The following is a 54,810-nucleotide window of genomic DNA, read 5'->3' on the forward strand; positions in this document are numbered from 1 at the left end:
GTTCGAGCGCGGCACCGGAGCGTCAGTGGCGTCGGGTGTGCCGGTGGCGGTGAATCTGGTGCTCTCGGACGAGGCGTTGCTGGCCGGCGGGCACGAGGCCGCGCAGCTCCACGGGTTCGGGCCGGTGCCGGCTGGGATTGCCCGGCAGCTGGTGGCCGACGCCGTCGATCGTGACACCGAGACGTCGCTACGGCGGGTGTATTCGTGCCCGCGGTCGGGGGCGCTGACGGCGATGGAGTCGCAGTCGCGCACGTTCCCGAAGAGCCTGCGGAAGCTGATCGACCTGCGGGATCGGACGTGTCGTACGCCGTGGTGCGATGCGCCGATCCGGCATCACGATCACATCCGCTCCCGCCGACAGCACGGGGCGACCACCGCGCGAAACGGGTCCGGGCTGTGCGAGGCCTGCAACTACGCGAAGGAAGCACCAGGCTGGACGGCCCGACCGGTGCACAACCCCGGCCGCACCCATCTCATCGACCTCGGCACCCCGACCGGGCACCACTACCGGTCGGCGGCCCCGCCGCTCCCGTCCGCGGCACGACAGTCGGAGGTCGAAGCCGTGCTGATCGCACACCTCCGAGCGTCATGACAGCGCGATCAAGCCTGGACGACGCCGACCACCGGGGCGTAATCACACGGCGGCAATGCTCGGCTGGTGTTGTCGAGGATGCTCCCGAAGACGACGAACACGATTGTGCCCCTGCCTGTCTCGAGGGTGTTGGACAGCGTGACGATGTAATCGGCCGGTCGCTCCTGATACAGCGGCGCTCGCCCCGACTGCATGGTGGTGAGGTTCAGCCAGGCGACCTCGACGAGGTCGGCCTGCAGCGGCGACGACATTGCCGTGTTCATCCCGCTGAAGAAGACGTTGACCTTCCCCGGCGGAATGACAGGGACAGGCAGGTTCTCGTCGACGGCGGGGCCGGCTATCGCTCGCGCGATACCGACCGAATCGTTTTGCTCTCCGAAACCGGCAGGGAGGCAGTCCGCAGCGGTGGTGTCGTACAGGAACGGCTGAGCTGTGCCCTCGACGAGATGAACCGATCGGGGGAAGTAGTTGTATCGCGGTGTACCGGCGGCGATGCGCTCGATGGTGGTCGTGATCGACTGCGCGGTGCGGGTGCTGATCGGCATGGCGGCCGACTGGAGGGCGGCTCGCACTGCCGCCATGTCGCCGAGCGGCGTCGGAGGCGCAGCGTGCGCTTCACCGACTGCCATGGAGGCGAGCACACCGACACACGCTGCAAGTCCCGCAATTCGTCCACGCATGAATGGATGCTAGCGGCCGCAGGGACTTGCCGAATCAGCTTCGTGAACGCCCGGCAAGTGCCAGGCTGGATGTCATGGACAGCATCAACACGATGGGTGATCGGTAATGGCCCGCCCGGTACGCGTCGTCGTGCTCGGCGCCGGGTCGTGGGGAACGACGGTGGCAGGTCTCGCCGCCCACAACACACCGACCCTGCTGTGGGCGCGAAACTCGGACACGGCCGACGAGATCAACAACGAGCACCGCAACTCTCGGTATCTCGGCGACCGCCCACTCCCCGACTCCATGCGCTCCACAGCCGACCTGGTGGAGGCGGCGCAGGAAGCCGACGTTCTCGTGGTCGGGGTGCCGTCGCACGCGGTCCGCAGCACTCTTGCTCAGATCGCCAACGAGGTGCGGGCGTGGGTGCCGGTGTTGTCGCTGGCGAAGGGGCTGGAGCCGGGAACGCGGCTACGACCCACCGAGGTGATCGCCGAGTGCCTGCCCGGGCATCCGGTCGGGCTTCTGGCGGGCCCGAACATTGCGCGGGAGATCGTCGACGGGCTCGCCGCGGCGTCGGTCGTCGCCACTCAGGACGTCCGGGTGGCCACGGCGTTGCAGCCGTTGTTCGCGTCCGCCGTGTTCCGTGTGTACCGGAACACCGATGTGCTGGGCTGCGAACTCGGCGGTGTGCTGAAGAACATCGTGGCCATCGCTTCGGGCATGGCCGACGGACTGGACGTCGGCGACAACACGCGCGCGATGGTCCTGGCGCGCGGGTTGGCCGAGATGACCCGGCTGGGTGAGGCGATGGGCGCGAACCCGCGGACGTTCGCGGGACTCACCGGGGTCGGAGATCTGATCGCCACCTGTATGAGCCCGAGTTCGCGCAACCGGCGGGTGGGCGAGTTCATTGCCCGCGGCATGACGGTCGACGAGGCCGTCGCCAAGCTGGGTCAGGTGGCCGAGGGTGTGAAGACCGCCCCCACCGTGATGGAACTGGCCCGCGACTTCAACGTGGACATGCCCATCGCCGCCGAGGTCGAGGCAGTGGTCGCGGGACGGCAGACGCCGGAGGGCGCCTACCGCGGCCTGCGGAAAGTCGCTGCCGGCGGAGAGGATGAGGTGGCGTGACCGCACAACTGCAACCGGCAGTAGCACTATCTAGACGTTTCTAAGCAATCTCCTAGAAAACTGGGGCAGACTCCTGAATGGAGGCACCCCAGCAAGCAGCGTCGTGCGGGGACGTGTGCGTGAGAGAAGTCAGCGATGAGTTCACCGACCTCGGTTGGTCCCGGAGACTCGTCGGCGCGCGCGTTCCCCCTGTCACCCGCGCAAACGGGGATGTGGCTCGCGCAGCACGTCGACCCCACGGTTCCGGTGTCGGTCGCCCAGTACGTCGACATCCACGGCGATCTCGACCGGAGCGTCCTGACTTCTGCGTGTGTCCGAGCGGCCGCCGAGTTCGAGTCGTTCTTCCTGCAGATCTCCGAGGTCGACGGGCAACCGCTGCAATGGGTGGAACCGAGCCTGGACGCTCCCGTCGGCTACCTCGACTTCCGGGACACGCCGGACCCCGAGGCGGCGGCGCACGCGTGGATGCGCACCGAGACCGCCGATCCGATCGACGTCCAGCGTGACCGCCTGACCGTCTCGTTCCTTCTCCACGTCGGACACGACCACTACTTCTGGTATTCGCGCGCCCACCACATCGCGATGGACGGTTTCGGGTCCGTCACGATGCTCTACCGGATCGCCGCGCTCTACACCGCCGCGGTGCACGGACTGCCACCACCCGCGAGCAAGCCCGTCGGTCTTCGGCGCATCCACGAACTCGAGACCGACTACCGCAACTCCGCCCGCCGGGAGTCCGACCGGGAGTACTGGACCGAGACGATGCGCGGTGTCACCCGCGCGAGCACCCTCGCGCGCGGCTCCGCGCCTGCGACCGCCGGTTCCCGGGACGTCGGCGGAACGTTGACCACCGAGGTCGTCGACCAGCTCGAGAAGTGCGCGGCAGCGCACGGAGTCAATCCTGCGACGCTTACCGTCTGCGCGGTCGCGGGCTATCTGGCGCGAATGACCGGCGAGGACGACGTCACGCTCAGTCTCCCGGTGTCGGCCCGCACGACGGCGGCGCTGCGCCGGTCCGGCGGCATGGTGTCCAACGTGGTGCCGCTGCGCATCACGTCCGCGGGGACGGCGACCATCGGCGATCTGGTGTCCCACACGCGCCTCGTGATGTCGGGTGCCCTGCGGCATCAGCGGTACCGGCACGAGGACATCCGCGCAGACCGGGGAAGCGCCCTGTCCGGGCCGCGACTGTTCGGCCCCGCCGTCAACATCATGCTGTTCCCCGAGGAGTTGGAACTCGGTTCGCTGCGGAGCCAACTGCATGTGCTGTCGTCGGGTCCGATCGAAGACCTCCTGGTGAACCTGTACCGGTACGGTCCCCGCGGACGTGTGCACCTCGATTTCAAGGCGAACCCGCGACTGTATTCGCAGGATGAGCTCGAGGGGCACCACACGAGATTCCTGCGGTACTTCCGGCACTTCCTCGACGCCGATGCCGCCCACCCGATCGGGGAACTCCCGGTCCTCACGGAGAACGAAACCGCGGCGTTGGTCCCCTTCCCCGGACCGCCCGACAGCGTCCCGGTCACGCTCGCCGACGTGTTCCGCGCGGCCGCACAGCATCCGGACGCGACCGCCGTCGTCGGCGCCGGCCGCACGATCAGCTACCGCGAACTCGACGGGCGATCGGATCGGATCGCTGCGACGCTGGCACGGTCCGGCGTCGGGTCCGGCGACATCGTCGCGGTGGCTCTGCCCCGGTCCTCCGACTACGTTTGCGCGGTCTGGGCCGTCGCCAAAACGGGGGCCGCCTTCCTTCCGGTGGATCCGAACTACCCGGTCCCCCGTGTTCGGCACATGCTCGACGACTCCCACGCGGCAGTCGGGTTGACCTCCGCGGAGTACGCAACCACATTGCCGGGCAGCATCGAGTGGCTACTGCTCGACGAGGCAGGCAACTCGAACGGCCACGATTTCCCCACGCCGGCAATACGACTCGACGACGCCGCCTACCTCGTCTACACGTCCGGATCGACCGGCGTCCCCAAGGGAGTCGTGGTCACGCACCGCGGGCTCGCCAATCTGGCCTCCGCGCAGCGCACCCGACTCGACCTCGACAGTGCGGCGAGGGTTCTGCATGTCGCGTCGCCGAGCTTCGACGCCTCCGTCTTCGAGATGCTGATGGCGTTCGGCTCCGGCGCTGCTCTCGTCATCGCCCCGCCCGCGGTGTTCGGTGGATCCCTATTGGCGCAGCTGATGACCACCGAACACGTCACCCACGCGGTGATCACCCCGTCGGTCCTGGCGTCGATGGAACCCGGCGAGGTCGGAGGTCTGCTGCTGCGCACACTCGTCGTCGCCGGTGAGACGTGCCCACCGGAACTGTTGTCTCGGTGGGCGTCCCGATGCCGGATGATCGACGCGTACGGTCCGGCCGAGACCACCGTCATGGCGACCGTCAGCGAGCCTCTCGCCGAGTCCGGACCGGTCACCATCGGCCGGCCGATCCACGGAACGAGGGCCGTGGTCCTCGACCACCGGCTCCGTCCGGTCCCCGTCGGTGTGGTCGGCGAACTGTACGTCGCGGGGACCGCCCTGGCCCGCGGGTACCACCGCAACGCCCGGCAGACGTCGGAACGGTTCGTCGCCGACCCGTACGGACCACCGGGCACCCGCGTGTACCGCACCGGCGACACGGTCCGCTGGACCCGCGACCACCAACTCGAATATTTCGGACGCAGCGACGAACAGGTGAACATCCGGGGCCTGCGCGTCGAGCCGGGCGAGATCGACGCCACCCTCCTCCGGCATCCGGCGGTGCGATTCGCCGTCACCGTGATTCGCTCGCAGGCGGCCGGCGATCAGCTCGTGTCGTATGTGGTGGGCGCCGACACCGCGACCGAGCAGGAGCTGCTGTCGTTCCTCACCGCCGCACTGCCCCCGCATCTCGTGCCGGCCGCCGTCGTCGTGCTCTCCCACATTCCGCTGACCCCGTCTGGCAAGCTGGACCGCTTTGCTCTCCCCGAGCACGGCCTCCGGTCACGTTCCCGGACCGCCCCCGGCAGTGAGCGCGAACGCACACTCCACACCCTCTACGCCGACATCCTCGGGACGTCCGATTTCGGTGTGGACGAGTCGTTCTTCGCGCTCGGCGGCGACAGCATCATGGCGATCCTTTTGGCCTCCCGGGCACGGAGTGCGGGAATCTCGTTCACGCCGCGTGACGTGTTCGAGCAGCGAACGATCGCCCGCCTCGGCCAAGTCGCCGGAAACGACGTCGGCAGACCCGCCCTCGAGGAACTCCCCGGCGGCGGGGTCGGCGACATGCCGCTCACCCCGGCCGCCCGATTCCTGTTCGACCGGGCCGGCGTCGTCGACCGGTACGCACAGGCCGTGGTGGTGGAACTGCCACGGGGCATGGACGCGGAGAGGTTGCACACGGTGATCGGTGCCGTCATCGATCGGCACGACGCACTGCGGGCGCACCTCGTGCGTGGTTCGGACGGGACGGCGTTTCTCACCGTAAGCCCGGCAGGCGCACCGCTGCCGGAGGACACGATCCTGCGGGTTCCGCTGCCCGCCGACGCCGACCCGGCGCCGCGAACGAGGGACGAACACGAAGCCGCGATCCGCCGGTTGAATCCTACTGCGGGCGTGATGATGCAATGCGTGTGGCTCGACCCCGGACCAGGCGACACCACCCGCCGCGGGCGGCTCCTCCTCGTCGCCCATCACCTGGTGATCGACGGGGTCTCGTGGCGAATCCTGATCGGTGATCTCGCCGCAGCGTGGGCGCAGGTAACGGCGGGGGTACCGCCCACTCTCGCACCGATCGGCACCTCCCTGCGCCGGTGGTCGCACGGCCTGATCGAGGAGGCGCAGCGGCCGGGCCGGTTGTCCGAGCTGTCGTTCTGGCGCACCGTGACTGCCGGCGAGGATCCGCCGCTCGGCACCCGCCCACTCGACGCGCGGCGTGACGTGAATTCCACCGTGGATCGGGTCCACACGGAAGTGTCTGCAGCCGTCACGCACTCGTTGCTGACCGACCTCACGGCCGCATTCCGGTGCGAGGTCAACGACGCACTGCTCACCGCGCTCTACCTCGCCCTCGCGCAGTGGCAGCGCCGGCGGGGACGACCGGCCTCCGCGCCGGTGATCCGGCTCGAGGGGCACGGCCGCGAGGAAGCGGTGCTCCACGGCGCCGATCTCTCCCGCACAGTCGGGTGGTTCACCAGCATCTTCCCGATCCGCCTCGACCTCGGGGACGTCGATCTGGACGAGGCGTTCGCGGGCGGGCGCTCCGCGAGCACTGCGATCAAGTCCGTCAAGGAACAATTGCGTGCGGTGCCCGACAAGGGCATCGGCTACGGGCTGCTGCGGCTTCCGGGAGACGGCATCGGCCAGGTCGCCTTCAACTACCTCGGTCGTCTCGATACCGCGGATACCGAACGCGAGTGGCGCCCGGTGCGGGACGGCACCGCCGTGTTCTCGTCGGCGGAACCGTCGATGCCGGTCACCGCGCTGATCGACATCACCGCGTTCACCACCCACGGCGTCCTCGACGCCACCTTCGCATACCCGACAGGCGCGATCGCGTCCGAGGATGTGCAGGCGCTGGCCGATTTGTGGGAGCAGGCGTTGACAGCCCTCGCCGCGGTGGCGCGTTCTCCGCACGCCGGTGGGCTCACCCCGTCCGATCTGCCGCTCGTCGCCGTGGACCCGAACGACATCGTCGAGTGGGAGCGGGACCGGCCGGGTCTGCTCGACGTGTGGCCGCTGACGCCGTTGCAGTCGGGCCTGCTGTTCCACGCGGCTCTCGCGGGCGCGGACGCCGACCCGTATGCGATGCAGGTGGTCCTGACCCTGTCCGGACACCTCGATCAGGATCGACTCCGGCGCGCATGCATCGCCGTCCTCGCGGGGCACGCGAACCTGCGCACCGCGTTCGTGCGCGACAGTCGCGGTGTCCCGGTGCAACTCGTGCTCGACGACGTGCCGTTGCGGTGGCGGCAGGTCGAGCTCACGGACGGCGACACGGGCGAGGTTGCCGAGGAGATCCTGCAGGGCGACCGCACCGCCCGCTTCGACATGTCCGCCCCGCCGCTGATTCGGTTCACCCTGCTGTCGCGAGGGCCGAACCGCGCCGAACTGGCGATCACCGCTCACCACATCGTGCTGGACGGCTGGTCGATGCCGTTGCTGGTGCGCGAGATCTTCACCGCCTACCAACGCGGCGACGTCCGCACCGAGCAGCCGGATTCGAGCCCGTACCGCGACTTCCTGGAATGGCTGGCGGAGCGGGACACCGAGGCCTCGGCGCGGGCGTGGGCCGTGGCTCTCGACGGCATCACCGAGCCCGCCGCGCCGGCCGAACCCACCCCCACCACGTCGGAGACGGTGCTGGAGCTGAGCGAGGAGGACACCCGAAAGCTGACGGCCCGCGCGACCGAGCTCGGCGTCACGCTGAGCACGATCGTGCAGGCGGCCTGGGGAATTGTCCTCGGGCAGGCGACCGCCCGGGACGACGTCGTGATCGGCGCTACCGTGTCCGGCAGGCCCGCGGACGTCGCCGGGGTGGAGAGTGCGGTGGGATTGTTCGTCAACACCGTGCCCGTGCGGATCCCGCTGGATCCCGGCATCGACACCGCCACACTGCTCGGCCGCCTGCACGCCGATCACATCCGTCTCCTGGAACATCACCATCTGGGCCTCGCAGACATCCAGCGGGCAGTCGGCGTGGCGCCTCTGTTCGACACGCTGGTCGCGTTCGAGTCGTACCCCGTGGACCGCAGCGCGCTGCCGGAACCCGTCGACGGACTCACCCTGGACGGGGTCCGCGCACACGATGCCTCGCACTACGCCGTGACGCTGGCGGCGACGGTGTCCCGGACCCTGCGGCTGACAGTGAAGTGCCGGTCACGCCGGTACGACGGGGCGGCCCTGCTCGCGCGGGCAGGCCGCGTCCTCGAGTGCATCGGCAGGGATCCGCACGTCGTCCTCGGCAGGCTCGATCTCCTCGGCGAGCAGGAGCGCGAGCGGGTTCTGCGCACCTGGAACGCGACGGACGCCCCGGTGCCCTCGCAGACCCTGGTAGACGTGTTCGACGCACAGGTCGAGCGCTCCCCCGGCGCCGTGGCGGTGGTCTTCGGCCCGGATCGACTGACGTACGCGGAGTTCGACGCACGGGCGAACCGGCTCGCCCGGTATCTCGTAGCGAAGGGAGTCGGACCGGAAGCCGTCGTCGGTGTCGCGGCTCCCCGCTCGATCGAGCTTCTCGTCGCGCTGCACGCGGTGCTGAAGGCCGGCGGCGCCTACGTGCCCGTCGACCCCGAGCAGCCGCCCGAACGCACCGCACTCGTCATCGACTCGGCCGCACCAACACTGGTCCTCACGTCCGGTTGCCGGAATCGCACGGTCCCCGACGGAGTCGCCGTCGTGGATCTCGACGTGCTCGACGTCACTGGATACAACCCCCGACCGATCACGGATTCCGAACGACGCGCAGCACTGCATCCGGCGAACGCCGCATACGTCGTCTACACGTCCGGTTCCACCGGCCGGCCCAAGGGCGTGACGGTGACCCACGAGATGATGGTGAACCAGTTCCGCTGGGCGCAGACACTGACGCCGCTCGACGGTTCCGATGCGGTACTGCACAAGACCCCGCTCACCTTCGACATTTCCGCGTGGGAGCTGCTATGGCCCTTGCACACCGGTGCGCGGGTGGTGATCGCCGCACCCGACGGACACCGCGACCCCCGCTACCTCGCGCGCATCATCGAGCAGGAGTCGATCACCACTCTCCACGTCGTACCGTCGATGCTCGATGCCTTCCTGGAGCAGTGCGGGCCGCGGGCGCCCTCGACGCTGCGCCGCGTGTACTCGGCCGGAGAGCCCCTGTCCGCGGCGACGGCATCACGATTCAGGGAACGCGGCGCCGCCGCGCTGTACAACTGGTACGGCCCGTGCGAGGCGGCGGCGGCGACCTCGGAGTCGGTCGACGGCAACGAGTTCGGCACCGCGGTCGCCATAGGCCGACCCATTCACAACATACGTACGTATGTACTCGACAGCCGGCTCCGGCCGGTGCCGGTCGGGACGAGGGGCGAGTTGTACCTTGCCGGTGGGTACTTGGCGCGGGGGTATGCCGGACGCCCCGATCTGACCGCCGAACGCTTCGTCGCCGATCCCGTCGGCGGAACGGGCGGCCGGATGTACCGCACCGGCGACGTGGTGCGGTGGAACGAGTCGGGCCGGCTCGAGTATCTCGGCCGCAGCGACTTCCAGATCAAACTCCGCGGCCAACGCATCGAACCCGGCGAGATCGAGTCCGCACTCACGTCCGACCCGGCGGTGACACACGCGGCGGTCACGGTGCACCGCGACCCGGAAGCGGGAGACCGGCTGATCGCCTACGTCGTGCCCGCGGACGGTGTGCCGCCGGACGAAGGCCGGATCGTCGACCGTCTCACCGGTCTGCTCCCGGCCTACATGATTCCCTCCGCCGTCGTCCCGCTCCCGGCGCTGCCCCTCACCACCAGTGGGAAGCTGGATCGCGCCGCCCTACCGGAACCGGCGCCCGCGCAGTCTGCCTCCGATCCGCCCGCCACCCCCACCGAGGACGTGGTCGCGTTCGTGTTCGCGGAGGTCACCGGCACCGGCCGGGTGGGCCGGAACGACAACTTCTTTGCGGCGGGCGGAAACTCGCTGACCGCGGCGCAGGCCGTCGCCCGCGTCGGAGCGGCGCTGGGAACCTCCGTCGGCATCCGCGAACTGTTCGACCACCCGACGGTCGCGGAACTGTCGGAGTATCTCGCGAAACGAACGCACGCGGTCGAGCGGACGCCCCTGGTCCGCCGCGCCCCGACCGCCCACGTTCCGCTGTCCCTCGCGCAGCAGCGTGTGTGGTTCCTGAACCGGCTCGACGGACGCTCGGCCACCGACAGCATTCCCGTCGTGCTCCGCCTCACCGGCACGCTCGACGAATCGGCTCTGTGTGCGGCGGTGGGTGACGTGATCGAACGACACGAACCCCTGCGCACCGTGTATCCCGAACACGACGGGATCCCCTGCCAGCACGTTCTCCCCGCCTCCGCCGTGCCGGCGTGCACGGTCCGGAGGACGACGGACCCGATCGCCCGGGTCCGCGACCTGCTGTCGGCGGGGTTCGACCTCACCGCCGAACCCCCGGTTCGCACCGAGCTTCTCGCGGTGAACGCCGACGAGTGGGTGCTGACTCTCGTCGTCCATCACATCAGTGCGGACGGGTTCTCGCTGGGACCACTCGCCCGGGATGTGATGGCGGCGTATCGCGCCCGGGCGGAGGGCGACTCCCCGGGCTGGACGCCACTGCCCGTCCGCTACGCCGACTACGCCACCTGGCAGCGTGAACTGCAGGACGGGCAGCGGGGCCTGGCGTATTGGACGCAGACACTGTCCGGACTGCCCGAGTTACTCCCCCTGCCGTTCGACCGTGCCCGCCCGCCCGTCGCGACGCACCGCGGCGCGAACGCCGAGTTCACCATCGACGCCGAGATTCATCTGCGGATTCGTGCTCTCGCGCGGACGCACGACGCCACTCCGTTCATGGTGGTGCACGCGGCGCTGGCCGTCCTCGCGGCCAGGCTCGGCGACACGTCGGACATCGTCGTCGGCGCGCCGATCGCGGGACGCGGGCCCCGCGCACTCGACGACCTCGTCGGAATGTTCGTCAACACACTGGTGCTACGGACAGATGTCCCGCTGCACACCACGTTCGCCGACACACTCACCCACGTGCGGAACGTCGATCTCGCCGCGTACGCCCACGCGGACGTCTCGTTCGAGGAGGTCGTGGAGGCGGTCGCACCCGCTCGGTCCCGCAGTCGCAATCCGCTGTTCCAGCTTGCGCTCGCCTATCACAACACGGCGCCGGTCGTGATCGACCTGCCGGAGGTGTCCGCCGAGATCGTCGAGATCGCTACGCACACCGCGAAATTCGACCTCCAGCTCACCGTCACCGAATCGGTCGACGACGCAGGCGGCCCGGGACCACTGTCGTGCGTCTTCACGTACGCCACCGATCTGTTCGACGACGCCACGGTCGCGGGATTCGCGGACCGGTTCCGGCGCGTTCTGCGGGCGGCGCTCGCACACCCGTCCATCGTGGTCGGCGACATCGACATGCGGGACCCTGCGGAGCAGCAGGCGCGGCACGACGGACCGCCGTCGTTGCCGCAACGCACACTGCCCGACCTGATGTCCGCCGCCGTCCGGCAGAATCCGGGAGGGTCGGCGCTGACGGCGGACGGCCGGTCGATGACGTATCGCGAACTCGACGCCGAGTCGAATCGGCTCGCCCGCGCCCTGATGCGGCGCGGGGTGGGCCCCGAGGCACTCGTGGCGCTCGGTCTGCCGCGGTCCGTCCTGTCCGTCGTCTCCGTGTGGGCCGTCGCGAAGACGGGTGCCGCGTTCGTGCCCGTCGACCCGCACTACCCCGCCGCGCGGGTCCGGTATCTGATGGACGACTCCGGCGCCGCCCTCGGGCTGACCACCGTTGCGGACCGCGAGGCCCTGCCGCACGGTACGAACTGGTTGGTGCTCGACGACCCGGGCTTCCGAACCGAATGTCGCGGTTGGTCTTCGGACCCGGTCACCGACGCCGACCGTGCTCGGCCGCTGGATGCGCGCCATCCGGCGTACGTGGTCTACACGTCCGGTTCGACGGGGAACCCCAAGGGAGTGGTGATCACCCACACCGGTCTCGCCGACTTCACCGCGGAACAGCGGGATCGGTATTCGGTGACGGCGTCGTCGCGCACGCTGCACGCTTCGTCTCCCAGCTTCGACGGCGCGGTGCTGGAGATACTGCTCGCGCTCGGTGCGGGCGCCTGCATGGTGCTCGCACCACCGATGGTCCAGGGCGAGAACCAACTCACGGACCTGCTGGCCCGCGAGCGGGTCAGCCACGTGTTCACCACACCGACGGTTCTGGCGACGGTCGACCCGCGCGGCCTGCACGACCTGCGGGTCGTCGTGGTGGGCGGCGAACCCTGCCCACCTGAACTCGCGGCGGTGTGGGCCGAGCAGGCGCAGATGTTCAACGGATACGGTCCGACCGAGACGACGGTCATGACGAGTATCAGTGATCCCTTGGCGGCCGGCGGGCCGGTCACCATCGGCCGCCCGGTCCGCGGCGCCGCCGTACTCCTGCTGGATTCGCGGCTGCACCCGGTTCCGACGGGAGTGGCCGGCGAACTCTACATCTGCGGGCCGGGTGTCGCCCGCGGCTACCATCGCAGGCCCGCGCTGACCGCCGCACGCTTCGTCGCCTCCCCGTTCGGCACAGCCGGGGAGCGGATGTACCGGACGGGCGATGTGGGTCGTCGGCGTCGCGACGGGTCGATCGAGTATCTGTACCGCAACGACTCGCAGATCGAACTACGCGGCGTCCGAATCGAACTCGGCGAGATCGACGCCACCCTCCTCACCCATCAGGCCGTGAGATTCGCGGCGACGGATGTGCGTGAACTCCGGGACGGCGTCGAGGTTCTCGTGTCGTACGTGCTGCCGGCTCGGAACGAGACGGTCGATCCGGATCAGCTGATCCGCTACGCGGCGACGCGCCTGCCGACCCCGCTGGTGCCCGCGATCGTGGTCGTGGTGGACGCCGTCCCGCTCACCGTCAACGGGAAACTGGACCGCTCGGCGCTGCCCGACCCCGTTCCCGCGGCAACCGAGTTCGAGGCCCCGCACACGCCCGCCGAACGGGTGGTGGCGACAGCGTTCGCCGAGGTGCTCGGACTCGACCTCGTGGGGCGGGACGAAAACTTCTTCGCCCTGGGCGGCAGTTCCCTGTCCGCCACGCGCGTTGCGTCCCGGATCGGTGCCGCACTGGAGACGACGGTGCCGGTACGTGCAGTGTTCGACTCGCCGACCGTCTCCGCGCTCGCTGTGGCCGTCAACGAGCAGACCGGCGGCGCGACGCGCGTCGCCCTGACCGTGCGTCCGCGCCCGGCCCGCGTGCCGCTGTCGCCGGCGCAGCAACGATTGTGGTTCCTCGCCCGCCTCGCCCCCGGCTCCCCCGAATACAACATCCCGATGGCGTTGCGGCTCACCGGAACACTCGACGTCGCCGCCCTCACCGCGGCCGTCGCGGACGTGATGGGCCGTCACGAACCGCTGCGCACCCTCTACCCCGACAGTGACGGTGTCGCGTACCAGCAGGTGGTCCCGGTGTCGCGGGCCGCTCCCACTCTCAGTCCGACACCCGTGTCCCGCGGTGACGTCGCCGCGCGGGTTGCGACGTTCGCGTCGAAGGGTTTCGCCCTGGGCGCCGAACCGCCGATCCGTGCCCGGCTGTTCGCCCTCGCCCCCGACGAGTGGGTGCTCGCCGTCATGGTCCATCACATCAGCGCGGACGGGTTCTCGGTGCCGCTGCTCGTCCGCGACGTGATGACCGCCTACGAGGCGCGGGTTTCGGGCGAGGCGCCGCGGTGGGCCGAACTTCCCGTCCAGTACACGGACTACACCCTGTGGCAGCACGAACTACTGGGCGACCGCGACGATCCACAATCCGTTGCCGCGCAGCAACTGTCGTACTGGAAGGACACGTTGTCGGGTGCGCCGGAACAGCTGTCCCTCCCCGCCGACCGGCCACATCCCGCGATCGCGTCGCACCGCGGCGGCACAGTCGAGTTCGCGCTCGACGACGTGCTCTACCGTGCGGTCGAGCACACCGCTTCAGCCCTAGCCGTCACCCCGTTCATGGTCGTGCACGCGGTATTCGCGGTGCTCCTCGCGAGGCTCGGCGGATCCACCGACATCGTGATCGGCACCCCCGTCGCGGGACGCGGGGACCAGGCCCTCGACGACCTGGTGGGCATGTTCGTCAACAACCTGGTCCTGCGCACCGAGGTGATCCCCGCGGAAAGCTTCGCGGAACTGCTCGGCCGCGTGCGGGAGGACGACCTGGACGCGTTCGCGCACTCCACCGTTCCGTTCGAGACCGTGGTCGAGGTCCTCGATCCCGCCCGGTCACGCGCACGCAATCCGCTGTTCCAGGTGGCCCTGGCGTTCCAGAACCTCGACCACACCGCGCTCACCCTCCCCGGACTGCGGGTGTCGGCGATGACTCCCCCTACCCGGTCGGCCCGATTCGACCTGCAACTCACCGTGACCGCCGATCCGGACCCGTCGACGGAACGCACCCGGCGTGCGGCGGTGTTCACGTACGCCACCGATCTGTTCGACCACCACACCGTCGCGAACATCGGCGAACGCTTCATCCGGACGTTGAGCGAGGCCGTCGCACAACCGGATACGGCCGTCGGCGACCTCGCCCTTCTCGATCCGGACCCGGATGTCCCCACCGCTGTGCCGTCCTCCGGGGAGACCCTCGTCGATCTGTTCGCGCGGCAGGTCGCCAGTTCGCCGGACGCGATCGCCGTCGTCTCCGGAGATCGTGCGCTCACCTACCGTGAACTCGACGAGCACGTGAATCGACTGGCCCGCCACCTGATCGGCGCCGGCGTCGGCCCGGAGTCCATGGTGGGACTGGCGATTCGCCGCTCGGTCGACCTCCTCGTCGGAATGTATGCCGTATCGAAAACAGGAGGGGCGTACGTGCCGATCGACCCCGATCAGCCCGCACAGCGCAATGCCCAGATCATCCGGTCCTCGGACACACGCGTCGTCCTCACCACCGAGCGCGACCGGTTCGACCTCTCCGACGTGCTGCCCACGGAGACACAACTGGTCGTCGTCGACCGACTGGACCTCTCCGGTATCGATCCGTCGCCGATCTCCGATCTGGACCGGATCGCGCCCCTGCGAGCGCAGAACCCCGCGTACGTGATCCACACGTCGGGATCGACGGGTACCCCCAAGGGTGTCGTCGTGACCCATGCGGCCGTCGTGAGCTTCCTGAGTTGGCGTCAGGACACCGATCCGCTCGGCGCGGACGACACGGTGATGCTCAAGTTGCAGTACACGTTCGACGCCTCGGTCCGCGAATTCTGGTGGCCGCTGATCGCCGGTGCGCGGCTGGTGATCGCTCGACCGGACGGCCACCGCGACCCGCGGCATCTCGCCGAGCTGGTCGGACGGCACCGGGTGACCGCAGCATACTTCCTTCCCCTCATGCTGGCCGAGATCCTGGCGATCCCCGACGCGGACCTGACGTCACTGCGGCAGGTGTCGTGTGGTGGCGAGGTCCTGCCGCCCGGCACGGCACACAGTTTCCACGCGCGGTGCCCGGACGCGACGCTGTACAACGAGTACGGCCCGACCGAGACGGCGGTCGCCGTGACCCGCACGGTCGTCGGCAACGTGGACGCGACCGTTCCGATCGGTGTGCCGCAGAACGGCGTCGGCGTGCTCGTGCTGGATTCGCGGCTGCATCCGGTGCCCGTCGGCGTTCCGGGCGAGCTCTACCTGGCGGGTGCCCAGTTGGCGCGCGGCTATCTCGGACAACCGGGGGTGACGGCCTCCCGATTCCCGGCCAATCCGTGGGGACCGCCCGGTCAACGGATGTACCGGACCGGCGACGTGGTGAGTCGTCGCCGAGACGGCACGATCGACTACCTCGGCCGGCGCGATCTCCAGGTGAAAATCCGCGGTCAGCGCGTCGAACTGGAGGAGATCGAGACGGCACTGCGACGCGATGCCGCCGTCGCGCAGTCCGCGGCGGCCGTGTACGAATCAGCCGGCACCGGCGTCCGGCTGGTCGGCTACGTCGTGCCGCGGCCGGACATGGTGGTGGATACCCGCGCCGTGTCGGCGGAACTGGCGCAGCGACTGCCCCGGTACATGGTGCCCAACCAGATCGTGGTGCTGGGGGCGCTACCGTCCACACCCCACGACAAGCTGGATCGACGGGCGCTTCCGGATCCGGGTGTGCCACGGGCGCAGCGGTTCCGCCCCCCGACGACCCGCACCGAGAAACTGGTCACCGCGGTGTTCGCGGACATTCTCGGCACAGGTCTGGTGGGGCTGGACGACAATTTCTTCGAACTGGGCGGCAACTCACTGTCCGCGACCAGGGCTGCGTCACGACTGCACGCCACGACTCGGGTCGAGGTCCGGCTCGAATGGTTCTTCGCCGACGCGACCGCGGAGAGCATCGCCGCGCGAATCTCGTCGAGTTTCGCCGCGGCCTCCGACACCTCCACCGGGCTCGAGGTGCTGCTGCCGCTGCATCCTGACGGCGGACGCGAGCCGCTGTTCTGCATCCATCCGGCCGTCGGGTTGGCCTGGTGTTATGCGGGATTGAGTGCGCATCTCGGCCCCGACCGCCCCGTCTGGGGTGTGCAGTCCCCCGCCGTGACCGTGCCCGGCGAACGGTTTTCGTCGATCACAGAGCGGGCCCATCGATATGTGGAGGAGATTCGCCGTGTTCAACCGCGGGGGCCGTACCACCTGCTCGGGTACTCGGTGGGTGGCGTGATCGCGCACGCGATGGCCGTCGAGCTGCGGTCGCTCGGCGAGGAGGTGCGTGTGCTCGCGATGATCGACAGCTACGCGTCGGCGGAGCGGGACACCCCGGCGCCGACACTGCCGGAACTGCTTACGGAATTCGGCGGTGGGGCGTCGGAGCAGCTCGGGCCGGAGCAGCTGACCCGGTTGTACGAGGACTACGTCGACGTCGTCGACGCTGCCGCCGACTTCGTTCCTGGACACTTCGACGGGAGCCTGGTGTTCTTCGGCGCGGCCGGGGACGGATCCCAGCCCGTGCCGGCGAGTACGACGTGGCGGCCGTGGATCGACGGGGACGTCATCGCGCACACAGTCGACCGCCCTCACGCGCGGATGACCGACCCGGAAGCGCTGGCCGTCATCGGACCGATCCTGGCCGAATACCTCGCGGGCGCGTCAGCCACCGACGGGACGGAGAATCCACCAGCCACCCAGCGCGAGACAGCCCAGCGTCACGAGTAGGGACAGACCCACCCAGACGATGCCGGGCACGCGGGTGAGTCGCGCCAGCTGATCCGCATCCGACTCCGGGGCCGCGCCGCGGGCCCGTTGCCGCTGCAGTTCGAGGACCGGGCGCGGCGCGGCGACGAGCATGAACAGGGTGATCAGATACGCCGCGGCCACCTGCTGGTCCTGCGTCCCGAACCACACGATTCCGAACAGCAGCGCCCCGACCACCGTGAGGGAGAACAACCCGTACAGGTTCCGGACGAGGATCAACATGGCCGCGAGAGCGACGACGCCGATCCACAGCACCGCGACCGCGTGCTGGGTACCCAGCACGCGGGCCGCGCCGAGCCCCAGAACGGCGGGACCCACGTAGCCGGCGAACGTCATGAGGACCACACCGAGCCCGGTCGGTTTACCGGACGAGATGGCCACACCCGATGTGTCCGAGTGCAGCCGCACCCCCTTCAGCGTTCGACCGAACAGCAGGGCGACCACCAGATGCGCGCCCTCGTGCACGATGGTCACCACGTTGCGGGTGACTCGCCAGGCGTGCGGTTCGAGGACGAGTATCACCGCCACCACCGCCGTGACCTGAACGATCCAAGGAGCCGGCGCGGGGCTGACGGCGCTCATGCGCTCCCACAGCGATTCAATTCCATTCATCGGCGCCGAGTGTACGGCGACCGGCTGATCACTCCCTGCGTGCCAGCTGTGGAATCAATCCGCCCGCGAGCACGTCGTCGACCTGACGTGGGGACAGCCGGTGACGCACCGGGATCTCCACGTCACGGGTCGAGTCGAACAGGGTCAGGCGGGGGCCGGAACGAATGGCGTCCCGAACTCCGTCGAGGACCAGCACGTCGTCCTGCCGGATCGTGTCGTAGTCGTCCGGGTTCTCGAATTCGAGCGCGAGTACACCGAAGTTGGCGAGGTTCTGCCAGTGGATACGGGCGAACGAGGTGGCGATCACCGCGTGCAACCCGAGGTAGCGCGGGGTGATCGCGGCGTGCTCACGCGAGGACCCCTGCCCGTAGTTGTCACCGCCGACGATGAAATGCCCGGTGGTCTTCGCCGTCTCCTCCGCGCGCGCCGGATAGGTCTCGTCCACCTGGGTGAACGTGAACCGGGACAGCTTGGGAATGTTGGAACGGAACGGCAGGGCCCGCGCCCCGGCCGGAGAGATCTCGTCGGTGGAGATGTTGTCCCCGACCTTGAGAAGTACCGGTGCCTCGATGCGGTCGGGCAGGGGCGGAAACTCGGGCAGGGACGAGATGTTGGGCCCCTTCACGAGTTCGACGTGCCGCGCTTCCTCTTCCGGCAGCGGAGCCACCAGCATGGCCGTGTTGACGGTGGCCTCGTCCGGAAGCGTGATCTCCGGGTACGGCATCCCCGCTTTCTCCGCCCAGTCCCGCGGGTCGGTGATCACCCCGGTGAGAGCCGACGCGGCCGCCGTCTCGGGTGAACACAGCCACACGGAATCCTCACGGGTGCCCGAACGACCCGGGAAATTGCGGGGCATCGTCCGGAGGGAATTCCGGCCGGTCGCCGGCGCCTGGCCCATGCCGATGCAGCCCATGCACCCGGATTGATGAATTCGCGCGCCTGCCACGACGAGTGCGAGCGTGGCGCCCATCTTGGTCAGATCGGAAAGGATCTCCCGCGAACTCGGATTGACGTCGAAACTCACGCTCGGGTCGGTCTGCCTCCCCGACACCATGGCCGCAGCGATCGCGAAGTCGCGCAGCCCGGGATTGGCGGACGACCCGATCACCACCTGGCTCACGTCCTCACCGGCGACCTCCCGGACCGGCACCACGTTTCCCGGCGAAGACGGTTTCGCGATCAGCGGCTCGATCGTCGACAGGTCGAGGTGTTCGTGCACGTCGTATTCCGCGCCCGCATCGGCGAGCAGTTCCACGAAGTCGCCTTCCCTGCCCTCGGCGCGCAGGAAATCGCGGACGGCGTCGTCGGCGGGAAAGATGGACGTCGTGGCGCCCAGTTCGGCGCCCATGTTCGCGATCACGTGACGATCCATCGCCGTCAACGTCGCGAGCCCCTCACCGTGATATTCGATGATTCTGTTGAGCCCGCCCTTGACCCCGTGGCGGCGGAGCATCTCGAGGATGACGTCCTTCGCCGAACTCCAGTCGGGGAGCCTGCCGGTCAACTCCACCCCCCAGATCTGAGGCATCCGCAGGTGCAGGGGCTGACCCGCGATCGCCATGGCGACCTCGAGCCCACCGACGCCGATCGCGAGCATGCCCAGCGAGCCCGCCGCCGGTGTGTGCGAGTCGGACCCGACCATGGTCTTGCCGGGGACGCCGAAGCGCTGCATGTGGGTGGGATGAGAGACCCCGTTGCCCGGCTTCGAGAACCACAACCCGTACCGCAGGGCGGCGGTGCGAAGGAACTCGTGGTCCTCGGCGTTCTTCTCGTCGGCCTGCAGCAGATTGTGGTCGACGTATTGCGCGCTCAACTCGGTCTTGACGCGATCGAGGTGGAGCGCCTCGAGTTCCTGCATCACCAGGGTTCCGGTGGCGTCCTGGGTGAGCGTCTGGTCGATCCGGATCGAGATCTCCTCGTCCGGTTCCATCCGGCCGTCGAGGAGGTGTGCACCGATGACCTTGCGGGCGACAGTGTCCGACATCGCTGATCCCTTCGTCGTACCTCCAGGATGCGCCGGAGCCACGGCGAGGGCCAGCGTCCGGAACACGTTCTGCACTCGACAGGACAATCTTCGGCTTTCTACGCAAATTCGTAGAGAGAGCTAGATTCCGCTAGTCGTGCTGCGCCCGCAGGTACTTGCCGAAGTGCGGCACGGTGAATCCGATCGACCCGCGCTCGGCCGAATAGATCAGGCCCTTCTTGATCAGCCCGTCCCGCGCCGGTGACAGCGACGCGGGTTTGCGGCCGAGCTCGGAGGCGATCGCCGACGTGGCGACCGGTCCGTCGTCCCCGGAGAGGTCGGCCATCGCCCGCATGTACTCCCGCTCGGCAGGCGTCGCGCGCTCGTACCGTGACCCGAAGAACCCGACCGCGAGTTCCTCCTCCGCGGTCGGCGCGGCCACCCGCACGTCCTCCTCGGTGATCGGGCTGGCCGCGGCCACGTCCCACGTCGCCTTGCCGTAGGCCTGGACGAAATAGGGGTAGCCGTCGGCCGCGGCGTACAACGCGTCGAGCGCCTCGTCCGTGAACTTCACGTCCTCCCGCTCGGCGGGCGCGATCAACGCCCGGTCGGCCGACACCCGGTCCAGCCGGTCGATGCGGTGGTAGCTGAACAGCCGCTCCGAGTAACTCTTGGACGCCGACAGCACCGCGGGCAGGTGCGGCAATCCGGCTCCGACCACGATCAGCGGCGCCGCGTCCTGGCTGAGCTCGTGGCAGGCCCCGCACACCGCCGAGACGTCCGCGGCGCCGAGGTCCTGCATCTCGTCGATGAACAGTGCGATCCCGACCCCGACGTCGCGGGCCAGGGACGACGCGTCGAGCAGCAGTTCCACCAGGTCGATCTCGATGTCCCCGGAATCGGCGCGGCCCTTCACCGCGGGGGCGTCGATGCCCGGCTGCCACCGCTCCCGCATGCCCTTGTCGGCCGTCGCCCGCAGGGCGAACGACTTCAGGACGCCGAGGAACTCCTCCACCCGGTCGGGGTCGCGGTGCGAGCCCGCGATCTCCCGAACCGCCATGTGCAACGCCGACGACAGCGGCCGCCGCAGATCCTGATCCGGTCGGGCCTCGATCTTCCCCGTTCCCCACCGCCGCGAGATGGCGGCCGACCGCAGGTGGTTCAGCAGGACCGTCTTCCCGACGCCACGCAGACCCGTGAGCATCACGCTGCGTTCCGGGCGACCGCGCGCGATCCGCTCGAGCACCACGTCGAACGCGTCGAGCTGCCTGGTTCGGCCCGCGAGCTCCGGCGGGCGCTGTCCCGCGCCGGGCGCATAGGGGTTACGGACAGGGTCCATGGCCACGAAGGTAACAACCTCTGTTGCCGAATCTGCGCTCATCTAGCGCGTGTCCTAGATCCCGCTATGGAGTCCTAGCCGGGGTGGGGACTTCCGCACCCTTCGGTGCCTATCGACTATCGCGCGTTCCCCCGAGGCTGGATGCAGCACCAGGAACAGGGAGAACACCATGATCGAGTTGGACGCCAGAGCCGAGTTGGAACGCCTCGCGCCGCACGCAGCGAAGGGCGACGAGGACGCCGTCGAAGAGGTTCTCCGCATTGCGCACCCCCTCGTGCACCGCTACTGCTCGAGCCGGCTCGAGTCGGTGGATCACCCGCACACCACCGCCGACGATGTCACCCAGGACGTATGCCTCGCGTTGATGAGCGCCCTGCGGACGTACGAGAACCAGGGGAAATCGTTGCTGTCGTTCATCTTCGGCATCGCCGCGCACAAGGTGTCCGACGCGCGGCGCCGCGCCACCCGGTTGTCCGTGCCGCAGACCGCGCGCGCCGCCGCCGCACACCACGTGGTGGACGTCGAGGACGGCCCCGAGCATCACATCCTGCGCGGTGAACTGCGCGGCGAGATGGGCCAGCTCGTCGAGACCCTTCCGGTCCGGCACCAGCAGATCCTCTTCATGCGCGTCATCGTGGGAATGTCGGCCGAGCAGACCGCACGGGTCTTGGACACCACACCGGGCGCCGTCCGCGTCGCCCAGCACCGGGCGCTGAGCCACCTGCGGGCGCGGATCGGGCGCGGGCCCGCCCGCTGAGAGTTCCCGCTCCGTCGTTGCCAACTGCCGGGCCGAGTGGTCCGATGGATTCATGAGCGCACCCGACACCGTCCTGGTCGCGATCGGAACGAAGAAGGGTCTGTGGCTGGCCACCAGCCGCGACCGCGCCACCTGGTCGCTGTCCGGCCCGCACTTCCTGATGAACGAGATTCCGAGTATCGGGATCGACACGCGGGGTGGGCGCACCCGAATTCTGGTCGGGGTCCGGTCCGAGCACTGGGGTCCCACCGTCGCGCACTCCGACGATCTGGGTTCCACCTGGACCGAACCGGATCACGGCGCCATCCGCTTCGGCGACGGAGACGGCGCCGCGCTCGAGCGGGTGTGGCAGCTCCGGCCCGACACGGACGACCGTCCGGGCGTCGTGTGGGCGGGGTGCGAACCCATCTCGGTGTGGCGGTCGGTCGACGGCGGCGAGCATTTCGACCTCGAACGCGGGCTGTGGGACCATCCGCACCGGCCGGAGTGGGGATCCGGATACGGCGGCGCCGCAGCGCATTCCGTCGTACCACATCCACAGGACGAGAACACGGTGCATGTCGCGATGAGCACCGGAGGGGTCTACCGCACCACGGACGGGGGTGCGTCCTGGGAGCCGCGCAACACCGGGATCACGGCCTACTTCCTGCCGGACCCGAACCCGGAGTTCGGTCAGTGCGTCCACAAGATCGCCCGCGACGCCGTCGCCCCCGACCGGCTGTACGCCCAGAACCATCACGGCGTCTACCGCACCGACGACAGCGGTGACACGTGGAAGTCGATCGCGGACGGGCTGCCGACGGACTTCGGATTCGTGATGCTCACCCACCCGCGCCGCGAGGGAACCATCTGGGTCGTTCCGATCGAGGCGGACCGTGAACGAATCCCACCCGACGGCCGGCTGGCCGTCTACCGGAGCGAGGACGCCGGGAACAGCTGGACCCGCCTCGACAGCGGGCTGCCGGAACGCGACTACAACGTGGTGCTCCGCGACGCCGCCGCAGTGGACACCGGCGACCCGGTCGGCGTGTATTTCGGCACGCGCGGCGGCGAGGTGTACGGGAGCGCCTACGAGGGCGCCACGTTCGGCACGGTCGCGGCGCATCTGCCCGACATCCTGTGCGTGCGGGCCGCAGTGATCGCGTCATGAGTGAGGGCGTCACCGTGCGGGTTCCGCGGGCGCTGGCGTCGATCGTCGGCGGTGAACGGTCCGTACACGTGCCCCTCGACACCGCCTCGCCGCTGTCCCACGTGCTCGACGTTCTCGCGGGCGAGTTCCCGATTCTCGGCCGCCGGATTCGCGACGAGACCGGCGCCCTGCGGCGGTACGTCAACGTCTACGTGGACGGCGAGGACGTCCGGCTCCTCGGCGGTGTCGGCACCGAGGTGACGCCCGGGCAGGAACTGCAGATCCTGCAGTCCGTGGCCGGCGGCTGAGCGCGACTACTCGGCCAGCTCGATCGCCACTGCCCGGGTGGGAGCTCCGTCGCCGGCCTCCAGAGCGATCGGCAGGAGGCTGAGGAGCGGGTCGGGGAAGTCGATCCGGTCGAGCCGGCACAGATTCTCGCCGATCACTCCGCCTGCGTCGGCGATCAGGTGGTGAACCGGGTATCCGGCGTCGGCGTGCTCCCCGTCCGGCGTCTCGTCGATGCTCGGGGCATCGAGGCAGAACGTCCGCACTCCCCGGTCGAGCAGCAGCGCGCCTGCCGCGGGGTCGAGGAACGGATGTGTGTAGTAGGCATCCGTTCCGTAGTGGCGAGACCACCCGGTATGGAACACGGCGATGTCGCCCGGGCCGGCGTCCTCCGCCCGGGACATGATCAGGTCGCGGGTAATCCGCTGCCGCGCAACGAGCTCGCGCAGGTCGAACACGACGCCCCGTCCGACGAACAGCTCCGGCGCCAGCCGGTCGACGGTCGCGGCCCCCGCCTTCAGATGCGCCGGGGCGTCGACGTGCGTCCCGGACTGCGAACCGATCCTGACGTCCAGCACGTTGTAGCCGTCGCGTTCGAGGGTGCAGTGCCGGATCAGCGTCGGCACCGGGTCGCCGGGATACACCTGCATCCCCGGACCGATGGTGTGTGACAGATCCACGATTTTCCGCACGTGTGGCATCGCTCGATTGTCCGGCCTCGGGGTCACGCGTACCGCGATATGCTCGATGACGAGCGAAGAGGTGGTGGAATGACCGATATTGACCCGCTCGCCACCCAGCGTGAGTCGGTGTCGAAAACACTCGCAACCGAGCTGTCCGCGGTCGGTCTCGAGGATGCCAGGGAGATCGGGCACGGTGGGTTCGGGGTGGTCTATCGGTGTGCCCAACCGGAACTCGATCGAACCGTGGCGGTCAAGGTCCTCACCGCGGCGCTCGATGCCGAGAACCTCGAACGGTTCCTGCGGGAGCAGCGCGCCATGGGCCGGCTGAGCGGCCACCCGCACATCGTCAACATCATGCAGGTCGGGACGACCGACGCCGGCCGGCCGTACATCGTGATGCAGTTCCATCCCCACGACTCGCTGGACGCGCAGATCCGCAGGCGCGGGCCCATCCCCTGGAGCGACGCCCTGCGTATCGGGGTGAAACTTGCCGGTGCACTCGAAACCGCGCACCGGGTGGGCATCCTGCACCGAGACGTCAAACCGGGAAACATCCTGCTGACGGAGTACGGCGAACCGCAGCTCACCGATTTCGGGATCGCGCGGATGTCGGGGGCGTTCGAGACGACGGCGGGCACCGTCACCGGCTCCCCCGCATTTACCGCTCCCGAGGTGCTGTCGGGGCGGACCCCGACCGCCGCCTCCGACGTGTACAGCCTCGGTGCGACCCTGTTCAGCGCGATCACCGGGCACGCGGCCTTCGAACGGCACAACGGCGAGGAGGTGATCGCGCAGTTCCTGCGGATCACCACCCAGCCTGTCCCGGACCTGCGGACGGAGGGTTTCCCCGAGGACCTCAGCGCCGTGATCCAGCGGGCGATGTCCGGTAAACCGCAGGATCGCCCCGCGTCCGCCGCCGCGTTCGGGGACGAACTGCGGGAGGTCGAACGCCACCACGGACTGGCCGTGGACGAGATGGCGATGCCCGTCGACGCCGGGGTCCACCACGTCGAGGACGCCTCGCCCGGGGCCGTCTCGACCGTCTCCGGTCCGTTCCGGACCTCCACGACGGGACGGGCCCGATATGCGTCGACGCCGCCGCCCGCACCGGCCACCCGGTTCCGGCCGCCCGCCGCGACCCGTCAGCTCGTCGAGCGGAACCGGCTGATCGACCTGCTGCGGGCCGGACGCCGACGCCTGCTGACCGTGATCCACGGCCCCACTGGATTCGGCAAGAGCACCCTGGCCGCCCAGTGGCGGAACGTCCTTGCCGACGAGGGCGTGGCCGTCGCGTGGCTCACCGTCGACAGCGACGACGACAACGTGGTCTGGTTCGTCGCGCACCTCATCGAGGCGATCCGCCGCGTGCGTCCCAACCTGGCCAAGGAACTCGGCCAGGTCCTCGAAGAGCACGACGACGAAGCCGAACGCTACGTGCTCACCTCGCTCGTCAACCAGATCCACGAGAGCGGCGAACGGATCGCCCTGATCATCGACGACTGGCAGCGCGTGTCCGAGCCCGCGACGATCGCCGCCCTGGAGTTCCTCCTCGACAACGGGTGTCACCACCTGCAGGTCGTGGTGACGAGCCGGACCAGGGCCGGGTTGCCGATGAGCCGCATGCGCGTCAAGGACGAACTCGTCGAAATCGACTACTCCGAACTGCGTTTCGACGATTCCGAGGCCCGGTCGTTCCTCGTCGACCTCGGCGGCCTGCCCCTCGACAGCGAGGACGTCACCGAGCTCCGCGACTCCACCGACGGGTGGGTGGCGGCTCTCCAACTGGCGTCGTTGTCGCTGCGCGGGCGAGCGGATCCCTCCGAGCTGATCGCCGGACTGTCCGGCCGCCACCACGCGATCGGCGAATTTCTCGCCGAGAACGTCCTCGACACCCTCGAACCCGAGATGCTCGACTTCCTGCTGGCCACCTCGATCACTGAACGCACGTGCGGCAGTCTCGCCGGCGCCCTCGCACACACCGCGCGTGGGCAGGCGATGCTCGAGGCCGCCGAGGACCGGGACCTGTTCCTGCGCCATATCGACGACGAGCGAACGTGGTTCCGCTACCACACCCTGTTCGCCGAGTTCCTGCGCCGCCGGCTCGAACGCGACCAACCCGACCGGATCCGGGAACTGCACCGCGTCGCGTCCCGCTGGTTCTGCGACCACAGCCTGCTCCGCGAGGCCGTCGACCACGCCATCGCCGGCGGCGAAGAGCAACGCGCCGTGGAACTCGTCGAAGCGGACGGACTGATACTGCTCGAGCAGTCCCAGGCGGCGACGTTGTCGGCGGTGGTCGACAAGCTGCCGCCGGCTCTGGTCGCCACGAGCGCCCGGCTGCAGGTCACGACGGCGTGGGCGCACGCGATGGCGAACCGGACCATGGCCGCCGAACGCGCGCTCGAGCGAGCCGAATGGGCACTCGACCACAGCGGCGCGAGCGCGAGCGACACGGCGGATCTGCGGGCGGAGGCGGGCGTCGTCCGTGCGGTGGCGGAACTGCGCAACGACCGCAGCGGCCGGATCGACGAACTCGCCGCCGACTGCCTGGCGCGGCCGGAGTCCATGTCCCCGTGGGTGGTGTGCGCCGCGTTCAACGTCACGACGTTCGCCGCCGTGTACCGCTTCGACTTCGCGGAGGTGCGCCGGATCCAGGAGGTCGCGCGACCCTTCTACGAACGGAACAAGGGTCCGCACAACGTCGTTCACGGCCAGAGCTATCTAGGTGTCGCGTCGTACGAGCAGCTCGACATCGACGACGCCGTCGACCGGTTCCGGCGGGCCCGGCGAGCCGGACGGAAACTGGGCGGGCCGCGAGCGCCGTCCGCCCGGCTGGCAGGGTCGCTGCTCGGGGAGGTGCTCTACGAACGCGGGGACGTCGAAGAAGCCGAACGTCTCCTCGACGACGGATACACCCTCGCCGTCGAGACCGGTGGGGTGGACTTCAAGGTCGCCCGCTTCGTGACCGGCGCTCACGTCAAGGCGCTGCGGGGTGACCGCGAGGAGGCGACGACACGCCTGCACGCCGGACTCGAGGTGGCCGAGACCTACTCCCTCGCCCGGCTGCGCGCCCGCATCGAGAACGAACGTCGCCGGCTCGGCATTGCCCCACACCCCACCCTGCACGTCCCCGAACCGGTTCGATACGAGGACCGGCGACGCCCCGTGTCGGGCATCGACGAGATCGTCGCGCAGGTCGAGGAGACCACCGCGATCCGGATGCTGCTCGCCACAGGGGCGCGCGAGAACATCGAGCTGGCGTGCACCTGGGCGCAGGAGTGGACCGATCGACTGGCCGGCACCGGCCGCAACCGCGCCTACCTGCTGGCCGAGCGCCTCCGGGTGGCGTGCCTCGCCGCCGCGGGCCGCGACGACGAGGCGAAGCAGACCCTCGCCTCCATCGCCTCGATCTGCGCGGCACGCGGACTCCACCGCGTGCTTCCCGACGGCGGACCCCTCGTCGTCGCCCTGGTCGCGGATCTCCGGGCAGATCAGTTGGCCGGCAACTGGCGGCCGGAGTGGCCGACGGTGCCCGCCGACTTTCTCGAGGAGCTACAGAACGCGACCGCTCCGTACACGATGTGACCGGCGGTCAGGACGGAGTGGGCGCCTCCTCCAGGATCAGTCCCGCGGCGCGCAGGTCATCCCAGAATTCGGCCGGGATCGGGTGTTCGAGCCAGGCCGCGTTCTGCCGCAACTGCGCGCAGTTCCGTGCGCCCAGCAGAAGTTCCCGCACCGCCGGATGCGCGGCCGCGAACTGAATCGAGGCGGCCGCCAACGGAACCCGATGACGCTCGCAGTGCTTCTCGATGTCGCGCACCCGGCTCAGCACCTCGTCGGGTGCGGGCTGATAGTTGAACTTGGCGCCGGGCACCGCGCCGGTGGCCAGGATGCCCGAATTGAACACACCGCCGAGGACGATCGCAACGTCGCGCTCCACCGCGAGCGGCAGCAGGTCCTTCACCGGATCCTGCTCGAGCAGGGTGTATCTTCCCGCGAGGAGGACGCAGTCGAGATCGACGCGTTCGAGGGCGTCGACGACGACGTCGGCCTCGTTGACCCCGACTCCGATCGCCCGGACCACGCCCTCCTCCCGCAACCGGATCAGCGCGGGGAACGCACCCTCGAGCGCTTCCGCGAACCGCGCGGGCTGGGCGTCGCCATGCGTGTACCGGTCGACGTCGTGCACGTAGAGGATGTCGAATCTGTCCTGGCACATGCGCTGCAGGCTGTCGTCCACCTGCCGCAGGACCGCGTCGTACGAGTAGTCGAAGTCGGCCCGGAACGGCGGGGTGTCCACCCAGATTCCGGTGTCGAACGACCCACGGCGCGCGGGCGTCAACGTGCGCCCCACCTTCGTGGACAACACGTAGTCGTCGCGGTCCCTCGTCAGCAGTGCATGGCCCACCCGGTGCTCGGACAGCCCGTGCCCGTACATGGGTGCGGTGTCGAACGAACGCACCCCCATGTCCCACGCCTCGGCGATCTGCGCCTGCGCCTCCGCCTCGGGGACCGGCCGGAAGATGTTGCCGATGGGCGCACCGCCGTACCCGAGCAGGGTCACGTCGAACCCTGCGCGCCCGAACGTCCGAGTATCGTTCACCTTCATGGATTCTCGCTTCCGTTGCCGAGGAACAGGGCGCTCGGGTCGCGCATCACGGCGTCCATCTCGCGAAGGCACACGACCGTGATCGCCGCCACGACCAGCTCCGAATAGAACTGGTCGTGGAACCACTTGTCGCCGCTGTACGCCACGACCAGCCCGCCCTCGCCCACCGCGCTGCCACCCCACTTGGTCCAACCGTGCTGGTACAGGTAGGGATGCAGCTGCTGAACGGCGTGCGACGGCAGGCCGGTGGTCCAGCTGATCCGAGCCTTCGACTCGGCAATCACGTCGTACGGCCCGGCCCAGTCCTTCTTCTCACCCCAGCTACAGCGGAAGACGACGGGCAACTCCGCGTCGGCGGTTGGGGCGACGCCTGGCCGGAGCACGACGAGATGCCCCGGAGATCCGTGGGAGAGGATCTCGATCGACGGCCGCGCCAGCTCGACGGCCTCCCGAGCCACGTCCTCGGTCAGTCCGGAAAAATTGGTCATCCGGTCATCCTTCCCCACGGATCAGATCGATCGCCTTCTCGGCGATCATCACCGTGGGAGCCTGGGTGTTGGAACTGACGATGCGCGGCATGACGGACGAGTCGACCACCCGCAGACCCTCGATGCCCATCACCTTCAGTTCCGGTGAGACGACGGCGTCGTCGCCGACACCCATCGCGCACGTGCCGACCGGGTGGTACGAGGTGCGGCCGTACGCGCGAACGAACTTCACGTAGTCGTCCTTCGTGTTCACCGACAGACCACCGGCCAGATGTTCCGCCTTGATGTGCCGCGCCATCGACGACTGCGCCATGATCTCGCGGCTCTGCCGGAGCCCCTCGATGCTCGACTCCAGGTCGAAGTCGGTGGCGAGGAAGTTCGGGTCGATCAGCGGCTGGGCGGTGGGATCGTTCGACCTGATCTTCACCGAGCCGCGGCTCTCCGGCCGCAGTGAGTACGAGTTCAGGGTGCAGCCGTAGCCGGGACGGACCGCGGCGACACCGGCCTCGACGCCGGCGGCGGGCAGGAAGTGGAACTGCAGATCCGGAATCGACTCCGCCGCGTGCCCGAAACTGAACCCACCGGCCTCGACGACGGTCGACGCCAGCGGGCCCCGCCGGAAGGCCGCGTACTCGAGTCCCGCCTTCGCCGTGGCCGGACGCATCAGGTTCAGTCGGTCGAGGCTCTGGTATTCACGGAGTTCGTAGATGACGTCGAGATCGCAGTGGTCGTGCAGGTTCCGGCCGACACCGGGAAGGGCATGGGCCACCTCGACATTCGCGTCGCGAAGGTCGTCGGGATGACCGATCCCCGACAGCTGCAGGATCTTGGGTGATCCGAACGCGCCCGCCGCGACCAGCACCTCGCGGGACGCACGGAACGTCTCCACACCGTGCGGGGTGAGCACCTCGATCCCGGTGGCGCGTCCGCCGTCGAGCAGCACCCGCGACACGGCGACGTTCTCCCGGACCGTCAGGTTGGGCCGCTTCCTGGCGGGTGCGAGGTACGCGACCGCGGCGCTGCACCGGCGGGCGTTCTTCGTGGTCGTCTGATAGAGGCCGACACCGTACTGGTGCTCGCCGTTGAAGTCGCCGTTGAACGGCAGCCCGAATTCCTGACCCGCCTGGACGAACGACTTCGACAGCGGATGAGGGTTGACGGGATCGGAGACGCCGAGCGGCCCGTCGGTGCCGTGGTACGGCGCCGACAGCCGTTCGTTGTCCTCGGACCGGAGGAAGTACTTCTGGATCTCCTCGAACGACCATCCCGCGCAGCCGTATTTCAGCGCCCACTCGTCGTAGTCCTCGTGCGCGCCACGGGTGAACACCTGAGCGTTGATCGAGCCGCCACCGCCGATGACCTTGCCCTGGGCGAGGGGGATGACCCGGTCGTTGCAGTGTTTCTGCGGGACGCTCGAGAATCCCCAGTCGTACTTGCTCGCAGTGAGTTTCGCGAAGCCCGCCGGCACGTGGATGAACGGATGCCGGTCGTTGCCGCCGGCCTCGAGCAGGAGGACCCGGACCGTCGGATCCTCGGTCAGCCGTCCGGCCAGCACGCAGCCCGCGGTGCCGCCGCCCGCGATGACGTAGTCGTAGGTGGCACTCATCGGTTGCCTCCGGTCCAGTTCGGGAACACGCGCTGACGTGGTCCGGTGCGGATCTGAATGGTCTTGACGTCGGTGAACTCGTCGAAGCCGGCCTGCCCCATCTCGCGGCCGAACCCGCTCTGCTTCATGCCGCCGGCAGGCAGCTGCGGGGCGCCGTCGATGGTGGTGTTCACCCACACGCGGCCGCTGCGCATCTCCTTCGCCACCCGCAGCGCCTTGTCGATGTTCTTGGTCCAGATCGAGCCGGCGAGTCCGTATTCCGTGGCGTTGGCGAGCCGGATGGCGTGGTCGACGTCGCTGAACCGGGTGACGGTGAGCACGGGTCCGAAGATCTCCTCCTGGAAGGCGGCGGACTCCTCGGCCACGCCGTCGAGGATCGTGGGAGCGACGAAATGCCCGCTCCCCCAGTTCTCTCCGCACAGCCGGTCACCGCCGGTCAGGACGGTCGCACCGTCCCGCCGTGCCGCGTCGATGTGCCCGAGCACCTTCTCGAGGTGGCCGGCGTCGATCATCGGACCCAGTTCGCTGGCGTCGTCGAGCGGTCCGCCCACCCTGATACGGCCGGCGGCCTCGACGAGGCCGGCGAGGAAGGCGTCCGCGATCGAGTCCTGGACCAGGAGCCGGGCACCCGACACGCAGCACTCACCCTGATTGAAGAACACACCGAACAGGACGCCGTCGAGTGCGTCGTCGAGGTCGGCGTCGTCGAACACGACGCTGGCGGCCTTGCCACCCAGTTCCATCGACAGTCGCTTGAGGCTGCCCGCCGAGGCCTCCACGATGCGCTTGCCGGTGGCGGTGCTCCCGGTGAACGACAGGATGTCGACCAGGCTGCTCTCCGCGAGCGGGGCACCGACCTCGGTCCCCGCGCCCGTCACCACGTTCACCACGCCGTCGGGAACCCCGGCCTCGGTGAGCAACCGGGCCAGCTCGACGGCGGTGCCGGATGTGAACTCGGACGGCTTCACCACCGCCGTGCAGCCCGCGCCGAGCGCGAACGGCAGCTTCTGCGCGAGCAGGAGCAGCGGGAAGTTCCACGGGATGATCATGCCGACCACGCCGGCGGGTTCCCGGACCACCATGGCGGTGCAGTCGTCGCCGAGCGCCGTGTGCGCCTCACCGTGCATCGTCATGGCCAGCGCCGCGGCGTACTCGAACAACTCGATGCTCGCCCCGACGTCGCCGCGGGCCAGAGTGATCGGTTTGCCCGACTCCTCCGCGTCGATCCGGGCGAGTCGTTCCTCGTGTTCGCGCGTCAGCCCCGCGCAGCGCAGCAGCGCTCGGCCGCGTTCCATCGCGGTCCAGTGCGGCCACTCGCCGTCGTCGAAGGCCTCCCGCGCGACCGCGACGGCCAGGGCCGCGTCGGCGCGGGTGCCCGCGGTGAACGTGGCGACGACGCGGCCGTCGGCCGGGCTGACCCGTTCGATGATGTTCTCCGACGGCGGCACGCTGCGCCCGCCGATGAAGTGTCCGTAGCTGCGGATCTGTGTTGCTTCGACTGTCGACATCTTTGGCAGTTCCTCGTCAGTGTTCGTGGATCAGGACACCACGCAGGTTGAGCCCCGCGTGCATGTCCACGTATGCGTCGTTGACCTGGTCCAGGCTGTAGCGCCGGGTGATCAGTTCGTCCAGCTTCAGTCGTCCCGACTTGTAGTAGTCCAGCAGGGCCGGGATGTCCCGGGTGGGGTTGCAGTTGCCGAACAGGACTCCGCGCAGATGCTTGGCGTAGACCACCAGTTCGAGCGGGCTGATCGGGATCCCGGGTTCGTTCTGGCCGATCGACACGACGGCGACGGTTCCCTCCTTGCGGACGGCGCCGAACGCGTCGGCGATCAGTTGTCCGTCCACCACGCCGACGGTGACGACGGCGCTGTCGGCGCCCTGCCCGTTGGTGACCGAGCGGACGAACGGCATGGCCTCGTCGATCGACGCGTACGCCTTGGTGGCGCCGAGTTCGAGTGCTCGTTCGCGTTTGAACGCGACCGGGTCGACCGCGACGACGTGCGCGGCACCGGCGTGGTGGGCGCCCTGCACCGCGTTGATTCCCACACCGCCGACCCCGACGACCAGCGTCGTGTCCCGGGGACGGACACCCGCGCCGTTCACGGCGGAGCCCCACCCGGTGGCGACCCCGCACGAGACGAGGCAGGCCACGTCGAACGGGATGTCGTCGTCGATCTTGACGGCCTGGGCCTGCGAGGTGACGAGGTAGTTCGCGAACGTGCCGAGGCGCTGCATGGCGCCGATCGGCCGCCCTGACTGCGTGGCGAACCGCGCCGTCCCGTCGAGCATGAAACCAGCCTCCATACCGGCCCCCGTGTCGCAGATATATTGCATCCCCTGCGCGCACCAGGCGCAAGTTCCGCAGGCCGGGAGGTAGGCGGTGGCGACGTGATCGCCGACGGCGAGCCGGGTGACACCGGGCCCGACCGCGTCGATCACACCGGCACCCTCGTGTCCGCCGACCAGCGGCAGCGTATTGGGAATGTCACCGGTGACGAGGTGATCGTCGGAGTGACACAGTCCGGACGCCATCACCTTGATCCGCACCTCGCCGGGACCGGGCTCCGCGAGGACGAGGTCGTCGACCTCCCACTTGCCGCCCACTTCGTGAATCACCGCACCGCGTGCCGTCGTACTCATCGTTCTCCTTCGAATCTCACACTGACACAGAGTCTTACTTGATGATCGAGAGCCGGCCGCGGTCGAGGGTCACGGCGACCGCGACGATGACGACCGCGCCGTACACGATCTGCTGGAAACTGGGGTCGATGCCGGCCACCGAGCCGCCGACCCGGAGAACGGTGACCACCAGGGCGCCGACGAGCACCCGCCACGCTCCGCCGATTCCACCGGTGATGGCGCAGCCACCGACCAGCACGGCCGCGATGGCGGGCAGGAGCAGCGAATCCGCGAGTTGCGGTGCGGCGCTCTGCTGCTGGGCCGACAGTACGACACCGGCCGCGCCCGCGAAGAATCCGGACAGGGCGAATGCGCCGATCCGGACGATCCGGGTTCGGACGCCGCTCATCATCGCGGCCTTCTCCCCCAGGCCGACGAGGTGGAAGACGTTGCCCCGCGGCGAGAACCGCATCGCGCAGAATACCGCGGCGACCGCCGCCACTGCGGCCCACACCGCCATGGGGAGACCGAGCATCGTCCACGAACTGAGCCAGAAGATCGCGTCGTAGCCTTCGCTGATGTAGATGGTGGTCGACCCGGACGCCACGAGCGCGACCGCACCCCAGAACCCCAGCGCCCCGAGCGAGACGACGAACGACGGGACCTGACCGAACACGATCAGCAGACCGGTCAGCGCACCGATCAGAGTGAGCGCCACGAGGGTGACGACGACGGCGAGGGGACCGAGGGAGCCGATCACCGTCGCCAGGATCACCGTGGCGAGCGACGCCAGTGCCGCCACCGACAGGTCGATGCCGCCGGTGAGGATGACGAACATCTGGCCCAGCCCGAGCAGCAGAATCGGGACCGCCTGCGCCGAGACCACCGCGAGGGCGTTCATCGACAGGAAGTTCGGTTCGGCGAGCGCGACGAGCAGGACGAGCGCGACCAGCACGACCGACGGGCCTGCCAGCCGCAACCGGTCCCGCGTCGTCCGGGACACCGCCTGCGCCGCGCCCTCGGGTGCGCGCATCTCGGTGGAAGTCCTCTCGGCGGAAGTGTTTGTTGCCACGGCGATCACATCATCTTCTCGAGGAGTTGGAGTTTGCTGGGCGGGTTTCCGGGTGGCGAGTCGAACGCGCCGGTGATCTCGCCGTCCCGCATCACGATCACGCGGTGGCCGAGGCCGATCGCCTCGTCCAGGGTGTCGGCGAGCACCAGAATCGCCACTCCCCTGTCGGAGAGGTCGCGGAAGACGGCGTAGAGGTCTTCTTTCGCACCGATGTCGAGGCCGCGGGTGGGGTGGTCGAGAACCAGTACCTTCAGTCCGTCGCCCAGGATCCACTTGGCCACCACGGCCTTCTGCTGGTTGCCGCCCGACAGTCGCGCGATGTCGGCGTCGGGGTCCGCGGGCCGGATGCCGAGTTTCTCGATCCAGCCGCGGGCGGTCTCCTCCACCCGGGCACCCGAGGAGATCCGGCCACCGCCTGCCTTCACCGGATGCACCGTCGCGATGTTCTGCGCGACGGTCGCGCCCGCGATCATGCCTTCGACGCGACGCTCGGCGGGAACGTATGCGACACCGGACCGCACGGCGTCCGCCGGTGATCCGGGGGCCGACCGCTGTCCGTCGATCTCGACGGCTCCGGAGTCGATGGGGACGGCGCCGAAGACGGCGCGGGCCACCTCCTCGCGGCCGGAGTCGACCACGCCCACCACCGACACGATCTCGCCGGCGTGGACGTCCAGCGACACGTCCTTCGCCTTGCCGCCGCAGGTGAGGTTGCGGACCGACAGAGTCGGCGTGCCCGTCCGGGGAACGGCCTGCTTGCGCTCCGACGAGTAGATCTCCTCGGCCGCGCCCTTACCTATCATCAGCTGGTACAGCTCGGATTCGGTTGCCGCCGAGGCGATCCGCTCACCGACCACCTTGCCGTCGCGCAGCACGTACACACGGTCGGAGAAGCGGAGGACCTCGTCGAGACGGTGGGAGACGAAGATGACGGAACCACGCTCCTTGAGGGCGGTGACCCGGCGATGGAGCACCTCGACGTCCTCGGGTTCGAGCACCGACGTCGGCTCGTCGAGGATGAGCAGCGGCGGGTGTTCCACCTTCCTGCCGCCGACGGCCCGAGCCACCTCCACCATCTGGCGCTGGGCGAACCCGAGCGTCTCGGTCAGCGCGCCCGGGTCGACCGTCGACTCCACCACCGACAACATTTCCTGGGCGCGGTCCCTGATCTTCCGTCGGCGGAGGAACCCGGCGCGGGCGGTGTCACCCTCGTGTCCGAGGATCAGGTTCTGGCCGACGGTGAGGTTCGGGAGCAGCGACTGCTCCTGGTGCACCACCCCGATCCCGTGGTCGGCGGCGTCGGCGGGGCTTCCGAAGCTCACGTCGCGCCCGCCCAGCACCATCCGTCCGCCGTCCTGGCGGTGGACTCCCGCGAGGATCTTGAGCAGCGTCGACTTTCCGGCGCCGTTCTCGCCGATCAGCCCCACGACCTCGTTCGGAGCGATGGACAGGCTCACGTCGTCGAGGACGGTGTTGGGTCCGAATTTCTTCGTGACATTGCGGAGTTCCAGGAGAGATGTCATTTCACGACCCTCAATCGACTGCGGGCGGGCCACCCGGTGGCGATCACCGCGACCACGATGATGAGACCTTGCGCGCCCTGCTGGATGTACGGGCTGGCGCCCGACAGGAGAAGTCCGTTGCCGAGGACCACGAGGAGCAGCACACCCACGAGGGAATGCAGGGGTCCGCCGCGACCGCCGCTCAGCAGGGTGCCTCCGACGACCACCGCGGACAGGGTGAGGAAGAGGCTTCCCGATCCGACGCTCACGTCGCCGACGCCGAGCCGGATGGTGGCCAGCACTCCGCCGAGCCCGGACAGCAGTCCGGCCACGGCGAACAGGATGATCTTGGTGCGCCCGACCGGGACGCCCGCCAGGCGGCTGGTCGCCTCGTCGCCGCCGATCGCGTAGGTGTGCATGCCGAGCCGGGTTCCCTTGCACAGCAGCACTGTCACGGCCACGGCGGCGAGCGCGAACACCACGACGACGGGAAGCCCGAGCCAGTGGCCGCCGGCCCAGGCCGCGAGCGACGGGTCGGCGAGCTGAGGGGTGGCGGTGCCGAAGAGCACGGTGGCGACACCGAGACCGACGAACCAGGTACCCAGTGTGACGAGGAAGGACGGCACCCGGACGACGACGTGCAGCACGCCGTTGACCACTCCGAAGAGCAGACCGACCCCCAGCGCCAGCAGGACCGCGAGGAGTCCCAGGTCGTTGCCGTTGACGCTGTTCGCTGCGAGCAGGACGAACGTCAGCCCGCTGGCCGCCATCACGCCCTCGATCGACAGGTCCACGCCGCCCACCAGGACCACCAGCGTGGCGCCCATCGCGAGGACCACGGGAATCGCGGCCTGCTCCACGATCGCCATCGCGTTGCTGGCAGTCGCGAAGCCGGGAGCCAGCGCGGCGAAGACGGCGCACAGTCCCAGCAGGGCGGCGAGCGGGCCGGCGGTGGAGAGCAGCCGGCGCACGCGTGGTCTTGTGCTGCGCACGGGCGCAACAGGTTCTGCGGGGGTCGTCACCTCCCCGGTCACTTCAGTCGTCGACATCGTCACTCCTTCGGAAGATTGTGTGGTTCGTGAATCGAGGGCGGGGGCTACCGGGCCACCGGGCCGGTGATGCGGGAGAACGGATCCTGCACCGAGCGCACGATCTCCTCGTCACTCGGCACGGCGAGGAACTGGTCGACGTTGGTCGCGGTGATCAGCGACTGATCGACGAAGAACTCGCGGTTCTCCCGGGGCAGCGACTCGACGTCGAGTGCGCCGGTCATGGCCTGGTAGCAGATGGCGAGTCCCATCGCGCCGTTGAAGTAGGGGTCGGTCGTGTAGGTGGAGAGCAATTCCCCGTTCGCGATGGCGCCCAGGCCTTCCGGGGTGGCGTCCGCGGCGCTGGCGATCTTGATCTCCCCCGCGCGGCCCGCCTCACGCGCCGCCTGCAGAGCGCCCAGTGCCATGGAATCCGTTGCGGCCCAGATACCGTTCACCTGGTCGCCGTACTTGTTGAGCAGGGTCTGCGTGGTGGTGTAGGCCTTGTTGCGGTCGAAGTCGGCGGGCTGGTCGTCGAGCAGGGTGACGCCGGACTGTCCGTCCATCGCCTGCTGGAAGCCCTGGAACCGGGTCTGGCTGATCTCGTTGGCGAGCAAACCCTGCAGCGCGATCACGCCGCCGGTGCCGCCGAGCGAATCGACGAGGGCCTTCCCCGTGTCGGCTCCCTGCTGGACGCCGTCGTAGGCGACGTACGACGCCCATCCGTTCCCGACGTCCTGGGGATGCAGGTCGGCAGGCTTGCTCCACTGGGTGACCGCGCACCCGCCGCTGTTCTGCACGGCGCGCACGATCGCGGGGGTGTCGGCGCTCGTGTTCGGGTTGATGTTGAGCAGCACGGTCTTGCCTGCGGCGAGCACCGACTGCAACTGCGACAGCGCGTTCTGCGAGTCGCCGCCGTAGACGATCACCTTCAGTTCGATCCCCAGCGATTCGGCGTACGCGCGGCTGCCCTGCACCCATGCGGCTTCATACGGGTTGGTGAGCGACCGCACCTCGGAGACCATCACCATGTCGCCCCGGTCGACGGCTGCCCCGTCCCGCTCGATCTGTTCCGATCCCGTCGAGCAGGCGATGGCGGAGCTCGCCATGACGGAGACTGCCGCGGCAACGCCGACGGCCCGGGCTGCCGCCCTGATTGATCGTTGCGTCCGTGTCATCGTTCGTCCACTTCCTGAAAGAGAATGTAAACGCTTTCTTACCGTGATCGGCGTCACAAGTCAAGCGCTGCATGGTGTGGTCAAGTGCCATCCGGATCGACCGGACAGATCAGAAATCGATTACAAAGTGCTGGTGAGCCGGGCTGCGGCGACCGCTCCGGCCACCCGGCACCACATCGCGGGTGCGGCGAGTGCCGGTTCGGAGCTCCCCGCCAGGTCGGACAGTGAGATCCCGATGCCGGGTGGCGCCGCCGCGAGGCGGCCTGCGACGACGACCGATCGGGTCGCGGTCTCCGCGCACCGTTCCAGCACGGAACCGACGAGTTTGCCGGACAGCGACGTCGCGTCGAATTGGCCTTCACCGGTGACCACGACGTCGGCGCGGCCGAACTCGGCGCTCAGCCCGGTGAGCTCCGCGATGCGGGCGGCGCCCGGCACCAACCGGCCGCCCCAGGCCGACAGTCCGAATCCAGTGCCTCCCGCCGCTCCCGCGCCGGGTTCGTCGGGACTGCACGGCAGTCGTGCGCCGAGGCAGGCGGCGAACGTCGCGAGCGCACGATCGAGGCGGTCGCGCTCCGCGGGATCGGCGCCCTTCTGCGGCCCGAAGACGTGCGCTGCCCCGTTCGGGCCGCACAGAACGGCCGTCGTGTCCGTCAGCAGTTCGACGCCACCGGGTGGGGGCTCGGTCAGCGAGCCCACGTCGATCGAGGCGAGAGCGGCCAGGCCGGCGCCCCCGTCGGGGATCTCCCGGCCGTCGCGGTCCAGGAGCTTCGCGCCGAGCGCCCGCAGGACGCCCGCACCGCCGTCGGTGGAGGCGGAACCGCCGAGTCCGACCAGCAGTGCCTTCGCGCCGTCCGCCAGTGCGGCGGCGATCACCTGTCCCAGGCCGGTCGTCGACGCTCCCCCCGGATCCGGCGAGTCCATCAGCGGCAGCCCACTCATCTGGGCCAGCTCGATTACCGCCGTGCCGTCCCGGAGCAGCAGCCAGCGTCCGGTCGCCGGACGTCCATCGGGGCCTCGAACCCCCGGCACCTCACGACACACGCCGGTGTCGTGGCAGGACGCGACGGCGTCCACCGTGCCTTCGCCGCCGTCCGCCTGCGGGAGCAGGACCAGCTCGTCGTTCGGCCGGACCGTCGACCAGCCGGCTGCCAGAGCCGCCGCCACCTCCGTCGCGGTCAGTGAGCCCTTGAACGAATCCGGGGCCAGCACCACCCGCTTCGAGCCGGCGTCAGTCGACGTCATCGGGGTGGGGTCCCGTGCGCTGATCCCGATTCAGGGCCGAGATCGCGTCCATCTCCGCGGCGGACAGCCGGAAGTCGAACACATTCGCGTTCTGCCGCATCCTGTGCACCGCAGAAGATTTGGGCAGTGGAATCGTCCCGATCTGCAGATGCCAGCGAAGCACGATCTGCGCGACCGACACACGGTGCCGGGCGGCCAGCGCCGCCAGGAGTGCGCGGTCGTTCAGGTGCCCCCTCGCCAGCGGCGCCCACGCCTGGGTGCGGATGCCCATCGACCGGTGCAGATCCGTCAGCGCGGACTGCGTGAGCAGCGGGTGCAGTTCGATCTGATTGACCGCCGGGGTGATCGTCGCGATCTCCGCGAGCCGCTCGAGCTGTTCGGGCTGGAAGTTCGACACGCCGATCGCCCGCACCCGTCCGTCGTAGTACAGCTTTTCGAGTGCCCGCCACGTCTCCAGGTACTGTCCGCGGCTCGGTGCCGGCCAGTGGATCAGGCACAGGTCGATGCGGCCGAGTTTCGCCGCACTCGCCTCGAACGCGTCCAGTGTCTGCTGGTAGCCCTGGTCCTCGTTGGAGATCTTGGTGGTCACGAAGATCTCGTCCCGATCGACGTCCGCCCGGGCCAGCGCCGCGCCGAGAGAGGCCTCGTTGCCGTACATCGGGGCCGTGTCGAACGCGCGGTAGCCGGCGGACAGCGCGTGGGACACCGTGGAACCCATGTCCTCGTCGGGGATCGTGAAGAGGCCGAACCCGAGCGCGGGCATCGTGACGGTGTTGTTCAACGTGACCGAGGGAACGGTCGCCAGGCTCGTCATGTGATCGAGTACCCGCCGTCGACGGGCAGGACCACCCCGGTGACGTACCGCGCGGCGTCGGAGACCAGGAACAGCACGACGTCGGCGACGTCGTCGCCGTCGGCGAACCGTTGCAACGGGATACGGCTCAGCTTCTGGGCGCGGAAGTCTTCCTGCCCCAGCACGTCCGCCGTCATCGGCGTTTCGATGTAGCCCGGCGAGACGGTGTTGACGCGCACGCCGTGGGGGCCGAGTTCCACGGCCAGTCCCTTGCCTAGCTGAGTCAGTGCGGCCTTCGTCGCGCCGTAGGGAACGATCCCCGGGACAGCGCGATCCGCGGACAGCGACGCAATGTTCACGATGCTGCCGCGGGCGTCGACCAGGGACTTGGCCGCCTGCCGCGTCAACCGGTAGGCCGCCGACAGGTTGACGTCCAGGAGACGTTCCCACCCGTCCTCGTCCACGTCGATCGCGGTGGTCCGCAACTGGATCCCGGCCGCGTTGATCAGGATGTCGAGGCGCCCCGACAGCTGCTGGGCGAGGTCGACGGCGCGCGCACCGAACTCGGGGTCGGTGAGGTCGCCGCAGAGACCGTGTCCGCCGAACTCCGCGGCGACGTCGGTGACCTTCGGGTCGGCGTCGACCGCCACCACGAGTGCCCCGCTCCGGGCGAGGGCCCGGGCGATCGCCGAACCGATCCCACCGGCCGCACCGGTCACGATGGCGGTCTTCCCCGACAGATCGACCGAGTTGGTGGGTTGTGCAACGCCGCTCATGCCGCGGCTCCCTTCAGTACTGCCCGGCTGATGATGAGCCGCTGCATTTCGCTGGTTCCTTCGTAGATCTTCGTGATGCGGGCGTCGCGGTAGAGGCGCTCGACCTCGTATCCGCGGATGAAGCCGTTGCCGCCGAACACCTGCACGGCGGCGTCGGCGTGGCGCACGCATCCCTCGGACGCGTAGAGCTTGGCCATCGAGCACAGCGTCTCGGCGTCCGCTGCCCCCGTGTCGAGTGCCCGCGCCGCCTCGACCGACAGCGCGGTGCCGGCCCGCAGTTCGGTGGCGACGGTGGCGAGGGAGAAGGAGATGCCCTGGTTGGCGGAGATCGGCTTGCCGAACTGGCTGCGGTCGAGGGACTGCCGGGTGGCGGCGTCCAGTGCGGCGCGGCTGATGCCGAGGCTCAGGCCCGAGATGCCGAGACGGCCCTTGGCCAGCACCTTCATCATGTAACCGAAGGCCTTGCCTTCCTCGCCGAGGAGGGCGTCGGCCGGCAGTTGGACGGAGTCGAACACCAGCCCGCCGACCTGCGAGGCCCGCTGGCCCATCTTGTGTTCGTGGTACGCGCGGCTGACACCGGGCTGGTCGACGTCCACCAGGAAGACGGAGATGCCGCCGCGCTTCCCCAGTTCGGGGTCGGTGACGGCGAGGACGACCGCGAAGTCCGCGACGGGGGCGTTGTGGATGTAGATCTTCTCACCGGTGAGCACCCAACCGTCACCGTCCCGCACCGCCCTTGTCGTGATCGATCCGAGGTCGGATCCGGATCCCGGCTCGGTGAGCGCGTAGGCGCAGCGCTTCTCGGCGGTGAGCATCGGGCGCAGGTACTGCTCCCGCTGCTCGGGTGTGCCGTAGTTGCCGAGCAGGCTGCCGAGGATCTCGACGAGGCCGCACTGGTCGGCCACCGACGCGTACCCGTAGGACAGCGACTCCATGACGAACAGGTAGTCGAGGGCGGTGCCGCCGAAGCCGCCGAACTTCTCGGGCACCGTGATGCCGAAGAGCCCGATCTTGCCCATCTCCCGGTAGATCTCTTCGGGGAATCGTTCGGTCTCATCCAGCTCGGTGGCGACCGGACGGATCCGTTCGTCGACGAACTCGGCGACGAGCTTGCGTTCGTCGGCGCCGAGCACCGACGAGGGAATGACGCTGTTTCCGGTTGACATGTAGTTCTCCTCAGATGTGTACGGCGACGGGGGCGAACAACCCCGCGTCCATCACGCGTGGGTTCTTGATGATCGGACGGAATCCCATGTGCGGCACAATGTCCCGATCGATGTCGATGCCGGGTGCTATCTCGGCGAGTTCGAGGCCGTCCCGGGTGAGGACGAAGACGGCGCGTTCGGTGACGTACACCGCCTCACGTCCCTCACGGACGGCGAGAGCGCCGGAGTAGGTGACCTGATCGACGCGGTCGACGAACTTGGGCACCGAGCCTTCGCGCCGGATCACCAGTTCTCCCCCGACGATCGCGACGTCCAGGCCGCGGGCGGTGAACGTTCCGCAGAACACGGCGCGCGGCGAGTTCTGGGAGATATCGATGAACCCGCCCGGTCCGACGATTCCGCCGCCGATCTTGCTGACGTTGACGGCGCCGGTGGAGTCGACCTCGGCCATACCCAGGCAGCTGACATCGAGCATGCCGCCCGAGAACAGATCGAACTGGGTGGTCGACGAGTGCACGACCTTCGGTCCTCGCGCGGCCCCGAACAGGTCGCCGGAGACGGGGATGCCGTCGATCAGCCCCTGCTCGATGGCAAGTGTGATGTCGTCCAGGCGATCCTGTTCGGCGAGCGCGTCCACGACCAGCGCGGACACCCCGAAGCCGACGTTCAGGACGTCGCCGTCCCGGACCTCGGCGGCCGCCCGCCGGGCGATCAGCATGCGGATCGGGTCGTGGTTCGTGGCGCCGAAACCGGAGTTCGCCGCATCGCCGGAGAGTTCCGGATCGAATTCGCCCGCGTACGTCTGCCATTGGGCCGGCGCGTGCACGACGTCGTCCACGAGGACCGCCGGGATGTGCACGAGCCGCGGATCGATCGGCCGGTCCAGCAGGTTCTTCACCTGCACGATGACCCGGCCGCCGCTCGCCTTCGCCGCCTGAGCGACGGCCAGCGCGTCGAGTTGAGCCGCCTCGCCCGAGCACGTGACGTTCCCGGACGGGTCGATGGAATCGCCGCGGACGATGGCCACGTCGACGGGAAACGGCTTGTAGCGCAGGTACTCGCGGCCGTCGAGCGTCAGGAGTTCGACGAGGTCCTCGGTGGCGGACGGCGTGAACTTGCCCCCGCCGTGCCGCGGGTCGACGAACGTGTCGAGACCGGTCGCTGTGATGAGGCCCGGCCGGCGCGCGCCGATCTCCCGCAGCAGCTGACTGATCGCGCCGCCGGGCCACGCGTACGCCTCGATCTCGTCGTTGCGGACGAGGTCGATCATGGTCGGCGACCACGTCCAGTGCCCGCCGACGACCCGCTTGACCATGCCCTTGTGCGCGAGGTGGTTGGTTCCGCGGCTCACCCGGTCGCCGATGCCGAGGGCGTGCACGATCGTGAGGTCCCTCGGCGATCCGGTCGCGAGGAAGCACTCCTCCAGCGCCTTCAGGACGGTGTCCGGTTCGAGGATTCCGCCGCCCGAACCGGTGAGGGCGATCGTTGATCCTGGCGCGATGTCGCTCACGGCTCGGGTCGCGGTGGTCAGTGTCCAGCGCCTCGAGGCGGCACCCGTTCCGGGCTGTGTCATATCCGCTCCTGTAAATGCTTACATTCTGCCAATCGGCCCATGAACGCTATGGACCTCGGTGATTGACACAGTATATTGTGAGCTGCACAACATCAAGAAAACGATTACAGGAGATTTCATGGCCTCGATCCTGCTGCCCGATCGCCACGGTTCGCCCACGACTCTCGCGTGGAACGCACCGGCACGGCTGGACACCCGGTCCACCCCGCCGACCAGCAGGGCGGTGTACGCGGCCGCGCATGTGGTCGCCGATCCGCTGCGGGCGTCGGCGGAGAATGCCGCGGACCAGATCGACTGGGACGCGACCCTGCACCTGCGCCGCGACCTGTGGTCGCTGGGCCTCGGGGTGGCCGAGTCGATGGACACCGCCCAGCGCGGCATGGGGCTGGATTGGGCCGCGGCGAAGGAACTCGCCGTCCGCACGCTCACCGACGCGAAGTCGGTCGGCGGGAAGGTGGTAGTGGGTGTGGCCACCGATCAACTGAAGACCGACAACCCCTCGCTCGACGAGATCCGCGACGCCTACCTCGAACAGGTGGAGGCGATCGAATCCGCGGGCGGTGAGGTGGTGCTGATGGCGAGCAGGCACCTCGCCCGCGCCGCGACCGGTCCCGACGACTACCTCGCCGTGTACGACGCCGTGCTGTCGGCGGCCACCCGCCCGGTGGTCCTGCATTGGCTGGGTTCGGTGTTCGATCCCGCCCTGGACGGCTACTGGGGATTCGCGGATTCGGGCGCGGCCATGGACACCGTGCTGCAGATCATCGACGCGCACGGGGACACCGTGCGCGGCATCAAGGTGTCCCTGCTCGACCCGGCGCTCGAGATCGCCCTGCGTGAGCGGATGCCCGCCGGGGTGCGGGTGTTCACCGGCGACGACTACAACTACGTCGGCCTGATCGCCGGCGACGGCACCCACACCAGCGACGCCCTCCTCGGTGCGTTCGCCGCGCTCGGACCGTTCGCCTCCGCCGCGTTCGCGCGGTTGGACGACGGCGACGAGCAGGGCTTCCGGAACATCTTGGGCCCCACCGAAACCCTGAGCCGGTTGCTGTTCGCCGCCCCGACGCAGTTCTACAAGGTCGGCGTCGCCTGGTTGGCGTACCTGAACGGCAAGCAGGAGCACTTCCGGATGATCGGCGGCTTCGAGACCGGCCGCAGCCTCACCCACCTGGCCGAACTGGTCCGCGCCGCCGACGCGATCGGGCTGTTCACCGATCCCGACTTCACCGCCACCCGCGCCGCCGCCTACTTCGCCGTGCACGGAATCCACTGACATGGACCTCGCGCACTGCAGTCTCAACTCCGTCACCGTCAAGGGTGCCGGCCTCACCGAGGTCGCCGACCTCGCTGCGCAGTGGGGATTCGGCGGCGTCGGCCTGTGGCGGGACGTCCTCGACGGCGTGGATCTGGTGGACGCGTCGGCCCGGCTCCGGCAGTCGGGTCTGCGCGTCACCAGCGTCTGCCGGGGCGGAATGTTCCCGCAACCGACCGCCCGGCTGCGGCGAGAAGCCACGGCCGACAACCGAGTGGCGGTCGATCAGGCGCACGCCCTCGGCGCCGACTGCCTCGTGCTGGTCTGCGGCGCCGCTCACGGCGACCTCGCCGACGCGCGGCGGCAGGTCCGGGACGGCATCGCCGAACTCGAGCCGTACGCCCGCCAGTCGGGGGTGCGGCTCGCGGTCGAGCCGATGCACCCGATGATGGCGTCGAGTCGTTCGGTGATCACCTCACTGAGCGAGGCCAACGACCTGGTCGAGGCGATTGGATCCGACATCGTCGGGATCGCCCTCGATTCGTATCACGTGTGGTGGGACGCAGCGCTGCCGCAGCAGATCACAAGGGCAGGCGAACGCCTGTTCTCGGTGCAGTTGGCCGATTGGGTCACCCCGATCCACGGCGAACTCAGCAGCCGCGGCATGCCCGGCGAAGGGTGCATCGACCTGACCGGATTCGTCGCCGACTGCAGGAACACCGGCGGCTACGCGGGGCTCGTGGAGGTCGAGATCCTCAGCGACCGCTGGTGGGCCGCAGACCCGAAAGACGCGGTCCACGCCGCGGCGAACGGCCTTGCCGCCGTCTGAAAACCCGGCTCAACGCGAGGCGGGCCCCGTCGACTCGCGAATGACGACGTCGGCGGGGATCAGCGGCGGAGACGTGGTGGCCTCGTTGTTCAGGGCCGCGCGCATCAGCGACCACGCCTGGTCGCCCAGGTCGATCTTCGGGCTGACCACCGTGGTCAGGCGCGGCGCCAGGTGGCGCGCCATGTCGATGTCGTCGAAGCCGGTGACCGAAATGTCCTCGGGGACGCGGAGTCCGCGCTCACGCAGTTTCGAGATGACGCCCAGCGCGGTCAGGTCGTTGAAGCAGACGAGAGCGGTCGGCTCGTGCGTGAGTGCTTCTTCCACCACGTCGTAGCCACCCTCGATGGTGCCGTCCGACGGCACCGCCGTCGCCTCGATCCCGAGCACCTTCGCCATTTCGATGGCCCGCCACCGCTCGCGGTTCTGCCAGGCCAGATCCGAGCCCTTCACGTAGACGATCCGGCGATGGCCGAGCTTCGCGAGATGCCCGCACAGCTGCATCATGGGGGTGAAGTTGTCGACGGCCACCATGGGGAGATCGACTTCCAACTCGACCCGGTTGACGAGCAGGACGGGAGTCGACTGCTTCGCGAGTTCCTTCAGGCCACTCGTCGGAATCCTCGACGAGAGCAGCACGAGGCCGTCGACCTGGCCGAGCAGGTCGAGTGCGGTGGCGAGTTCGTCGGCCGCGTCACCGGAGTAGTCGGCGACGAGCATGCGGTACCCGTCGGCGGTGGCGCCGTGGTGCATCTGCTTGACGACGTCGAAGAAGTACGCGTTCGCCAGGTCCGGCAGGATCACGCCCATGTTCCTCAGCGACCCGAGGACGAGTCCGCGGGCGGCGGTGCTGGGCCGGTAGGACAGCTCATCGGCGACCTTGTGGACCCGGGCCGCGAGGTCCGGGGTCACCGACGAGCTGCCGCTCATGACACGGGAGACGGTGGCGATCGACACCCCGGCTGCCTTCGCTACGGTATTGATCGTGACGCGACGGCTCGCGGGCACTCGGGTCTGATCAGCCATAGCTGCCTCTACATCTCTCGTCGCCATTGCTACCGTCTACCACCTCGGTGGGTGGAAACGCTTACAGCGTATCGCGAAGACGGCCCCGGATCACGCGGACGCTCACTCCGTGCGCAACAAGGCGCGCGTTCCGAGCAGTTTCCGCGACGTCAGCAGCACCTTGACGTGCTTGCTGCCGTTCGATTCGAGTTCCTCGACCGCGCGGCCGAACTCGTCCAGCGGGAACGTCGCGGTGTGCAGCGGTGACGCGTCCACCTTCCCCGATTCGAGTAGTTCGGCCGCCTCGACGAAATCCTGACGGACGTAGTTCCGGCAGGCCACGACGGACAGTTCGCGGGCGTAGAGCGCGCTGTAGTCGAGGGTCAGTTCGTGCCCGGGTTTCGCGGACGCGATCGCGACGTACCGGCCGCCCGGAGCGAGGACCCGCAGCGCCAGCCGAGACGACTCGTCGGTGCACACCGTGTCGTAGACCAGGTCGACCGCGTCAGTCCGGTCCCGGAGCCAGCCCTCGAGCGCGGCCCCCGAGTCCGTCGTGAAGTCGCTCATCCCGCACGCCAGGGCGGGCTGCTCACGTTCGGAGTAGCGATCGACACCGAACACCCGGACGCCCCGACTCCTGGCCACCAGCGTGGTCGCGAGACCGATCGCACCGGTCCCGACGACCAGCGCGCTGTCCCCCTCCGACGCGCCGCCGCGCCGGACCACGTGAACTCCGACGGCGAGCGGTTCGACGAGCGCCCCGAAACGGTCCAGCACCGAGTCGCTCACGGGCACGCATTGCGTCTCGGGAACGACGAACTCCTCGCTGAAACACCCGCGTGGGTCGGACAGGCCGAACACGCGGATGCTCGGGCAGTTGTTGATCCGGCCGTCGCGGCACGCGCGGCATCGGCCGCAGCCCGTGGTCGGGTAGACCATCACCGGCTGACCGACCGTGAGACTCGTGCCCGGACCCACCCGCGACACACGTCCCGCGCATTCGTGGCCGAGCACCGTCGGATATGCGGCGACGGCGTTCCGGCCGCGCAGATGCGACAGGTCACCGCCGCAGATCCCGGCCGAGTCGAGTGCGACGAGCACCTCCCCCTCGCCGGGCGCCGCGACGTCACCGTGATCGAGGCGATACTCGTTCGGACCGTCGACCCGAATACTCAACACTGACATGCACTTTCCCTTTCCTCGGAGACAGTGACCGGCATCGTGCCGGCCGCGGCTGACCGGTAGGCGGCGTCGATCACCGCTTGCACGGGCAGCCCGGACCGGGCGTCGGACAGCGGTGCCGCACCTGCCGCCCAACTGGTGAAGACGTCGTCGTACAGCGACCGGAACCACGCCGTCATCGACAATGGGTCCGGGCCGGACGCGTCGACGGAACCGTCGACGACCCGGCGGACCCCGTCGCCGATCTGGACGAGCGAATCCCCCACCAGCCGCAGCTGTCCCGCGTCGCCGTAGAGGTGAATCGTCTCGGCACCGCCCGGCCACGCGGCCGTGCTCGCCGTCACCGACGCCGCATGCGTGCCGTGGTCGATCAGGAGGTGAATCGTGTCCTCGGCCTCGAGCCGGCCTCGGCTGGTGGAAGCCGCGGCCACGACACTGCGCGCCCGACCGGCCAGCGACAGGTACAGGTCGAGGGTGTGGATGGCCTGGGTGATCAGCACTCCGCCGCCGTCGCGGTCCCAGGTCCCGCGTCCGGCCTCGGCGTAGTAGGAGTCGGGGCGCCACAGCGGGACGGTGACGGTCGCCGAGCGGAGGGCGCCGATCGCTCCGTCCGACAGAAGCTGCCGGGCGCGACGCGCCGCCTCCTTGTAGCGGTGTTGCAGTGTGACCGCCGCCCGCACGCCGGACCGCTCGGCGACGTCGACGATCGCCTGCGCATCGTGCAACGACGCGGCCAGCGGTTTGTCGATCACCAGGTCCAGGCCGCGCTCGGCCAGTGCCGACGCGACGGCCAGGTGACTCGACGGCGGCGTGACCACCACCGCCGTGTCGGCGTCCAGGTCCGCTGCCGCGTCGACGTTCGGGAGTATCCGTGCCTCCGGTGCCAGCCGGCGTGCGGCCGCCGCCCTCGTCTCGTCGCGCGTCACCACACCGACCACGTCGGCGCCGACAGCCCGGAGCGCCGTGAGGTGTGCGGCGCTCGCGAGCCCGGCGCCGACCACCACGACGCGACGGGTCACGGTGCGACCTCGACGGACGTGCGCGAACCCACGCTCCGGCCGAGGGTCTCGGGAAGCAGGGCGATGCCGATCAGCCCGACCACGCTCAAGCCCATGAGGTAGCTCGCGACGAGCCAGGGCGTCCCGCCCGCGACGGCGACGAGGGCGGTGGCGACCAGCGGGATCGTGCCGCCGACCACGGCGGCCGGGATCTCCCTGGAGATCGCGATGCCGCTCCACCGGATCTTGGTGGGAAACAGTTCGGAGAGCAGTGCACCGCCCGGACCGGACGTCGTGCCCTGGACGAGGCAGATGCCGAGGATCAGTGCCAGTCCGACCATCCACGGCGACCGCGTGTCGAGCATCATGAACATCGGGAACGGGAAGATGATGCCGAAGATCGCGCCGGACAACAGGACCGGCTTGCGGCCGACTTTGTCGGCCAGTCGGCCGAATCCGATGATGACGGGGATGGCGCAGAACTCGGCGACGATCAATCCGATCAGGGCCTGGGTGGAATCGACGCCGAGGGTCTTGGTCACGAACGAGAGCGCGAAGACCTGCATGACGTAGGCCCACGGAATCACGAAGCTGAACAGGGCAAGTCCGCACAGGATCTGCCGCCAGTGGTTGCGGACCGCCTCGACCAGCGGCGCGCGGTCGACCTCGCCGTGCTGCGCGGCCTCCTCGAACACGGCGGTCTCGTTCACCTTCAACCGCAGATAGCCGGCGACGAGAACGATGACGGCGCTGGCCAGGAACGGAATACGCCAGCCCCAGGACAGGAACTGGTCGTCGGGCATCAGCGTGAGCAGTGCGAAGATCATGGTGGCGCCGCCGGTCCCGACGTAGATCGCGGCTCCCGGATAGGCGCTGGAGAGAGCGCGGCGGGCGCTGTCCGTGGATTCGGTGACCATCGTGATCGCCCCGGCGAACTCGGCGCCCGCGCCGGCGCCCTGGAACAGGCGAAGGACGATCAGGAGAATCGGCGCCCAGATTCCGATCGCGTCCGCGGTGGGCAGCGCCCCGATCAGCGTCGTCGAGGCGCCCATGACGAGCAGGGTCATGAGGAGCATCGGCTTGCGACCGAGCCGGTCGCCGAAGTGCGCGAACACCAGCCCACCGATCGGGCGGGCGCCGAGCCCGACGGCGAACGTCCCGAAGGCGGCCATCGTGCCGGCGAGGGATCCCGCACCGGGGAAGTAGAGCGGCCCGAAGACGAGGGCAGCGGCGAGGCCATAGAGCGTGAAGTCGTACCACTCGATCACGGTTCCCGCCGCGCTCGCCTTGATCACCCGGCGGCGCTGCTGCCCTGCCGACCCGTGTGGCACCGCGGTCGACCGCTCGGTGCCGAGTTCGGTCATGCCCATCGAGAACTCCTGACTGTGAAGGGAAACTGCCGGAACCCGACTACTATGACCCACGTCACCGAATTTGTAAACGCTTTCTCAGCTACGCGGACGGATTCCCGTTTCCACAGTTCACAGCAAAATACTCGACGTTTCCCGACTAGTACCGGTCAGATACCGCTTTCATGTTGGGCACCGGGCCGTGACCGGCCCCGCGGTCAGGCGGTACCCATGTCTGCCGATCGCCAGTGCTCGGGTCTGAGGTAGATCGCGACCTGCTCGCCGAGTTCGGCCCGGGCGAAATCGAGGTAGCCGTCGACCTTTTCCGGCGCGAGGTAGCGCTCGGTGATCTCCCGCAGCTGGGCGTCGGTTCCCGTGACGGTGCGCGTCACCGCACCCTCGACGGAGACGTATCGGACGGTGGGGGCGACGCGTTCGACCATCATCGTGAATCGCCCGGCCGCCTCGATGAGGCGCGCCTTCTCCGAACCGGCGCCGGTCAGCACCCACAGATCACCGCCCGGGGCGTACTGATACCAGATCGGGACCGTCAGAGGTCCGCGGCCCTCACCGGCGGAGACCGACAGCGCCGCGATGTGCGGCTCGGACAGGAACTGTTCGCGCTCGGACACAGACAATGGCATGACCTCGACGATAGGAGCCCCCACCGACAGATTCCGGAGCCCCGCGGCGGCGCGGCGGACCGATGGAATGGAACCTGGCGGTGCGAAACGGTTAGATGGACCTAGGTTCCGGACAGTGCAGCGTCGTACGTCGAAGTGAACGGAGACACAGATGCCAGGCCCAGTCGCGAGATTGGCACCCCAAGCAGTCCTCACTCCGCCCAGCCCTGCCTCGCTGTTCCTGGTGCTCGTCGCCGGGGACTCCGACGACGACCGCGCGACGGTGTGCGACGTGATCTCCGGGATCGACGGACCGCTCAAGGCGGTGGGATTCCGCGAACTCGCCGGCTCACTGTCGTGCGTGGTCGGTGTCGGTGCGCGGTTCTGGGACCGCGTGAGCCCGTCGTCGACACCGGCGCACCTGCATCCGTTCGTCCCGCTGTCCGGGCCGGTCCACAGCGCGCCCTCCACCCCGGGTGACGTCCTGTTCCACATCAAGGCCGCCCGCAAAGACCTGTGCTTCGAACTGGGCCGCCAGATCGTCTCCGCGCTGGGCTCCGCCGCCACCGTGGTCGACGAGGTGCACGGCTTCCGCTACTTCGACTCCCGCGACCTCCTCGGATTCGTCGACGGCACCGAGAATCCCACCGACGACGACGCCGCGGACGCCGCACTGATCGGCGACGAGGATCCCGACTTCCGCGGCGGCAGTTACGTGATCGTGCAGAAGTACCTGCACGACATGAGTGGGTGGAGCACGCTGAGCACCGAGGAACAGGAACGGATCATCGGGCGCACCAAGCTCGAGAACGTCGAACTCGACGACGACGTCCAGCCCGGCAATTCGCACGTCACACTCAACACCATCGTCGACGACGACGGCGTCGAACACGACATCCTGCGCGACAACATGGCATTCGGCAGCCTCGGCGAGGCCGAGTACGGCACCTACTTCATCGGGTACGCCAAGGATCCCGCCGTCACCGAGCTGATGTTGCGGCGCATGTTTCTCGGCGAGCCGCCCGGCAACTATGACCGCATCCTCGACTTCTCCACGGCGGCCACCGGCACGTTGTTCTTCGTGCCGAGCCGGGACGTGCTCGAATCGCTCGGCGACGAGCCGGCCGACGCGGAGTCGGCGCCCGACGACCCGGTCGAGCCCGCCGCGGCCGGCCCGTACGACCTGTCCCTGAAAATCGGTGGTCTCAAAGGAGTATCGCAATGAGTGATTCGAGCAATCTGCACCGCAACCTGGCGCCCGTCACCGAGGTTGCCTGGCAGCAGATCGGCGAAGAGGCCGCCCGCACGTTCAAGCGGCATGTCGCGGGGCGGCGTGTCGTCGACGTCGCGGGACCGTTCGGATACTCCTACTCGGCCCACAACCTCGGCCGCGTCACCCCGATCAAGACGTCGGACAGCAGGATCCGGGCGCAGCAGCGGCAGGTGGACCCGCTCGTCGAACTCCGGTTCCCGTTCACCCTCAGCCGCGCCGAGGTCGACGACGTCGCCCGGGGTTCCCTCGACTCCGACTGGCAGCCCGTCAAGGACGCCGCGAAGGCCGTCGCGTTCGCCGAAGACCAGTCGATCTTCCAGGGATTCGACGAGGCGGGGATCCGCGGACTCGGACCGTCCAGCGACAACCCGGTTCTCAGTCTGCCGGAGGATCCGCTGCTGATCCCCGACGCCGTCGCCTCCGCACTGTCGGCGCTGCGACTCGCCGGTGTCGAGGGACCGTATTCGGTGGTGCTCGACGCCGACGCGTACACCGCGGTCAGCGAGACCCGCGACGAGGGACATCCCGTGTTCCACCACCTGCGCGACCTGGTCACCGGCGACATCATCTGGGCACCCGCCATCAGCGGCGGGTACGTGCTGTCCACTCGCGGCGGCGACAACCAGCTGACCCTCGGCACGGACCTGTCGATCGGCTACGACAGCCACACCGCCACCGATGTGACGCTCTACCTCGAAGAGACGTTCACGTTCGCCTCGCTCACCGCGGAGGCGGCAGTCGTCCTCGCACGCTGACGCACGCCGGGGTCGTCAGCCGCCGAACAGCAGGTACAGCCCACCGAAGGTGTACGTGACCATCGTGAACAGCAGTGCCAGCTGCCCGGTCAGCTGATGACCCCGCGGCAGGACCCGCACGGATTTGTCGTGTGCCGCAATCACTCCGAGGACGTGTCCGGCGAGGACGCACAGCACCTTGATCGATGCCGTCGCGGCCGGATGCTCGGACAGCACGTACCAGACGTCGGCGTCGCCGAGCCCCAGCGGGTTCCATCCCCGCCCCATCGGGTCGGCCAGCAGGATCACCGTCGCCTGCCCCTTCTCCACCAGATACGTCAGATAGTGGGCGAAGACGTAGCCGATGATGATCGGGATCAGCGAATGCGACAGCAGCCCGGGGAGAGCGGAGCGCTGCTCCGGCCGTAGTCCGCCCGCGGCCCGCGAGGCCACCCAGAACGACACCCCGACGAAGCCGATGAACACCAGCAGCCCCGCCGTGCGCACGAGAGTGGCGCCGATCGGCGAACCGATTCCGTCCACCAGCCGTGACCACCACGGGAACGCCGAGAAACTGTCGAAGGCCGTGGATCCCAGCAGCGTTGCCATCAGCGCGACCGAGCCGGCACGGACGGGCATCGATCCCAGGTGGTCCAGCGGATTGCGCAGCACGATCCGGCCGTCGTGCCGATCCCGGCTCAGCGGAGACAACCGCGACGCCAGCGTGCTGTACACCTCGAACGGATCGCCCCGCTCACACCAGCGTTCGCCGCACGCGAAGGCCCCGGCCGTCGTGACCACGACGTAGACCAGCAGCCAGGTGCGCACGGCGGCAACGGAACCCGGGTCGCCAGAGGCGAGCTCGAGCCAGACGAAGGCGAACAGTCCCGCGACCGCGGGCCAGTAGCCCCACGAGTTGCGGTACCGCGCATTGCCTTCTGCCGGCGAGCGCCCGATCGCCGCGCACACCGATCGGTGTACCGTGCGGACCGGGGAGAGCACCCGCCACACCGGGCCGAACGCCAGCGACGCCGCGACCAGTCCCACCCAGAGCAGCACGTAGAACACGCCCGGCAGTGCATTCTCCGACGATGCCGCGGGTCCGAAGAACGCCGCGAGGGCCACCCACACCGCGAGCACCACACCGAACGCCGCCAGCACGTTCCGCGTGATCGGCGCGTCGGCGAACCGCGTCACCCAGCCCGGCAACCTCCGCCCGGGACTGTCCGGATCCAGTTTCGGGGTGCGCCACGCGAACGCCAGGACCACGAAAGACACGGTGAGCGCCCAACTCGCCCCGATCAGCGCATACGTGAACGGAATCGGAAGGTCGGTGGATCCACCGAGGCCGTGCGCGAGAACAACGGTCATGGACGCACGAGCAGGGTGGCCACCGTCTTACCCGTGTCGTGCAACTCCACCGCCACCTGGCCCGGAACGTCCACGGAGAACTGGGTTTCCTGCGTTCCGGGGTGAATCTCGAACGAATGTTCCGGCACGGCGTGCACGTGCAGTTCGTCGGCGGCGTCGCTCTCGATCCGCACGGTGACGGTCTCCCCCACCGTGGCCTCGATGCGCTCGTTGCTCGGTGTGACCGAGCCGCTGTCGATCACGACGTCGATCACGACACCGTCCTCCGTTGCCGGAGTGTCGTTGTCGCCTCCACAGCCCGACACCAGGGTGACGACGACAGCAGGTACCACGACAACTCCGGCCAACCGCCTGATCACCTAAAGATGTTTCGGTAATAGGGTGTGTCGTTGCGCGTGATTCGCACCGTGCTGCTTGATCATTGATGAATGGCAGGGAAGGAAACCGGGTCGGGCGAGAGCGCGGATGCCCGGAAAGTCAAGCAGCG

At 69.0% G+C, this 54,810-nt stretch carries 37 protein-coding genes (1 of these 37 cut by a window edge); 11 read left to right on the forward strand and 26 right to left on the reverse strand.

Going from position 1 to position 54,810, the window contains the following annotated elements:
- Positions 1 to 592: the 3' end of an HNH endonuclease signature motif containing protein gene (locus G9373_RS11260; RefSeq protein ID WP_167115140.1), read on the forward strand. 725 nt of this gene lie to the left of the window's left edge; only the last 592 of its 1,317 coding nucleotides appear in the window; the start codon falls outside the window, past its left edge; it ends in the stop codon at positions 590 to 592.
- Between the two features lie 8 nt (positions 593 to 600).
- On the opposite strand, the gene G9373_RS11265 is transcribed toward G9373_RS11260, so the two are convergent.
- Positions 601 to 1,272, reverse strand: a complete 672-nt coding sequence (locus G9373_RS11265) for a hypothetical protein (protein ID WP_037204413.1) — start codon at positions 1,270 to 1,272, stop codon at positions 601 to 603.
- Positions 1,273 to 1,378: 106 nt separating this feature from the next.
- Here G9373_RS11265 and G9373_RS11270 point away from each other — a divergent pair, with 106 nt between their 5' ends.
- Both G9373_RS11270 and G9373_RS11275 read left to right on the forward strand, forming a co-directional pair.
- Complete coding sequence (locus G9373_RS11270; protein ID WP_005258770.1) at positions 1,379 to 2,386, forward strand: NAD(P)H-dependent glycerol-3-phosphate dehydrogenase; 1,008 nt, start codon at positions 1,379 to 1,381, stop codon at positions 2,384 to 2,386.
- A 135-nt stretch (positions 2,387 to 2,521) separates the two neighbouring features.
- A complete protein-coding gene (locus G9373_RS11275) occupies positions 2,522 to 17,242 on the forward strand; it encodes a non-ribosomal peptide synthetase (protein ID WP_167115143.1) in 14,721 nt (4,906 codons plus the stop codon).
- On the opposite strand, the gene G9373_RS11280 is transcribed toward G9373_RS11275, so the two are convergent.
- The 3 genes from G9373_RS11280 to G9373_RS11290 form a co-directional block, all read right to left on the reverse strand.
- Positions 17,177 to 17,893, reverse strand: coding sequence for a M50 family metallopeptidase (locus tag G9373_RS11280; RefSeq protein ID WP_120660444.1), 717 nt, complete (start codon positions 17,891 to 17,893; stop codon positions 17,177 to 17,179). The two genes, G9373_RS11275 and G9373_RS11280, sit on opposite strands and share 66 nt — an antisense overlap.
- Positions 17,894 to 17,921: 28 nt before the next feature.
- Entirely contained in the window at positions 17,922 to 19,877 is a 1,956-nt protein-coding gene (locus tag G9373_RS11285) for an aconitate hydratase (RefSeq protein ID WP_054246362.1), read from the reverse strand.
- Between the two features lie 130 nt (positions 19,878 to 20,007).
- Complete coding sequence (locus G9373_RS11290; protein ID WP_005258779.1) at positions 20,008 to 21,195, reverse strand: AAA family ATPase; 1,188 nt, start codon at positions 21,193 to 21,195, stop codon at positions 20,008 to 20,010.
- A gap of 169 nt (positions 21,196 to 21,364) precedes the next feature.
- Here G9373_RS11290 and shbA point away from each other — a divergent pair, with 169 nt between their 5' ends.
- Genes shbA through G9373_RS11305 form a run of 3 tightly spaced genes read left to right on the forward strand, consistent with a single transcriptional unit; the run spans position 21,365 to position 23,389 of the window.
- Positions 21,365 to 21,952, forward strand: coding sequence for an RNA polymerase sigma factor ShbA (gene shbA, locus G9373_RS11295; protein ID WP_167115146.1), 588 nt, complete (start codon positions 21,365 to 21,367; stop codon positions 21,950 to 21,952).
- A gap of 52 nt (positions 21,953 to 22,004) precedes the next feature.
- The gene (locus G9373_RS11300; protein WP_167115149.1) at positions 22,005 to 23,102 is read left to right on the forward strand and encodes an exo-alpha-sialidase; all 1,098 of its coding nucleotides are present in this window, start codon (positions 22,005 to 22,007) and stop codon (positions 23,100 to 23,102) included.
- Positions 23,099 to 23,389, forward strand: a complete 291-nt coding sequence (locus tag G9373_RS11305) for a MoaD/ThiS family protein (RefSeq protein ID WP_005258785.1) — start codon at positions 23,099 to 23,101, stop codon at positions 23,387 to 23,389. Before G9373_RS11300 ends, G9373_RS11305 begins: the two co-directional genes overlap by 4 nt.
- Positions 23,390 to 23,395: 6 nt before the next feature.
- On the opposite strand, the gene G9373_RS11310 is transcribed toward G9373_RS11305, so the two are convergent.
- Positions 23,396 to 24,067 (reverse strand): cyclase family protein, encoded by a 672-nt coding sequence (locus G9373_RS11310; protein WP_167115152.1) that lies wholly within the window; start codon positions 24,065 to 24,067, stop codon positions 23,396 to 23,398.
- A gap of 69 nt (positions 24,068 to 24,136) precedes the next feature.
- On the opposite strand from G9373_RS11310, the gene G9373_RS11315 reads away from it, so the two are divergent.
- Positions 24,137 to 27,634 carry a serine/threonine-protein kinase gene (locus tag G9373_RS11315; RefSeq protein ID WP_167115155.1) on the forward strand — a complete coding sequence of 1,166 codons (3,498 nt, stop codon included), beginning with the start codon at positions 24,137 to 24,139 and terminating at the stop codon, positions 27,632 to 27,634.
- A gap of 7 nt (positions 27,635 to 27,641) precedes the next feature.
- Here the strand turns inward: G9373_RS11315 and G9373_RS11320 are convergent, their stop codons facing one another.
- From G9373_RS11320 to G9373_RS11385, 14 genes are all read right to left on the reverse strand, one after another.
- Positions 27,642 to 28,658 (reverse strand): aldo/keto reductase, encoded by a 1,017-nt coding sequence (locus G9373_RS11320; RefSeq protein ID WP_005569672.1) that lies wholly within the window; start codon positions 28,656 to 28,658, stop codon positions 27,642 to 27,644.
- Positions 28,655 to 29,146: a hypothetical protein gene (locus G9373_RS11325; RefSeq protein WP_167115158.1), complete on the reverse strand. Its 492-nt coding sequence runs from the start codon at positions 29,144 to 29,146 to the stop codon at positions 28,655 to 28,657. Before G9373_RS11325 ends, G9373_RS11320 begins: the two co-directional genes overlap by 4 nt.
- 4 nt (positions 29,147 to 29,150) lie before the next feature.
- Positions 29,151 to 30,752, reverse strand: coding sequence for a GMC family oxidoreductase N-terminal domain-containing protein (locus G9373_RS11330; RefSeq protein ID WP_005569676.1), 1,602 nt, complete (start codon positions 30,750 to 30,752; stop codon positions 29,151 to 29,153).
- The gene (locus tag G9373_RS11335; protein WP_167115161.1) at positions 30,749 to 32,260 is read right to left on the reverse strand and encodes an aldehyde dehydrogenase family protein; all 1,512 of its coding nucleotides are present in this window, start codon (positions 32,258 to 32,260) and stop codon (positions 30,749 to 30,751) included. The genes G9373_RS11330 and G9373_RS11335 overlap by 4 nt, the downstream gene beginning before the upstream one ends.
- A 16-nt stretch (positions 32,261 to 32,276) precedes the next feature.
- Entirely contained in the window at positions 32,277 to 33,395 is a 1,119-nt protein-coding gene (locus G9373_RS11340) for a Zn-dependent alcohol dehydrogenase (RefSeq protein WP_167115164.1), read from the reverse strand.
- A 34-nt stretch (positions 33,396 to 33,429) separates the two neighbouring features.
- On the reverse strand, positions 33,430 to 34,407 hold the full coding sequence (locus G9373_RS11345) for an ABC transporter permease (protein ID WP_043791324.1): 978 nt from the start codon (positions 34,405 to 34,407) through the stop codon (positions 33,430 to 33,432).
- A 44-nt stretch (positions 34,408 to 34,451) separates the two neighbouring features.
- On the reverse strand, positions 34,452 to 35,969 hold the full coding sequence (locus G9373_RS11350; RefSeq protein WP_167115167.1) for a sugar ABC transporter ATP-binding protein: 1,518 nt from the start codon (positions 35,967 to 35,969) through the stop codon (positions 34,452 to 34,454).
- Positions 35,966 to 36,997, reverse strand: coding sequence for an ABC transporter permease (locus G9373_RS11355; RefSeq protein ID WP_043791326.1), 1,032 nt, complete (start codon positions 36,995 to 36,997; stop codon positions 35,966 to 35,968). The genes G9373_RS11350 and G9373_RS11355 overlap by 4 nt, the downstream gene beginning before the upstream one ends.
- A gap of 47 nt (positions 36,998 to 37,044) precedes the next feature.
- Positions 37,045 to 38,154, reverse strand: coding sequence for a sugar ABC transporter substrate-binding protein (locus tag G9373_RS11360; RefSeq protein ID WP_240960458.1), 1,110 nt, complete (start codon positions 38,152 to 38,154; stop codon positions 37,045 to 37,047).
- 120 nt (positions 38,155 to 38,274) lie between these two features.
- On the reverse strand, positions 38,275 to 39,399 hold the full coding sequence (locus G9373_RS11365; protein ID WP_167115170.1) for a glycerate kinase: 1,125 nt from the start codon (positions 39,397 to 39,399) through the stop codon (positions 38,275 to 38,277).
- Complete coding sequence (locus G9373_RS11370) at positions 39,386 to 40,213, reverse strand: aldo/keto reductase (RefSeq protein ID WP_054246689.1); 828 nt, start codon at positions 40,211 to 40,213, stop codon at positions 39,386 to 39,388. The genes G9373_RS11365 and G9373_RS11370 overlap by 14 nt, the downstream gene beginning before the upstream one ends.
- Positions 40,210 to 40,968: an SDR family oxidoreductase gene (locus G9373_RS11375; RefSeq protein WP_054246688.1), complete on the reverse strand. Its 759-nt coding sequence runs from the start codon at positions 40,966 to 40,968 to the stop codon at positions 40,210 to 40,212. Before G9373_RS11375 ends, G9373_RS11370 begins: the two co-directional genes overlap by 4 nt.
- A complete protein-coding gene (locus tag G9373_RS11380) occupies positions 40,965 to 42,134 on the reverse strand; it encodes an acyl-CoA dehydrogenase family protein (protein WP_054246687.1) in 1,170 nt (389 codons plus the stop codon). The genes G9373_RS11375 and G9373_RS11380 overlap by 4 nt, the downstream gene beginning before the upstream one ends.
- Positions 42,135 to 42,144: 10 nt before the next feature.
- Positions 42,145 to 43,707, reverse strand: a complete 1,563-nt coding sequence (locus G9373_RS11385) for a CoA-transferase (RefSeq protein ID WP_167115173.1) — start codon at positions 43,705 to 43,707, stop codon at positions 42,145 to 42,147.
- A gap of 118 nt (positions 43,708 to 43,825) precedes the next feature.
- On the opposite strand from G9373_RS11385, the gene G9373_RS11390 reads away from it, so the two are divergent.
- Together G9373_RS11390 and G9373_RS11395 are read left to right on the forward strand one after the other, a co-directional pair.
- Positions 43,826 to 44,983: a DUF993 family protein gene (locus G9373_RS11390; RefSeq protein ID WP_005569692.1), complete on the forward strand. Its 1,158-nt coding sequence runs from the start codon at positions 43,826 to 43,828 to the stop codon at positions 44,981 to 44,983.
- Between the two features lies 1 nt (position 44,984).
- Entirely contained in the window at positions 44,985 to 45,791 is an 807-nt protein-coding gene (locus G9373_RS11395) for a sugar phosphate isomerase/epimerase family protein (RefSeq protein ID WP_005569693.1), read from the forward strand.
- A gap of 9 nt (positions 45,792 to 45,800) precedes the next feature.
- On the opposite strand, the gene G9373_RS11400 is transcribed toward G9373_RS11395, so the two are convergent.
- From G9373_RS11400 to G9373_RS11420, 5 genes are all read right to left on the reverse strand, one after another.
- Entirely contained in the window at positions 45,801 to 46,814 is a 1,014-nt protein-coding gene (locus tag G9373_RS11400) for a LacI family DNA-binding transcriptional regulator (protein ID WP_005569694.1), read from the reverse strand.
- Between the two features lie 102 nt (positions 46,815 to 46,916).
- Positions 46,917 to 47,969 carry an alcohol dehydrogenase catalytic domain-containing protein gene (locus G9373_RS11405; protein WP_167115188.1) on the reverse strand — a complete coding sequence of 351 codons (1,053 nt, stop codon included), beginning with the start codon at positions 47,967 to 47,969 and terminating at the stop codon, positions 46,917 to 46,919.
- Positions 47,966 to 48,994: a Gfo/Idh/MocA family oxidoreductase gene (locus G9373_RS11410; RefSeq protein WP_167115176.1), complete on the reverse strand. Its 1,029-nt coding sequence runs from the start codon at positions 48,992 to 48,994 to the stop codon at positions 47,966 to 47,968. Before G9373_RS11410 ends, G9373_RS11405 begins: the two co-directional genes overlap by 4 nt.
- Positions 48,991 to 50,343 (reverse strand): MFS transporter, encoded by a 1,353-nt coding sequence (locus tag G9373_RS11415; RefSeq protein ID WP_167115179.1) that lies wholly within the window; start codon positions 50,341 to 50,343, stop codon positions 48,991 to 48,993. Before G9373_RS11415 ends, G9373_RS11410 begins: the two co-directional genes overlap by 4 nt.
- A gap of 197 nt (positions 50,344 to 50,540) precedes the next feature.
- Positions 50,541 to 50,966 carry a pyridoxamine 5'-phosphate oxidase family protein gene (locus G9373_RS11420; RefSeq protein WP_043791335.1) on the reverse strand — a complete coding sequence of 142 codons (426 nt, stop codon included), beginning with the start codon at positions 50,964 to 50,966 and terminating at the stop codon, positions 50,541 to 50,543.
- A gap of 151 nt (positions 50,967 to 51,117) precedes the next feature.
- Here G9373_RS11420 and G9373_RS11425 point away from each other — a divergent pair, with 151 nt between their 5' ends.
- Both G9373_RS11425 and G9373_RS11430 read left to right on the forward strand, forming a co-directional pair.
- Complete coding sequence (locus tag G9373_RS11425; RefSeq protein ID WP_167115182.1) at positions 51,118 to 52,170, forward strand: Dyp-type peroxidase; 1,053 nt, start codon at positions 51,118 to 51,120, stop codon at positions 52,168 to 52,170.
- On the forward strand, positions 52,167 to 52,973 hold the full coding sequence (locus G9373_RS11430) for a family 1 encapsulin nanocompartment shell protein (protein ID WP_005251300.1): 807 nt from the start codon (positions 52,167 to 52,169) through the stop codon (positions 52,971 to 52,973). Before G9373_RS11425 ends, G9373_RS11430 begins: the two co-directional genes overlap by 4 nt.
- A gap of 15 nt (positions 52,974 to 52,988) precedes the next feature.
- On the opposite strand, the gene G9373_RS11435 is transcribed toward G9373_RS11430, so the two are convergent.
- Positions 52,989 to 54,323: a hypothetical protein gene (locus tag G9373_RS11435; RefSeq protein ID WP_005569958.1), complete on the reverse strand. Its 1,335-nt coding sequence runs from the start codon at positions 54,321 to 54,323 to the stop codon at positions 52,989 to 52,991.
- The gene (locus G9373_RS11440) at positions 54,320 to 54,682 is read right to left on the reverse strand and encodes a hypothetical protein (protein WP_005258829.1); all 363 of its coding nucleotides are present in this window, start codon (positions 54,680 to 54,682) and stop codon (positions 54,320 to 54,322) included. Before G9373_RS11440 ends, G9373_RS11435 begins: the two co-directional genes overlap by 4 nt.
- Positions 54,683 to 54,810 lie beyond the last annotated feature (128 nt).

Source organism: Rhodococcus sp. A14, from assembly GCF_011603105.1.
Classification (GTDB): Bacteria; Actinomycetota; Actinomycetes; order Mycobacteriales; family Mycobacteriaceae; genus Rhodococcus_F; species Rhodococcus_F opacus.

Coding starts and splice junctions, on each gene's coding strand:
- G9373_RS11290 (WP_005258779.1), bottom strand. CDS start 21,195: ATGGACCCTGTCCGTAACCCCTATGCGCCCGGCGCGGGACAGCGCCCG.
- G9373_RS11325 (WP_167115158.1), bottom strand. CDS start 29,146: ATGACCAATTTTTCCGGACTGACCGAGGACGTGGCTCGGGAGGCCGTC.
- G9373_RS11350 (WP_167115167.1), bottom strand. CDS start 35,969: ATGACATCTCTCCTGGAACTCCGCAATGTCACGAAGAAATTCGGACCC.
- G9373_RS11420 (WP_043791335.1), bottom strand. CDS start 50,966: ATGCCATTGTCTGTGTCCGAGCGCGAACAGTTCCTGTCCGAGCCGCAC.
- G9373_RS11395 (WP_005569693.1), top strand. CDS start 44,985: ATGGACCTCGCGCACTGCAGTCTCAACTCCGTCACCGTCAAGGGTGCC.
- G9373_RS11310 (WP_167115152.1), bottom strand. CDS start 24,067: ATGCCACACGTGCGGAAAATCGTGGATCTGTCACACACCATCGGTCCG.
- G9373_RS11275 (WP_167115143.1), top strand. CDS start 2,522: ATGAGTTCACCGACCTCGGTTGGTCCCGGAGACTCGTCGGCGCGCGCG.
- G9373_RS11380 (WP_054246687.1), bottom strand. CDS start 42,134: ATGTCAACCGGAAACAGCGTCATTCCCTCGTCGGTGCTCGGCGCCGAC.
- G9373_RS11300 (WP_167115149.1), top strand. CDS start 22,005: ATGAGCGCACCCGACACCGTCCTGGTCGCGATCGGAACGAAGAAGGGT.
- G9373_RS11315 (WP_167115155.1), top strand. CDS start 24,137: ATGACCGATATTGACCCGCTCGCCACCCAGCGTGAGTCGGTGTCGAAA.
- G9373_RS11270 (WP_005258770.1), top strand. CDS start 1,379: ATGGCCCGCCCGGTACGCGTCGTCGTGCTCGGCGCCGGGTCGTGGGGA.
- shbA (WP_167115146.1), top strand. CDS start 21,365: ATGATCGAGTTGGACGCCAGAGCCGAGTTGGAACGCCTCGCGCCGCAC.
- G9373_RS11340 (WP_167115164.1), bottom strand. CDS start 33,395: ATGAGTACGACGGCACGCGGTGCGGTGATTCACGAAGTGGGCGGCAAG.
- G9373_RS11280 (WP_120660444.1), bottom strand. CDS start 17,893: ATGAATGGAATTGAATCGCTGTGGGAGCGCATGAGCGCCGTCAGCCCC.
- G9373_RS11430 (WP_005251300.1), top strand. CDS start 52,167: ATGAGTGATTCGAGCAATCTGCACCGCAACCTGGCGCCCGTCACCGAG.
- G9373_RS11400 (WP_005569694.1), bottom strand. CDS start 46,814: ATGGCTGATCAGACCCGAGTGCCCGCGAGCCGTCGCGTCACGATCAAT.
- G9373_RS11390 (WP_005569692.1), top strand. CDS start 43,826: ATGGCCTCGATCCTGCTGCCCGATCGCCACGGTTCGCCCACGACTCTC.
- G9373_RS11305 (WP_005258785.1), top strand. CDS start 23,099: ATGAGTGAGGGCGTCACCGTGCGGGTTCCGCGGGCGCTGGCGTCGATC.
- G9373_RS11335 (WP_167115161.1), bottom strand. CDS start 32,260: ATGTCGACAGTCGAAGCAACACAGATCCGCAGCTACGGACACTTCATC.
- G9373_RS11435 (WP_005569958.1), bottom strand. CDS start 54,323: ATGACCGTTGTTCTCGCGCACGGCCTCGGTGGATCCACCGACCTTCCG.
- G9373_RS11375 (WP_054246688.1), bottom strand. CDS start 40,968: ATGAGCGGCGTTGCACAACCCACCAACTCGGTCGATCTGTCGGGGAAG.
- G9373_RS11345 (WP_043791324.1), bottom strand. CDS start 34,407: ATGCGCGCACCCGAGGGCGCGGCGCAGGCGGTGTCCCGGACGACGCGG.
- G9373_RS11265 (WP_037204413.1), bottom strand. CDS start 1,272: ATGCGTGGACGAATTGCGGGACTTGCAGCGTGTGTCGGTGTGCTCGCC.
- G9373_RS11285 (WP_054246362.1), bottom strand. CDS start 19,877: ATGTCGGACACTGTCGCCCGCAAGGTCATCGGTGCACACCTCCTCGAC.
- G9373_RS11425 (WP_167115182.1), top strand. CDS start 51,118: ATGCCAGGCCCAGTCGCGAGATTGGCACCCCAAGCAGTCCTCACTCCG.
- G9373_RS11365 (WP_167115170.1), bottom strand. CDS start 39,399: ATGACGTCGACTGACGCCGGCTCGAAGCGGGTGGTGCTGGCCCCGGAT.
- G9373_RS11360 (WP_240960458.1), bottom strand. CDS start 38,154: ATGACACGGACGCAACGATCAATCAGGGCGGCAGCCCGGGCCGTCGGC.
- G9373_RS11320 (WP_005569672.1), bottom strand. CDS start 28,658: ATGAAGGTGAACGATACTCGGACGTTCGGGCGCGCAGGGTTCGACGTG.
- G9373_RS11355 (WP_043791326.1), bottom strand. CDS start 36,997: ATGTCGACGACTGAAGTGACCGGGGAGGTGACGACCCCCGCAGAACCT.
- G9373_RS11330 (WP_005569676.1), bottom strand. CDS start 30,752: ATGAGTGCCACCTACGACTACGTCATCGCGGGCGGCGGCACCGCGGGC.
- G9373_RS11415 (WP_167115179.1), bottom strand. CDS start 50,343: ATGGGCATGACCGAACTCGGCACCGAGCGGTCGACCGCGGTGCCACAC.
- G9373_RS11385 (WP_167115173.1), bottom strand. CDS start 43,707: ATGACACAGCCCGGAACGGGTGCCGCCTCGAGGCGCTGGACACTGACC.
- G9373_RS11370 (WP_054246689.1), bottom strand. CDS start 40,213: ATGACGAGCCTGGCGACCGTTCCCTCGGTCACGTTGAACAACACCGTC.